General features: G+C 40.7%; 37 protein-coding genes, 8 tRNA genes, 1 riboswitch and 1 other annotated feature. Of the genes, 29 read left to right on the forward strand and 16 right to left on the reverse strand.

Features of this window, described 5'->3' with window-relative positions; genetic code table 11:
* Positions 1–437: 437 nt before the first annotated feature.
* Both AA980_RS00005 and AA980_RS00015 read right to left on the reverse strand, forming a co-directional pair.
* Positions 438–1676 carry an MFS transporter gene (locus AA980_RS00005; RefSeq protein WP_024028885.1) on the reverse strand — a complete coding sequence of 413 codons (1239 nt, stop codon included), beginning with the start codon at positions 1674–1676 and terminating at the stop codon, positions 438–440.
* Positions 1677–2076: 400 nt separating this feature from the next.
* Positions 2077–3903 carry an APC family permease gene (locus AA980_RS00015; RefSeq protein WP_024028887.1) on the reverse strand — a complete coding sequence of 609 codons (1827 nt, stop codon included), beginning with the start codon at positions 3901–3903 and terminating at the stop codon, positions 2077–2079.
* 137 nt (positions 3904–4040) lie between these two features.
* A riboswitch (cyclic di-AMP (ydaO/yuaA leader) is annotated at positions 4041–4184 on the reverse strand.
* Between the two features lie 135 nt (positions 4185–4319).
* Here AA980_RS00015 and AA980_RS26725 point away from each other — a divergent pair.
* Entirely contained in the window at positions 4320–4451 is a 132-nt protein-coding gene (locus AA980_RS26725) for a hypothetical protein (protein ID WP_152681075.1), read from the forward strand.
* Between the two features lie 636 nt (positions 4452–5087).
* Here the strand turns inward: AA980_RS26725 and AA980_RS00020 are convergent.
* Positions 5088–5927, reverse strand: coding sequence for a nuclease-related domain-containing protein (locus AA980_RS00020; protein WP_407937446.1), 840 nt, complete (start codon positions 5925–5927; stop codon positions 5088–5090).
* A gap of 257 nt (positions 5928–6184) precedes the next feature.
* Between AA980_RS00020 and AA980_RS00025 the strand changes: the two genes are divergently transcribed.
* The 3 genes from AA980_RS00025 to AA980_RS00035 are packed head-to-tail and all read left to right on the forward strand — an operon-like array spanning position 6185 to position 8751.
* Positions 6185–7162 carry an ABC transporter ATP-binding protein gene (locus AA980_RS00025; RefSeq protein ID WP_024028889.1) on the forward strand — a complete coding sequence of 326 codons (978 nt, stop codon included), beginning with the start codon at positions 6185–6187 and terminating at the stop codon, positions 7160–7162.
* Positions 7159–7962, forward strand: a complete 804-nt coding sequence (locus AA980_RS00030; RefSeq protein WP_024028890.1) for an ABC transporter permease — start codon at positions 7159–7161, stop codon at positions 7960–7962. Before AA980_RS00025 ends, AA980_RS00030 begins: the two co-directional genes overlap by 4 nt.
* Positions 7963–7968: 6 nt before the next feature.
* Complete coding sequence (locus AA980_RS00035; protein ID WP_024028891.1) at positions 7969–8751, forward strand: ABC transporter permease; 783 nt, start codon at positions 7969–7971, stop codon at positions 8749–8751.
* Between the two features lie 240 nt (positions 8752–8991).
* Here AA980_RS00035 and AA980_RS00040 read toward each other — a convergent pair whose 3' ends face one another.
* Genes AA980_RS00040 through AA980_RS00050 form a run of 3 tightly spaced genes read right to left on the reverse strand, consistent with a single transcriptional unit; the run spans position 8992 to position 12850 of the window.
* Positions 8992–10083: a GerAB/ArcD/ProY family transporter gene (locus AA980_RS00040; RefSeq protein WP_024028892.1), complete on the reverse strand. Its 1092-nt coding sequence runs from the start codon at positions 10081–10083 to the stop codon at positions 8992–8994.
* Positions 10080–11282, reverse strand: a complete 1203-nt coding sequence (locus tag AA980_RS00045) for a Ger(x)C family spore germination protein (RefSeq protein WP_024028893.1) — start codon at positions 11280–11282, stop codon at positions 10080–10082. Before AA980_RS00045 ends, AA980_RS00040 begins: the two co-directional genes overlap by 4 nt.
* Entirely contained in the window at positions 11279–12850 is a 1572-nt protein-coding gene (locus AA980_RS00050) for a spore germination protein (RefSeq protein ID WP_034724214.1), read from the reverse strand. The genes AA980_RS00045 and AA980_RS00050 overlap by 4 nt, the downstream gene beginning before the upstream one ends.
* A gap of 186 nt (positions 12851–13036) precedes the next feature.
* On the opposite strand from AA980_RS00050, the gene AA980_RS00055 reads away from it, so the two are divergent.
* Positions 13037–13609, forward strand: coding sequence for a TetR/AcrR family transcriptional regulator (locus AA980_RS00055; RefSeq protein WP_024028895.1), 573 nt, complete (start codon positions 13037–13039; stop codon positions 13607–13609).
* A 39-nt stretch (positions 13610–13648) separates the two neighbouring features.
* Here AA980_RS00055 and AA980_RS00060 read toward each other — a convergent pair whose 3' ends face one another.
* Positions 13649–13903 carry an alpha/beta-type small acid-soluble spore protein gene (locus AA980_RS00060; RefSeq protein WP_024028896.1) on the reverse strand — a complete coding sequence of 85 codons (255 nt, stop codon included), beginning with the start codon at positions 13901–13903 and terminating at the stop codon, positions 13649–13651.
* Between the two features lie 100 nt (positions 13904–14003).
* Positions 14004–14218 (forward strand) — a binding site (T-box leader).
* A 51-nt stretch (positions 14219–14269) separates the two neighbouring features.
* On the opposite strand from AA980_RS00060, the gene argS reads away from it, so the two are divergent.
* The 4 genes from argS to AA980_RS00085 all read left to right on the forward strand — a co-directional run bounded on the left by argS (position 14270) and on the right by AA980_RS00085 (position 19185).
* Positions 14270–15964, forward strand: a complete 1695-nt coding sequence (gene argS / locus AA980_RS00070) for an arginine--tRNA ligase (protein WP_024028898.1) — start codon at positions 14270–14272, stop codon at positions 15962–15964.
* 73 nt (positions 15965–16037) lie between these two features.
* Entirely contained in the window at positions 16038–16502 is a 465-nt protein-coding gene (locus AA980_RS00075) for a DinB family protein (RefSeq protein ID WP_024028899.1), read from the forward strand.
* Positions 16503–16583: 81 nt separating this feature from the next.
* Positions 16584–17777, forward strand: a complete 1194-nt coding sequence (locus AA980_RS00080) for an MFS transporter (RefSeq protein ID WP_024028900.1) — start codon at positions 16584–16586, stop codon at positions 17775–17777.
* 229 nt (positions 17778–18006) lie between these two features.
* Positions 18007–19185: a NupC/NupG family nucleoside CNT transporter gene (locus AA980_RS00085; RefSeq protein ID WP_024028901.1), complete on the forward strand. Its 1179-nt coding sequence runs from the start codon at positions 18007–18009 to the stop codon at positions 19183–19185.
* A 57-nt stretch (positions 19186–19242) separates the two neighbouring features.
* Here the strand turns inward: AA980_RS00085 and AA980_RS00090 are convergent, their stop codons facing one another.
* From AA980_RS00090 to mgtE, 3 genes are all read right to left on the reverse strand, one after another.
* On the reverse strand, positions 19243–19836 hold the full coding sequence (locus AA980_RS00090) for a DedA family protein (RefSeq protein ID WP_024028902.1): 594 nt from the start codon (positions 19834–19836) through the stop codon (positions 19243–19245).
* 134 nt (positions 19837–19970) lie between these two features.
* On the reverse strand, positions 19971–21158 hold the full coding sequence (locus AA980_RS00095; protein WP_024028903.1) for an FtsW/RodA/SpoVE family cell cycle protein: 1188 nt from the start codon (positions 21156–21158) through the stop codon (positions 19971–19973).
* Between the two features lie 321 nt (positions 21159–21479).
* A complete protein-coding gene (gene mgtE / locus AA980_RS00100; protein ID WP_034724217.1) occupies positions 21480–22838 on the reverse strand; it encodes a magnesium transporter in 1359 nt (452 codons plus the stop codon).
* Between the two features lie 465 nt (positions 22839–23303).
* On the opposite strand from mgtE, the gene AA980_RS00105 reads away from it, so the two are divergent.
* From AA980_RS00105 to AA980_RS00125, 5 genes are all read left to right on the forward strand, one after another.
* The gene (locus AA980_RS00105; RefSeq protein WP_024030975.1) at positions 23304–24080 is read left to right on the forward strand and encodes a hypothetical protein; all 777 of its coding nucleotides are present in this window, start codon (positions 23304–23306) and stop codon (positions 24078–24080) included.
* 145 nt (positions 24081–24225) lie between these two features.
* Positions 24226–25302 carry a D-alanine--D-alanine ligase gene (locus AA980_RS00110; RefSeq protein ID WP_024030976.1) on the forward strand — a complete coding sequence of 359 codons (1077 nt, stop codon included), beginning with the start codon at positions 24226–24228 and terminating at the stop codon, positions 25300–25302.
* Between the two features lie 103 nt (positions 25303–25405).
* Positions 25406–26785, forward strand: a complete 1380-nt coding sequence (locus AA980_RS00115) for a UDP-N-acetylmuramoyl-tripeptide--D-alanyl-D-alanine ligase (RefSeq protein WP_024030977.1) — start codon at positions 25406–25408, stop codon at positions 26783–26785.
* A gap of 33 nt (positions 26786–26818) precedes the next feature.
* Positions 26819–27508 (forward strand): alpha/beta hydrolase, encoded by a 690-nt coding sequence (locus AA980_RS00120; RefSeq protein ID WP_024030978.1) that lies wholly within the window; start codon positions 26819–26821, stop codon positions 27506–27508.
* Positions 27509–27858: 350 nt separating this feature from the next.
* On the forward strand, positions 27859–29340 hold the full coding sequence (locus AA980_RS00125; RefSeq protein WP_024030979.1) for a DEAD/DEAH box helicase: 1482 nt from the start codon (positions 27859–27861) through the stop codon (positions 29338–29340).
* A 34-nt stretch (positions 29341–29374) separates the two neighbouring features.
* Here the strand turns inward: AA980_RS00125 and AA980_RS00130 are convergent, their stop codons facing one another.
* The 5 genes from AA980_RS00130 to AA980_RS00155 form a co-directional block, all read right to left on the reverse strand.
* Complete coding sequence (locus tag AA980_RS00130; RefSeq protein ID WP_024030980.1) at positions 29375–30490, reverse strand: GerAB/ArcD/ProY family transporter; 1116 nt, start codon at positions 30488–30490, stop codon at positions 29375–29377.
* 228 nt (positions 30491–30718) lie between these two features.
* Entirely contained in the window at positions 30719–31879 is a 1161-nt protein-coding gene (locus tag AA980_RS00140; RefSeq protein WP_024030982.1) for a Ger(x)C family spore germination protein, read from the reverse strand.
* Positions 31879–33423 carry a spore germination protein gene (locus AA980_RS00145; RefSeq protein ID WP_024030983.1) on the reverse strand — a complete coding sequence of 515 codons (1545 nt, stop codon included), beginning with the start codon at positions 33421–33423 and terminating at the stop codon, positions 31879–31881. The genes AA980_RS00140 and AA980_RS00145 overlap by 1 nt, the downstream gene beginning before the upstream one ends.
* Before the next feature lie 203 nt (positions 33424–33626).
* On the reverse strand, positions 33627–34631 hold the full coding sequence (locus AA980_RS00150) for a DUF3231 family protein (protein ID WP_024030984.1): 1005 nt from the start codon (positions 34629–34631) through the stop codon (positions 33627–33629).
* A 91-nt stretch (positions 34632–34722) separates the two neighbouring features.
* Positions 34723–35451 (reverse strand): rhomboid family intramembrane serine protease, encoded by a 729-nt coding sequence (locus tag AA980_RS00155; RefSeq protein ID WP_024030985.1) that lies wholly within the window; start codon positions 35449–35451, stop codon positions 34723–34725.
* A gap of 92 nt (positions 35452–35543) precedes the next feature.
* Here AA980_RS00155 and acpS point away from each other — a divergent pair, with 92 nt between their 5' ends.
* The 6 genes from acpS to AA980_RS00185 all read left to right on the forward strand — a co-directional run bounded on the left by acpS (position 35544) and on the right by AA980_RS00185 (position 41812).
* Positions 35544–35891: a holo-ACP synthase gene (gene acpS, locus AA980_RS00160; protein ID WP_024030986.1), complete on the forward strand. Its 348-nt coding sequence runs from the start codon at positions 35544–35546 to the stop codon at positions 35889–35891.
* 345 nt (positions 35892–36236) lie between these two features.
* A complete protein-coding gene (locus tag AA980_RS00165) occupies positions 36237–37250 on the forward strand; it encodes an outer membrane lipoprotein-sorting protein (RefSeq protein ID WP_024030952.1) in 1014 nt (337 codons plus the stop codon).
* 142 nt (positions 37251–37392) lie between these two features.
* On the forward strand, positions 37393–38556 hold the full coding sequence (gene alr / locus AA980_RS00170) for an alanine racemase (RefSeq protein WP_024030951.1): 1164 nt from the start codon (positions 37393–37395) through the stop codon (positions 38554–38556).
* Positions 38557–38824: 268 nt separating this feature from the next.
* Entirely contained in the window at positions 38825–39106 is a 282-nt protein-coding gene (locus AA980_RS00175; RefSeq protein ID WP_024030950.1) for a CopG family ribbon-helix-helix protein, read from the forward strand.
* 4 nt (positions 39107–39110) lie between these two features.
* Positions 39111–39461, forward strand: a complete 351-nt coding sequence (ndoA, locus tag AA980_RS00180) for a type II toxin-antitoxin system endoribonuclease NdoA (protein ID WP_007083556.1) — start codon at positions 39111–39113, stop codon at positions 39459–39461.
* Positions 39462–39643: 182 nt separating this feature from the next.
* Complete coding sequence (locus AA980_RS00185; RefSeq protein WP_024030949.1) at positions 39644–41812, forward strand: Tex family protein; 2169 nt, start codon at positions 39644–39646, stop codon at positions 41810–41812.
* A gap of 15 nt (positions 41813–41827) precedes the next feature.
* Here AA980_RS00185 and cmpA read toward each other — a convergent pair whose 3' ends face one another.
* A complete protein-coding gene (gene cmpA / locus AA980_RS26730) occupies positions 41828–41941 on the reverse strand; it encodes a cortex morphogenetic protein CmpA (protein WP_152681076.1) in 114 nt (37 codons plus the stop codon).
* Positions 41942–42036: 95 nt separating this feature from the next.
* On the opposite strand from cmpA, the gene AA980_RS00190 reads away from it, so the two are divergent.
* From AA980_RS00190 to AA980_RS00230, 9 genes are all read left to right on the forward strand, one after another.
* Complete coding sequence (locus tag AA980_RS00190) at positions 42037–42510, forward strand: SprT family protein (RefSeq protein WP_024030948.1); 474 nt, start codon at positions 42037–42039, stop codon at positions 42508–42510.
* A 120-nt stretch (positions 42511–42630) separates the two neighbouring features.
* Positions 42631–42705 (forward strand) — tRNA-Asn (locus tag AA980_RS00195).
* A 4-nt stretch (positions 42706–42709) separates the two neighbouring features.
* Positions 42710–42800, forward strand: a tRNA-Ser gene (locus AA980_RS00200).
* A 10-nt stretch (positions 42801–42810) separates the two neighbouring features.
* Positions 42811–42882 (forward strand) — tRNA-Glu (locus tag AA980_RS00205).
* Positions 42883–42938: 56 nt separating this feature from the next.
* Positions 42939–43013 (forward strand) — tRNA-Gln (locus AA980_RS00210).
* A 27-nt stretch (positions 43014–43040) separates the two neighbouring features.
* Positions 43041–43125, forward strand: a tRNA-Leu gene (locus tag AA980_RS00215).
* A gap of 62 nt (positions 43126–43187) precedes the next feature.
* A tRNA-Leu gene (locus tag AA980_RS00220) sits at positions 43188–43273 on the forward strand.
* Between the two features lie 59 nt (positions 43274–43332).
* A tRNA-Arg gene (locus AA980_RS00225) sits at positions 43333–43409 on the forward strand.
* A gap of 69 nt (positions 43410–43478) precedes the next feature.
* A tRNA-Gly gene (locus tag AA980_RS00230) sits at positions 43479–43552 on the forward strand.
* The last annotated feature ends 124 nt before the right edge of the window (positions 43553–43676 follow it).

Below are 43676 nucleotides of genomic sequence, written 5' to 3' on the forward strand. Positions count from 1 at the left end.
TATACTCGTATCTTACTGAGGGGCTCTGTTTTTTTCAAACCTGATATTTAACGATCTACAGGAATGCTAACCTGCCCCGTTAGCGTGAGTACACTTTTTCACAAACTTTATTTCGGGTTAACATATATATCCAATTATATGTGTCTTTTTAGCATTTTTGTAATCCAATTTGTATATCAAATTGGAGGTAAAAATGTTAGGGTACAACAGCCATTGTACCCCTACAATTTGGGGTGCATTTTCCCATACAAATTTTTATGTAATTTCAACAGAAAAGGCTTTAAACCAATAAAAGACGAGTGACAATTTCATATACAAGTTGGCACTCATTTTAACATACATTTTTAATGTTTGTGATAGGAAACGGAACCCGTTAGTATGCTTGCACCCTCTTTTTCGTCGTTCATGTTTATTTTATGTAAAGATAATCATTTCATCTAATGATTAAAATGCTGTTGACTTGTGTCTTTCCTCGTTGTTAAATCTTTCTTTTTAAGTAAGTTGTTTAATTTTTCTGAGCTTAGGAGCATTACTGCGACAAAAACAACAATACAGAGCGGGAAGATTCCTATTGTTGAATGTGTTGCAATGAAACCAAGAAGCGGTGGCAAAAATGTACTGCCTGTATAGGCCAAAGCCATTTGATAGCCCATAATTGTCTGGGAATGCTTCTTCCCAAAACGTGTTGGTGTTTCGTGTAACATACACGGAAATATCGGCGCTAATCCCAATCCAGTCATTACAAAACCTACAAGTGAGAAAATGGATGGCAATGGTAGGAAAAGAAGTACGGCACCCAATAATGCTATTATTTGCCCCATCCGAATGAGAGTAAGATTACTAATCTTAAAGGTAATAAAGCCTGTAATAAATCTACCAATTGTTATTCCAGCGTAATAAAAGGAAACCCATTGTGCGGCATGTGCTGCGTGTAACTCCTTAACATTTACCAAATAACTACTTCCCCAAAGACCCACTGTTGCTTCAACCCCACAATAAAATAAGAAGGAGGTAAGAGCCAGTTTAACTCCTTTGATTTGTAAAGGTTTTATTTCATTAACTTCTTCATCATAAGAAAGACTTTTTGACTCTTCGGTTCCTCCATTCAAGGTGATATTGCTGTTATTCTTCACTTTGCTCCATAAGGGCAAAGTGAAGAAAAGGATTATAGCTAACGCAAGCTGAATTCCAGAAATAGCAAAATATCCGTTTCTCCAAGAATTTTGTCCGGAAATAAACTGAGCCATAATGATAGGGCCAAGAGTTGCTCCAACTCCCCAAAAACAATGCAACCAACTCATATGGTGTGCCTTATAATGTGTAGCGACATAATCATTTAAACCTGCATCGATCGCTCCTGCTCCTAATCCAAGTGGTATAGCACATACAAATAACCAAATTATCGATGGAGCAAAATGAAATCCTAGCAAAGCACCAGCAGTCATTAAGACGCTGACAAATGTGACCTTGCTAGTCCCGAACCTTCTAAGCACCTTCCCGCTGGCTAAACTGGAGATAATAGTGCCACCTGCAATGGTCATAAAAAGGAATCCAGCCGTCTCCAATGGGGCCCCAATATCAGATTGCATCACAGGCCACGCTACCCCAAGCAATGAATCAGGTAAACCTAAACTGATAAAAGCCAAATAAATTATCACTAAAAGGAGTGTCGCCATATTTTGATCCCGCCTACTTTTTAATTTTTTATTCTTTTGTTGAATGCAACATAAGTTCAAGCCCAAGTCTTTGTAATCCATATAAATAATCTTGTTTCCAATCACTTATTTTAAGGCCTGGGAGATGTTCTGACGGAATATATTTAGAGGTGACTATTGGCGATGCTAATGTATGGCTTAGTTTAAGTTTTGCTGCATTCCCAAATTCTAAAAGAGTTGTACGAGTGCCATGAAGAATTACCTTCTTCATAGATATGGAGTAGCTACTATAATTATACAGCAAAGAAGGTATAATCCTCTTAATAATATTCGTTACTGCTATTTAAAGATCTTGAGAAAATCGTTAGTCCAAAACAAACAACATCTGATCCTCGGGATTAGATGTTGTTTGTTTTGTTCTTTACTTTTTTAAATGATATGGCACAGTTGTAATGATTACGTTTCTCCGATATAGCAAAAATGAACGGATCAGTAAGCTTGATTGGTTATGGAGAATATTGTGCCAGCCTTTCTTGGGAATGAATTGCGGGATGACCACCGTGACTTGATAATTTGATTCACTCGCTTTATGTTCAACCGTATCAACAAATTTAGTCAATGGTTGAATAATACTCCTATAGTGAGAGTGAAGGGTCACGATTCGAACATCGGGCTGCCACATCTTCCATTTCTCTTCAAACTTTTTTTCATCTTCCCTTTCAAAAGAAACATAAACAGCAATGATTTGGTCAGCTGAAAGAGATTTAGCATAATTGATTGAGTTTTCAACCACATGAGTGATACCCGCAACAGGTACTATGATGACATTTCCTTCAATCGGAACTGCAGGCTCACAAGTTGTGATCCGTAGTTGGTCACCTACTGCCACATAATGCTTTCTTATTCTGTGAAAGACAAAAATGATTAGGGGTAGGAAAATGAACACAGGCCATACCCGATCGAGCTTAGTTAAGAAGAACACGATCGTAACAGTAAAACTAATCAATGCTCCCGTTGTGTTAATAATCAGCTTGACTATCCATCCGCGAGGTTTTTCACGAATCCATTTCAGCATCATTCCTGTTTGCGACAGCGTAAACGGAATGAAAACCCCAACTGCATAAAGAGGGATTAGATGTTCCGTCTGACCATTGAAAGCTATAATTAAAAGGATAGAAGCAAATCCAAGGATGATGATGCCATTGGAGTAACCCAGTCTGTCACCTCGAATAGTAAACATTCTTGGGATAAATTTATCCTTAGCCAGATTCACAGCCAGCAATGGAAAAGCTGAATAGCCCGTATTGGCAGCAAGGATTAAAATCAATGCCGTTGTTCCTTGGATAAAGTAATACATTCCATTCCGTCCAAAGGTTGCCTCCGCAATTTGTGAGACGACCGTAACATCAGCACGAGGAGAAATTCCGTAATAATAGGCTAGAAATACGATACCAGAAAAAAGTAATGCTAGTAAAATTCCCATGGCCATTAATGTTTTGGCTGCATTTTTCGGAGCTGGGTCTTTAAAGTTTGGTATTGCATTGGATATAGCCTCAACCCCTGTAAGTGCAGAGCTGCCGGAAGCAAATGCCCTTAAAAGAATAAAAAGACTAATTCCTGCTACAGGTGTACCAAGGGGTGCAGATAAATCTGGTGAAACTTTACCTGTTAAGATGTTGAATAACCCGACTGCAATTAAGATAAATAATGCGAACACAAATAAATAAACAGGATAGGCTAAAATCGAAGCGGACTCTGTTATCCCTCTTAGGTTCAAGATTGTTATTAACAGGACGAATATAATCGCAATGCCTACCTTATGAGAATGTAAAGCAGGAAAAGCAGATGTAATGGCATCTGTGCCAGCAGAGATACTCACGGCGACTGTTAAAATATAATCAACTAATAACGATCCTCCGGCAATTAGTCCTGGAGTAACCCCCAAATTTTCCTTCGAAACCACATAAGCCCCTCCACCATGTGGATAGGCAAAAATAATCTGGCGGTAAGATAGAATTAAAGCGGCTAGAAGGATTAAGACTCCGATACCAATTGGAATGGAGTACCAAAAGGCGAGAGTTCCCAATGTAACAAGGACAATTAATATTTGTTCAGGACCATAAGCAACAGACGATAACGCATCCGAAGAAAGAATCGCTAATGCTTTTGTTTTAATAAGCTTTTGTTCCCCTAAAGCCGTTGATTTTAAAGGACGTCCAATTAAAAACCTCTTTATAGAAGAAATCACAGCCGTTCACCGCCGTATAGTTAGTTTTCTTTTTTTTAAAAATTCCTGTAAAAAACAATAATTTAAAACAAAAAAAGCCTACAAGTCATAAATGAATAGACCTGTAGACATTACGTTCCATGTCCCACAAGCTCCACCTTCCTTCTCATATAACGCTTACGAGGTTAGCTGTCGGATTCGGGCCATTGAGTAGCCCTTCCTAATTAGGATTCACCCCTTGGGTTATAAATAACCCGAAAAAATGGTTCCCCCGTACCAAAAGGTTTCAGCGATTTAGAAATTTGAAACTGTTGATTATCATACTCCCGTGCTTAAAAAAAGTAAATAAAAATTTTTTAATGTTTGGTTTATTGTGATTCCTTGAACCCTGATAGGTAAATAATAATGATATTTCACAACAGAATAGGATGGATAACATGTCTACACAAAAGAAACCGTTATTAACAGATGAGTTTTTAGACGAATTGGCAAAAGAAATTTCTCAACTATATGGCGATCCCGAATATGAAAACAGAGGTATGCCGGTAAGGCAGGACAAAAAAATATGAAAAAAGAGAAAAGTGAATCCAATAGGGGGTATTGGATTTGAAACTTGAAGTGAAAAAGTGAAAAGTGAATCCAATAGGGTGTATTGGATTTGAAACTTGAAGTGAAAAAGAGAAAAGTGAATCCAATAGGGGAGTATTGGATGCAAGACATGAAGCAAAAAAGAGAAAAGTAAACCCAATAGGGGGTATTGGATTTGAAACTTGAAGTGAAAAAGTGAAAAGTGAATCCAATAAGGGGTATTGGATGCAAGACATGAAGCGAAACAGAGAAAAGTGAATCCAATAGAGGGTATTGGATGCAAATGATGAAGTGAAAAAGAAAAAAGTGAATTCAATAGAGGGTATTGGATGCAAAAGACGAAGTGAAAAAGAGAAAAGTGAATCCAATAAGGGGTATTGGATTCAAAACACGAAGTGAAAAAGAGAAAAGTGAATCCAATAGAGGGTATTGGATGCAAAACACAAAGCCAAAAAGGAAAAGACGCACCCAATAGGGGGTATTGGATGCAATCCACTAAGAAAAAAGAGAAGGTTGTACCCAATAAAGAGTATTGATGAATAAAAAAGCGTAAAATAACCTCCATTTGGCTTCTAGGTGCCAGATGGGATTATTTTACGCACTGATAATTTTCTTATTTACTCGTAATAAGACCACTGACCATACCCACTGGCTTTAAGATTTTTCTTTAAAATCCTGCTTATCCTTGCCTTAGCCACCTTTACTTGACACCAGTCGAGAACATCATTGGTTGTAATTTTTTTGTCAGGAAATAGCAGCTTAAGCTCCTTCACACTCCGCATTACAGCAGATTCAAGATCTTCTTCACACCCACATTCCTCACATATTATTCTCCGTCCATTTACAGATATAGAAAATGAGTGACATGTTTTGCAAGTTCCTCCTTTTTTTAATTGATCATCTTCATATTTGGGTAACTCTTTATACGGAGATTCATGTTGATGAAGTGAGACTAATAGCTCTGCAAGTTTATGGTGTCGTCCATTTAGTTTCGATGGTGAAGCATTTAGTTTTTTCATAAAAAAATCAAGTTGTGTCGGATAAATGATAGGTTTGTCCTTGGGTGATTGATATAGGGTAAAAGCGGGATTAATAAATACCACCCATGCTTCTATGGGAATCCTGTACCCATGCTTCAATAATAGTTGGCTGAGCAGTGATTCGCTTCGATTTAACTGGTGTAGAGGATTTTGAATCTTATTCCCGTTCATTGGGTAGAAATTGTCTGATTGGTAATAAAAGTCGCCCTCATAATTTTTAACTTCAAAGAGATAAAGAGTTTCCTTAATAACAATAGAGTCAATTTGGAATGTTGTATTGTTACTTTTAAGCAGTAAATCATTTACTATTAAAGATTCATTTTCAAGTTTTTCAGTTAACTTATCAAACATCACTTCCCCTTCAAAACCCTTTTTCAGATTTAAAAAATACTGTTTATCACTTTCAGGCAGGTTCATTCTTGCGTTTAATATCCTTAAAATCTTGATCTTATCTGATTCAGTGCGAGGTTTAAGGAACATATTCCACTACCTTTCAAAAAATTCTTCTATTCCAAGTACATTTTATTAGAAAATATAGAAGCTTTTGGATCATAGGAGTGAATATTTTGCGAACGTTTTTAAAAAAGTAATATTTAGAAAATTCTTGACACTAAAACATCTTTAATGCTATTATTTTCCTCTGTGACTCAAAAAAGCAGGGGAGGGGAAACAAGTTGATTCACTTAGAAGGCATTAGCAAATCCTATAAGATTGCCAAGCGTTCATCGGGACTGCGGCAGGCGGCAAAGGCACTTTTCTACCGCGAACATACAACTATTAACGCATTGAAGGACATCTCTTTTTCTATTAAACAAGGAGAAATAGTCGGCTATATCGGACCGAACGGTGCAGGCAAATCGACAACAATCAAAATCATGAGCGGCATTTTGGTGCCTGACACCGGGAAGTGCACGATTATGGGTTACACACCGTGGAAAGACCGAACTCAATATGTGAAAAATATTGGCGTCGTTTTCGGTCAACGCTCTCAGCTATGGTGGGATGTGCCGGTGATTGATTCATTTGAACTGCTAAAAGATATTTATAAGGTGCCACAACAAGAATATAAATCTACGATTGACTTACTCATAGAAACCCTTGAACTGCAAGAAATCGTCCAGTCACCTGTCCGTCAACTAAGCTTAGGGCAGCGAATGCGCTGCGAGATTGCTGCTTCCCTGATTCATAATCCGAAAATAATATTTTTAGATGAACCGACCATCGGACTTGATGCTGTTTCAAAGATTGCTGTCCGCCAATTTATCAAAACAATTAATAAGGAAAAAGGAGTCACAGTCATTCTGACGACACACGATATGAATGATATTGAGGCCTTGGCTGACCGGGTCATTTTAATAGGTAAGGGCACCTTGTTATATGATGGAAACCTAGAGGAATTAAGGAAACAATTCGGCACCACTAAAATAATCACGGCTGATTATGCAAAAAATACTGATCCCATCCAAATCCCCGGGACCGCTGCACTTTCATGGACACCTGAAAGAATAGTGCTGAGCATCGATACGGAAAGGGTAAAACCCTCAGAAGTCATTACCCATTTATCTAACAAGGTTGAACTCCTCGATGTCACGATTGAAACTAAGCCAATCGAAGACATTATCGTCCAGCTCTACAAGGAGTATCAAATATGAAGATGTATCTAGCAGTATTGAGGCTGCGGCTTAATATGGGGATGCAATATCGGGCGGCGGCACTCGCCGGGGTGGCGACGCAATTTTTCTGGGGATTTATTATTATTATGGTATTTGAAGCATTCTACGAACACGCTGCCCAAACACCGCCCATTTCCTTAAAAGAATTAATTCAATACATATGGCTGCAGCAGGCGTTTCTTGTTTTCGTCATGATGTGGTTTCGTGACAATGAACTTTTCGATCTGATTACAAGCGGGAATATCGCTTATGAGCTTTGCCGGCCAAGCGGACTTTACGGATTTTGGTATGCGAAGCTCCTCGCACAACGTTTGTCGAGCGCTTTGCTACGCTGTTTCCCGATTTTAATCGTTGCCTATCTTTTGCCCGAACCATACAATCTAGAACCCCCGCCTAGCATATGGGCATTTTTATTGTTTTTAAGCGCCTTACTATTGGGCTTACTGTTGTTGGTGGCGATCTCGATGTTCTTATATATCTCTGTCTTTATCACGTTGTCGCCGATGGGGTCGCTCTTAGTATTTGGCGTTCTTAGTGAATTTTTTGCCGGCTTGGTTATTCCTGTGCCATTGATGCCGGTTTGGCTGCAAAAAATTGCCTATGTGCTTCCGTTTCGCTGGACAGCCGATTTTCCATTTCGGGTCTATTCCGGACATATCCCGGAGCAAGATGCCATCATCGGAATTCTCGTTCAGCTGTCCTATCTGACTGTCCTCGTTTGGATGGGGAGAAAAGCACTTAACGGTGTACTAAAAAAAGTAGTTGTCCAGGGAGGTTAGAAAGCGGTGAAACTTTATTTTAAATATCTTTCAATCCATTTCAAATCGCAAATGCAATACCGCACCTCGTTTTGGCTGCTATCAATTGGCCAGTTTTTTATCCCTTTTTCCATCTTTGTCGGTCTTTACTTTTTGTTTGAACGATTTGGGCAAATAAAGGGCTGGCAATTTTTCGAGGTGGCGCTTTGTTTTGCGGTTATCCATATGGCCTTCAGTCTGAGCGAATGTTTTGCGCGCGGTTTTGACATGTTTTCTAGCCTTGTCGTCAAAGGGGAGTTTGATCGCTTGCTTGTGCGGCCGCGAAGCACCTTTGTTCAAGTCCTTGGTTCAAAATTTGAGTTTACAAGAGTTGGCCGACTACTTCAGAGTGTGATTGTTTTAGTCTGGGCTTTAAGCAATCTTCCCATCGAGTGGAGCACAATCAAAGCCATTACCCTTGCGCTGATGATTGTGAGCGGTGTGTTTATTTTCACGGGAATCTATATGCTTGCCGCCACGATGTGTTTTTGGACGGTTCAAGGTCTTGAGGTAGCAAGTATTTTTACCGATGGAGGGAGAGAGATGGCGCAATACCCGTTAAATATTTATCAAAAATGGGTTGCCCGTTTCTTTACTTATGTGATTCCTTTTGGAACTGTAAATTATCTGCCATTACAATATATTCTCGGAAAAGGAGACGGAAACGAGCTAATTCATATGCTGACTCCCGTTCTGGGGAGCCTGTTCATCCTTCCGTGTTTTCTTGTCTGGCAATTTGGTGTCAGGCACTATCGGTCCACGGGTTCGTAAATCTATGGAATAGCGGTGTAAATTTCAATCAAACGTTTGTATAGTATATCTCATTGTTGACCGCTATTTAATCAAACGTTTGTATAGTATACCACATTAATAAAAATACCTAATTAGTATAGGGTTTTATCCTTCTCAAATAAATAATCAAACGTTTGATTAGTAAAGCACATTTCCAACCCGCATTTAATCAAACGTTTGATTAGTATATCCCATTACCGGCATAATTCAGAAAAGTTATTAATGACTTATGGTGAATTTTTTTCGAATACTCCCAACAACCAAGAGCAGGAGGGGGATTCCTACTATATTTACAGGTAAGACAAAATAAACCATATATGTTTTCATATAGCCGAAGGTGTAGGAACTACTTGGATAGAAAACAGCAAGGGCGAAGAAAAAAGGCGCCGTAAACCAAATCATTTTTCGCCAGTTTTTCATTTTGAACAATTGTGCAGTACCGTAGCTTGCAAAAAAGAAATAGAGCGATAATTTGATAAATACACTAAGGATCCAGACTAGGACTGCAATAAGCTCCAGGTTTTGGATAAAATCCAATACCGAAATATAGCTGACTGTATCGAATACAGGATGGCGCAGATTAGCTGTTAACTCGGGACCTAAAGTCATCAATACCCAAAAGGCAACGGTACTAACGATACATGCGGATGCAGTAATGCCCCATACGGCGCATTTTAGGCCTTTCTTAGGCTGATCCATGAACGAGATGAGCATTAAAACCATCACCGACTCTCCTAAAAAAGCCAGCGGGGTTAATGCTCCTTTCCATATCCGCTTAATTCCAGTGTCGGTAAAAATAGGAAGTATTCGCTGGAGATCTACATTTTGTACAGAAAGAATAAGCAAAGCAAATAATGACAAGAACATAATGGTTCCAAAAACCTCACTGCACCGTCCAATTCCTTCGATTCCCCCAATGCAGGTTACATAAATCATTAATAAAAGCATGGTTAGTATCAGAGCCCAGGGAGGAGTAAACGGAAGCAGAATGGTAATTGTGAAATCGGCAAATTCTCTTAAAATGTTACCGATAACAGCAAACCATTGTAATAGATAGACAATTATAACAATCGTGCCAACCCACTTACCCAATATCAGTTTACTGAACTGGATTAACGTTTGTTTTGGAAACAAAAGAGCTGTTTTGCAGGCGATATAGACAATCACAATCCCCAAAACACTGGCGGCCAAAAAGGAAATCCACGCATCCTGTTTGGCCTCCTGTGCTGTTGGTCCAATGGTAAGCAGAAGCATATTTCCTGTTTCGAAAGAGAACATCAGCCAGAAGAGTTGCAATCCAGTCAGTTTCATTTTCTTATCTCACTTTCTTTAAACAAAAGGGAAGGACCTGACATACCGATTTGTTTAATCTTTAAGTCCACTTTTACTGTAATTTCTGCTTCTGAAAACTTTTTGTCCCAGCCATTTTTTAGCGTTTTCCACTGGCGCGGATGTTTTCGGTGAATGACTTCACCCAAGCCAAAGATATCGAGACCGTATTCTTTTTGCACCTTTGTTACTGTTTGCTGAACTTGCTTTTGGGTATATTTTTCAAAACTCTTTTGGAGAAGAGAAAGGTTCTTTGAATACTCCACATTTACTCCTGAATTACTTTCCATTAAAGCACCTTCTCCAGTCAAAAAAACCGTAAATCTTATTCGATTGTTTTTGCTGATTATTGGTTTAATTTTGCTGTCTATTTTCGTTAAAACAATACTTGCGTTGCCATCTTTTTGGGGAATGCTGATCGTTAGTTTTTTTAGAAGCCCCATCACCCAAAGCAAATGTCTGTTTTCCTTCATATTTAAACGGCCAATCATTTTAAGGTTTTCGTCAAAAACAGCTGCTCCCGCTATCTTCAAAAGTGGAGGGTTGGCAGAATTCTGCTGCCCCGAGTGTTTTCGTTCTTGTGACTGACTAATTTCGATTACGGGTATGGTTGGGCGAAATCCCGTACTGTTAGCTGCTATTAAAAAATTTAAATAAGCGGTATCACCTCTACCTCCGCTTTGTTCGTGTTCTTTTAAAGCAGCAACAGCAGGATGGCTCTCTAGAGGATTAGCAAGATTTAGGGCCTCTTTTGCAGTACTTCCTTTGACGATAAAAACATCTGTCCGAAGGCTGACATCCGGGCTTCGATTATTTATGTCCAATTCCGCTTTTAAACCACGTTTTGCAAATTCTTCCCCAAAGAATACAACACGACGCTGACCAAAAAAGGCCTCCCTTGGCAGTTTCGCCTGTAAATTTTGCAATGCATCGCTGAAATCCTTTCCGCTTTCTGAAATATTGAAAAACCCCTTCGTCATAGTTCCCCCGCCTCCGCCTTGGGTTTGAATGTTGGAGGGGATGACAATTTGACCGCTGATTTGAACACCGCCATTCTCCCCGATGTCCCATCCTGTTGCCAGCCAAATGGCCCGGTCATTTAATTCTTTCCGGTCCCAGCATCCTGAGATAAACAGTATGGAGAGGCAAAATCCAATACAAAGAATTTGACTTCCTTTCATTGGTCGTCCCTCCCTTGTTTTGGACTAGGCTTTTGACCAGCTGGTATCCGCTGTTTATCTCTGCCGAAAATAAACGTCGGGCGATTTTGGAAAGTCCATCTTGGTCCTCTTATCAAAACATCCTTTAAATCTCCAGGAATCAGCGGAGCTATTGGACTAAAATAGGGAACGCCGAAGGAGCGAAGATTAACAAGATGAATGGTCAGTGCAATAAAGCCAATCACAATCCCGTAAATTCCAAAGATACCGGCCAAAATCAGCATGGCAAATCGGACCATCCGCAGTGCTGTTCCGAGATTGTACCGAGGAATGGCAAATGAGGCAATTCCAGTTGTGGCCACGACAATGACCATTGGTGCCGAGACAATTCCTGCTTGGACTGCAGCCTGCCCGATGACAAGTGCCCCGACAATACTGACAGCTGACCCAACGGCTTTTGGGAGGCGAATCCCTGCTTCTCTTAAACCCTCAAACACAAACTCCATAACCAATGCTTCGATGATAGAGGGGAACGGGACTCCTTCCCGTGCTGCGGAGACGCTGATTAGCAGTGTCGTCGGAATGAGTCTCGGTTGATAAGTTGTAAGAGCAACATAAATAGATGGCAAAAAAAGCGAAATAATGAACAAAATATAACGAATAAAGCGAATAAAGGAGGTATAGATAAACCGTTCATAGTAATCCTCAACCGCCTGCAACCCATTCCAGAATGTCATGGGAACAATGAGGGCAAATGGAGTATTATCAACAATAATCGCCACTTTTCCCTCCAAAAGATTAGCGATGACAATGTCTGGCCTTTCGGTATTTTGAATTTGCGGAAAGGGTGAATAGGGATTATCTTCAATAAACTCCTCGATATACTCCGATTCGAGTATCCCGTCGATTTCGATACCGCCGAGCCTGCTGCGGACCTCTTCCAAAAGGTTTTCAGGAGCAATTCCCTCGATATAGGCAATCTCTACACTTGTTTTCGATAATTCGCCAATGGTTAATGACTCAAGTTTGAGTCGGGAACTGAGAATCCTTCTACGCAAGAGCGCAGTATTTGTTCGGATCGATTCATTAAAACCATCCCTTGGACCGCGTATAGTGACCTCTGTCGCCGGTTCCTCAATATTCCGTTGTTCTGATCTCTTGAAATCGGCGACTAACCCTGTTGTCTCCCCGTTAACGATAATACCGACATTGCCTGTTAAGACCCCATCAACTAGTTGGTCATAGTTTGAAACGGTCTTAACGGGTGTAACCGCGAATAATTGCTGCTCAATTATTTGTTGGATCGTATGAACCTCACCTAATCCAGTGGGAATTCCCTCAAACATCAGTGGTTTTAACAGTACATTCTCGAGCGTTTTCGTGTCTGTTAAGCCATCTAAATAAAACAAAATAATGTTAGTTTCGCCATCTACAAATATAGGGCGAATAATAAAGTCAGAGCAGTTTTGAAAAATTGCCATTAACATTTGTTCGTTTGTTGAAAGGATTGAACTCAACGCTTCATTTTGGTAATTAGAAGGAAGTTGAGAAATTTTTTTATTTTTTCGTTTGCGGAACCGAAACATCATAAGGCCCCCTTATTTAACCTGTGTATATTTTTCCAATTAGGAGGGGGTATATACATTTATTCAGAATCCTTTTGTTGATTTTCAAAAACTTTACAGAAAAATTGAAAGGAAATATTGACTGTGCTATAGTGAAATTAAATAGATATGACCAAAGAACTAAATTAGTCAATGGGGATGGTGGATTGTATGGCACCCGACAGAAGAAAAATGATTGTGGCGGCAGCGACTAAGTCCTTTTCGTTATTTGGCTATAAAGCAACTACAATGGATCAGGTTGCGAAGCTTGCGAATGTCGGAAAGGGAACCATTTATACCTTTTTCAAAAATAAAGAAGAATTGTTTGAGGAGATTATCTCCTCGCTGGTAAGGGAAATGATTGTCGAGGCGGACTCAGTCATCCAGCCGAAATTACCGTTTACGGAAAATGTCCATCGTGCTTTGTACCGATTATTAGAATTCCGCTCCCAGCACCAGCTTATGATTAAGCTTGTCCAAGAGGAAGCGGAAATGGGAACATTAGCGGTGTCGGAAATGCTCCAGCATGTTGAAAATGAGATTATCGCCTATTTAAAGCAAAAAATTGAGACTGCCATTTCTAAAGGAGCCATTCCTGCAGCTAACACAGAAATTACTAGTTTTCTGCTTTTAAAAATGTATATCGCACTTGTTTCAGACTGGGAAAGAAATCATGCACCATTGAGCTCGGAACAAATTGCTGAGATTATGAAGGTGTTTTTATTACAAGGGCTTCCGACGTGAAAAATAAACGAAGGGGCCTGATAAAGTTGGCCCCAAAGGTCACTGTCTCTTACTTAAGTTTTCCTGCGCCATTTTGACAAGTTCGCGAACCATGCTTCCGCCGAGTCTACCGCCGACTTTTCCAGCTTGCTCGGATGTGAGCTGTCCATTGTAGCCTTTTTTCAAGGGAACCCCCACCTCTTCGGCTGCTTCGAATTTGGCATGTTCCGGGCTTCCAGATTGAACGACTTTTGCTTTTAACTCGTCCAAACCTCTCCGTGCTTCCGGTACAAGTATTTTATTTCTTCTCGCCACAAAAATCCCTCCTTTGTTAATAGGATTACCTTAATAAAAAAATTCAATAATGACTGGATAACTCCTTATCTTTCCAGTATAATAACTGATAATTAAGATGGAAAAATCAATGAAAAAGAGAGTAGTTATCGAGGATCTTTTAGCGAGTCGGGGGCGGTGTGAGCCTGATACAGATCAGATAATGAAGCGCACTTTTGAGATGCAAACCCGAAACCGAGTAGGGTACGCCGGAGAATGCTCCGTTACAAAGGGAAAGTTGGTTCTTTTTGAACAATTAGAGTGGTACCGCGGGATATTCAAACTCTCGTCTCTTTATATAGAGGCGGGGGTTTTTTGTATTTAAAAAAATTAAGGAGGTTATAAAAAATGGATTTTAAAAAGGAGCTTGCAGCCATCCTGTTTAAGTTGCTTGAACAAGAAATTTCAGCAGCTGAATTGGAACAGCTGATTGAAAAGCCAAAAAACGCATCGCACGGTGATCTCGCTTTTCCATGCTTTACGCTAGCAAAACTAAAACGGAAATCACCAAATATGATTGCCCAAGAACTAAGTGAAAAGATACAGTCACCCATTTTCGAACAAACTGAAGTGGTGGGAGCGTACCTAAATTTATTTTTAAATAAAAAGCTGGTTTCAGAAAAAGTTATTTGTGAAATTGTCACGCAAACAAACCATTTTGGGGTCCATGAATTCGGGGGCGGCGGCAATGTCACAATTGACATGTCGTCACCGAATATCGCTAAGCCTTTCTCAATGGGGCATTTGCGTTCAACCGTTATTGGAAATTCGTTGGCACTTATCGTTGAAAAGTGCGGTTATAGACCAATCAAAATTAATCACCTTGGTGACTGGGGTACGCAGTTCGGGAAGTTAATTACCGCCTATAAACTATGGGGTGATATCGAAAAGGTAAAACAAAACCCGATTAAGGAGTTACTCGCACTTTATATTAAGTTTCATGATGTGGCAGAATCCGACCCATCACTTGAAGACCAAGGCCGGGGCTGGTTTAAAAGGCTTGAGGATGGCGATGAGGAAGCGCTAATGCTATGGCAGTGGTTTCGCGACGAATCATTAAAGGAGTTTTCAAGAATATACGAGTTGATAAACGTCCAATTTGATTCGTATGCTGGTGAAGCTTTTTATAATGATAAAATGGACCGAGTTGTTCGCCTGCTTGAGGAACAGCAATTATTGGTAGAATCCGATCAAGCCCAGGTTGTTGAGCTGACTGATGAGCAGCTGCCGCCCTGCCTGATTAAAAAATCAGACGGGGCGACACTTTACGCGACCCGTGATTTAGCTGCCGCACTCTATCGCAAGGAAAATTACAATTTTGCTAAATCCTTATACGTTGTTGGGCATGAGCAAAGCCTTCATTTTAAACAATTAATTGCTGTGTTAAGTAAAATGGGTTATACGTGGGCAGAGACCATGGTTCATGTTCCGTTTGGAATGATGCTAAAGGACGGCAAGAAAATGTCGACACGAAAAGGCAAAGTTGTGCTGCTCGAAGAGGTGTTAACAGAGTCGATTGCGATGGCTAGACATAGTATCGAAGAAAAAAATCCAAACCTGGCAAATAAAGATGAAGTGGCCAAACAAGTGGGTGTTGGAGCCGTTATTTTTCACGACTTAAAGAACAATCGGATGAACGATATTGAATTTTCCTTAGAGGAAATGCTTCGCTTTGAAGGCGAAACGGGTCCATATGTCCAATACACATTTGCCCGTGCCTGCTCTATTTTACGAAAGGGCAATTGGCAGGCGGATGTACCTCCCGCCAACTTCCATACGGCTTGGGAAAAAGAGTGGAAGGTAATAAGCATGCTGATCGAATTCCCGAATGCCATTCAACGTGCCTGTGCAAACCTTGACCCATCACAGGTGGCCAAATATGTAGTTGATCTTGCCCAGGCATTTAATAAATATTATACCCAAGTAAAAGTCCTTGAAGAAAGTGCGGAGCAGCCGGCGCGTTTAGCACTTGTTTACTGCGTGACAGTCGTCCTTAAAGAAGGCTTGCGGTTATTAGGCGTTGAAGCACCGGAAGAAATGTAAGTTCGTTTTGTTTCATAACTGGCTTAATTTGGTATAAACTATAGCTAGGCAAATTAGAAAGGGGAAAATTGAAATGAGTGAATTATTATTTAAGAGCTTTGAGTTAACGAGGAACTATTTCTTGAAAAACGTAGCTGCACTTGATGAAAGCCTTGTTGATGTGCAGCCTGAGGGATTTAACAATACGATTCACTGGCACATTGGCCATGCATTAACTGTAACGGAACAATTTATGTTCGGTTTTCCCAAAAAATCAACCAATCTGCCAGCAAACTATATGGAGTTATTTGCGACTGGCACGAAACCGGCTGATTGGAATGGTGACGTTCCATCGGTGCAGGAATTGTCAACGCAGCTTAAGGAGCAATTAAGAAGGATTAAAGAAATTCCAGCAGAGAGTTTCAGTGAAAAACTGCAAACACCGTTCCTCAGTCAAGAAACCTTTGGTGAACTCGCTAACTTTGCAGTCTTCCATGAGTCGCTGCACTTAGGACAAATTCAAGCCATGAAGCGTGTGATAGAAAAGACCCAATCGTAAAAAAACAATCTAATGAAAGTTCGTTTCTACTAACCGTAGAGACGTTTTTTCATTTATATAGGAAGGAAGTCCTCTGCAGAAATGGATAAACAGATGATAAATGAAGGACCTAAGGAAAAGATCTGGACAAAGGATTTTGTACTTATTGTATTTGCTAACTTTTTTATCTTTCTTGGCTTTCAGATGACACTGCCGACCATTCCCCTTTTTGTTGAACAATTAGGCGGCAATGATCAATTAATTGGCGTTGTTGTCGGCATCTTTACCTTCTCAGCCCTGCTTCTGCGTCCTGTTGCAGGGCATGCGCTTGAAACAAAGGGGAGAGGCTTTGTTTATTTAATCGGTTTAGCGATTTTTGTCCTATCTGTCGGTTCATTTGGCTTCCTTACGAGTATCGCGCTTCTTTTTGTCATGCGTGTGGTGCAAGGGGTAGGCTGGGGATTTTCAACGACAGCGTCGGGAACAATCGCAACCGACTTAATCCCTCCATCAAGAAGAGGCGAGGGAATGGGTTATTATGGCTTATCGGGGAATTTGGCACTCGCTTTCGGTCCGGCGCTCGGGCTTGCTTTAACAAACGGGAGCCTATCATTTCAATTCTTTTTCTTAATTTGTGCCGGTTTAGGACTAGTTGCTTTTCTATTGTCCTCAAGAATAAGCTACAAAAAAGTGGAGCCACAACCGAAAAAAACAAATGCTAAGCTCGATTTATATGAAAAAAGTGCACTGAGACCATCCATGCTGATGTTCTTTCTGACGGTAACGTTTGGCGGAATTGCCTCCTTTCTGCCGTTATACACAGCAAAAGAACACATCGGAGGTATTCAATGGTACTTCCTTCTGTATGCTATCGCCTTAATGGTGACAAGAACATTTGCCGGTCAACTATATGACCGGAAGGGGCATCGGGCGGTATATATCCCTGGAACTATGTTGATTTTGGCAGCGATGCTTTTGTTAGCCTGGCTTCCTAATAGCGCCATTCTTTATACAGCAGCTTGTCTGTATGGTCTTGGTTTTGGCACGGTACAGCCTGCCCTGCAGGCATGGTCAATAGAAAAAGCGCCATTAAATCGAAGGGGAATGGCAAATGCCACCTTCTTTTCCTTTTTTGATTTAGGAATTGGTACAGGAGCCATCGTGTTCGGCCAGATTGGCTACCTATTCAGCTACAGCAGTATTTATCTAGCGGCAGCGATATCCGTTTTTATTTCGATGATACTTTATTTCTGTTTCTTATATAAAGATCGTTTAAAGATGGTCCAAGAGGATTAAGCAGCTATTGATAAAGCTGCTTTTCTTTTTGAATTAGAAAGAAGGATAAATTTGAAAAGTGGGGGAAACCTGAATATTGTTACTTTATCTGTTTGAATTGACAGCCATTCTATTATAATTTTATAATCAAATTTGTGTGTAGAAATTCTGTCGATTTTTGTCGAATTATTTCGATTATTTCTCACTTCATTACTTAATTAATCTGACACCAGGAAAGGGAGAAAAAGATTTGAAATTTATAATTTTTTTAGCGGCGCTTGCGATTATTTTTTTACTCGCCTATATCGTCAGTTACAATAAGAAAGGAATTAAGTTTAAGCCGATTGTCATTATGATCATTTTGCAGCTAATTCTGGCATTTGTGTTGCTAAATACCGAATTTGGTCTTTTAATCATTAAAGGGATATCGGCATTGTTTGAATATCTTCTAACTTATGCGGCTGACGGAATTAATTTTGTTTTTGGTGGAATAGCCAATAAGGGAGAAATGCCTTTCTTCCTAAATGTTCTAATGCCAATTGTGTTTATTTCCGTGCTAATAGGAATCGCGCAGCACATCAAGGTGCTCCCAATCATCATACGTTATCTTGGTTTAATCTTGAGCAAGATAAATGGTCTGGGAAAGTTAGAATCCTATAATGCCGTCGCCTCGGCTGTTTTTGGACAATCAGAAGTTTTTATTTCAGTAAAAAAACTACTTCCTCATCTGCCGCAGCATCGGCTATATACTTTGTGTACGTCGGCAATGTCAACGGTTTCAGCTTCGATTTTAGGGGCCTATATGACAATGATTGACGCGAAGTACGTCATAACGGCGCTGGTTTTAAACCTATTTGGAGGATTTATCATTGCCAATATCATTAACCCGTATGTAGTTAGTGAGGAAGAAGATATTTTTGATATCCAAGAAGAAAAACAAACATTTTTTGAAATGCTTGGTGAATATATATTAGATGGTTTTAAAGTGGCTATTATTGTTGGAGCAATGCTAATTGGTTTTGTTGCCTTAATTAGCTTGATTAACCATGTATTTGCTGGAATTTTCGGGATTAGTTTCCAAGTAGCGCTAGGCTATTTGTTTGCACCGTTCGCCTTTATCGTCGGCGTGCCTGCATCCGATATAGTGGAGGCTGGGACAATTATGGCAACCAAATTGTTGTCCAATGAGTTTGTCGCGATGATCGATTTAGGCAAAGTCAGCCATTCTTTATCAAATAAAACAATTGGTATCGTCTCCGTATTCCTCGTTTCCTTTGCAAATTTCTCATCGATTGGGATTATTGCTGGGGCAGTGAAGGGCTTAAACGAGAAAAAAGGGAACGTTGTTGCAAGATTTGGCCTTAAATTACTTTACGGAGCGACGCTTGTAAGTCTTTTAACAGCAGCTATCACCGGCCTGATGCTATAATCTTCTTATGATACATGGCTCAACGGGAATTTTTATAAGAAGAAAACCACCGTGCATTTAATCGGTGGTTTTCTTTGTTTTCTTTATAATAAAATAAATGGCACCTAATACAACTGCCGCAATTACAGTTGGCAGTACATAAGGATGTGCTTTATCTTTAATATCGCCCCAGTTACTACCGAGGACCTTCCCTACATAAAGGAATATAATCGTCCACGGCAAAACAGCTGCCACTGTGTATAGAGTAAACCTTTTAGCTGACATTTTTGCAATTCCTGCTGGAATCGAAATCGCGTGTCTTACAACGGGAATGAAACGTGCGGAGAAAATAACTCCGGCGCCATATTTAGTAAACCATTGCTCGGCAAGATCAATATGACTCTTTTTAATAAGTACGTATTTTCCGTATTTCTCCAAAAAGGGTCTGCCGCCGTAATATCCGGCCCAATATAAAAAAAGCTGGGCAATCGTACCGCCGATGGTTCCGGCAATAACGGCTCCGACAAAATTCAAATGTCCTTGCGAGACCATATAGCCGCCGTAGCCTAAAACAATTTCACTTGGGATGATCTCAATCATTAATCCTAAGGCAATACCGAAGTATCCTAAATGGGATAAGAATTCTAAAATATTGTTAATAAATTCTGTCATAGTCCACCTTCGCTAATGTATTATTTATAACCTTATTAAGTTTATAACAGTTTTCCTCATAAAGAAATAAATATAGTTTTTTCCTTCGAATATGCCTAAATAGTAAAAAAAACAACGGAACCCGGTGCTCCTGCCTACTGACTTAAAGAATTCTCTGAGGAAAACAAATAGGTTTTATGATGGTAACGAATGCTGTATATAAGACCCATGGCAAACATATTTCCCATAAGCGAGCTGCCGCCATAGCTGATAAATGGCAGCGGTATCCCCGTGATTGGCAGCACTTGAATCGTCATACCGATATTTTGAAAGACATGAAAGGTGATCACGCTAATAATGCCTGTACAAACATAGGTATTAAACGGATCCTTGGTGTCCAATGAGGTCTTGATTAAATGATAGATGAGCAGGAAGAAGAGCCCAACTACAATACTGCCGCCAACAAAGCCGTACTCTTCGCCAATAACGCTGAAGATAAAGTCGGTATGAGCCTCCGGAATATACACCTCGCGATTGCCGAAACCTTTGCCGGTTATTAGTCCTGAGCCAATCGCCCTCATTGATTTTAGTAAGTGATAGCTTGAATCAGTTGCGTAATTCTCTGGGTCAATCCAGGCATAAATTCGGTTAAATTGATAGGTTTGTACGTGGAGGTATTTTTCAAGAAAATCAGGCTTGATTAAAACAAGATAGAAAATAAGCGCAGCGAGCGATGCACCTGCACTGTAGATGGGGATAATGATTTTCCACGAAATCCCCGAAATAAAGATAAGCCCTGTTAAAATTGATAAAATGACAAGCCCTGTCCCAAGGTCGGGCTGGAGCATGATTAATCCTAGCGGAACAGCCGTTGTGATTCCTAATTTTAATAGTAAAAGAAAATCAGTCTTCAGTGATTTTTCAAGATGCTTTTCTTGGTGGGATGTAATGACACGGCTTAGGGCTAAAATTAAAAAGGTTTTGACGAATTCCGAAGGCTGAATCTGCCCGATTCCTTTAATGACAAACCAGCTTTTCGCTCCGTTTCTGACAGGTGCGATTGATTCCGGTGCAGCGTAAACGGCAATTAGTAAAATGAGACCGAAACCATATAAAAACCAGGAAAGCCGCTTATATTGATAGCCATCGATAAAGATGGCAACGGATATAATAGCGGCACCGATAATATACCAAAAAATTTGCATGACTAAAAAGTTTTTCCCGCCATATTGTCCCGAGGCTTGGGCGCTATAAATGGCCGCACAGCTAACAAGGAAAAAAAGAAACAATAATAATGTTAACGTCCAATCAAAACGATCTGCTTTTTTCATTTGTTTGTCCATTAGCTACACCCATTTTTCTATGATCATTCCCTTCTAGCCTAGCAAATTAAGAGTTTGCTCACAATAGCCTATTCAGGGAAAATATTACAACCATCTATAGAACATGACGATTTTCACCGGTAAATGTTTCAACATTCTCTTAATATCAGAATATATCTTTGGACTTCGAGAATTGTCCAGCTCCAGCGCCCTAGCGGCTAATGTCCTTCGCTCTCCGCCCTACGATAAGTCAAGCACGAATGCGCTCTGCTCTTCGTGTTTCCTTTATCTCAGTTGGAGAGCTCCAGGCCATACGCCGCAGACCAGGGCGCTTGCGCTTTTCTACATTAAATGCTTTAAAAACATCGTTGCAATTCCGAAATAGGTGAGCAAGGAAAAGATATCATTTAAGGTGGTAATCAGCGGTCCTGACGCCACTGCTGGGTCAATCTTGAACCGGTAAAGAATGAGCGGAATAATCGTTCCAGCAAGTGTCCCGATAATGAGCGTGAAGAAAAGTGAACAGCCAACAACAGCGCCTAATATTAGATTGCCCTGCCAAATATAAGCGATAATCGAGATTAGGATTGCACATGTCACCCCGATGGTTATGCCCACGCCGAGTTCCCGCATCACTAAACGGGTAACGACACCTTTATCAATATCGTGTGAAATTAGCCCGCGTACAACGACCGCAAGCGATTGTGTACCTGTATTCCCGGTCATTCCGGCAATCATCGGCATAAAAAAGGCGAGGGCAACGACCTGCTGGAGTGTATCCTCAAAGCTGGAGATGATTCTACCCGATATAAGACCAATGAATAATAATAAAATCAGCCATGGAAGCCTCCTTGCTGCAGCAACGAGCGTTTTCGTTTCAAAGTCAATCGATTTACCTGATGCCGATAGCTTTTCAATATCTTCATTTGCTTCCTTGATTACGATATCGATGATGTCATCGACCGTGACAATCCCGACAAGGACATTGTCCACATCAACCACTGGGATTGCTAAGAAATCATAGCGTTCCGCTATTTTTGCGACTACCTCTTGGTCAGCAGCTGCGGTAACGGAAATTACCCGCTCATACATAATCGTGCGGATTTTTTCCTCTGGCTCTGCTAGCAGTAAATCCCGGTAAGAAACAACGCCAACCAGCTTTCGTGCTTCATCAATAACATACAAATAGTTAATCGATTCAGCGAATTCAGCAAAAACTTTAAACTTATCGACTGCTTCTCTAACGGAGAAATAATCGCGAATCCAGACAAAGCGGTTCGTCATGATTCTACCCGCTGTTTCCGGTGGATAATTCATAATTCCTTTAACGGCATTGGACTCTTCTGTCTTCATCCCTGAGAGAAGGGAATCCTTTTTTTCTGGGGACAGCTCATTTAATAATGATGCTAAGTCATCATTATCCATTAAATCGAGGACCTTACTGGATTTTTCAATGCCGAGCTTGTTTAATAAATCGAGCTGTTCTTCCTTATCAAGCTCTTCCATCAGGTCAGCAAGGACGTCAAATTTCAAAAATAATAAAAATCTCCCTTTATGTTTCTCTGGTAAGTCCTGATAGATCTTGGCGACATCATAGGGATGAAGCTCTTCAATTACAGCTTCAAATTCTACCTTTTTGTTTTCCTTTAGCGTTTTAATGATATATAAGGTAATTTCATCTTGCGTCATATCTTTAATCATACTTGCACACGCTCCTTTCCCATGGTGCGGTTTAAAAATAGGCTGTGTTAAAAGGGAATGTTGATCTCCGTTCCAGGCGCGAGCGGTTCGCGGGGCGGGCGGTGAGCCTCCTCGGCGCTAAAGCGCCTGCGGGGTCTCACCTGTCNCCTTCCACTCAACATTGTGCTCATAATCAACAATGTTCTTTAACACAGCCAAAAAATAAAAATCCGATTAATAGTTTATTGAACCTTAAAGATAGTATATGTAATAACAGGAAGAAAATCGAATTCTTGACATTGTTAACGATTGGAAAGATTAAAGCCCTGTTGTTAATCAAAAAATATTATTTGTAAAAGAATTGAAATAAGCTATTTATCCTATTATTTGATAAAATGAGGAAGTATTGACAAGACTATTTGGCAGTTTCATGGAAATTGTCTTTTTATTATCATTTAGCCCAAGTTTGAACGGAGGAGTTTGGCTTTGAAAAAGCATCATCAAGACATACGGGATCTCATCTATGTCCATTTAAATCAATCAGATCAGTATGTATTGTCCTACGGTATCGAATTCGGTGAATTTGCTGCTGCTTTTTCAGGTTCATTAAATCAATTGCTTTTATTAAAGCATCGTTTTGATGACGCTGATTTTAATATGCATACCCAACTCGAATATTGTCCGGAAGAAAGAATTAACAAATTAGCGCGGGAAGATGTTTATGGATACGGAGATTTCTGCTGGATAGATTTTCTTGAGGAAGAAGTATTAAATGAACTTTCTGACCAAGAAATGGCTGAATTACTGTTTCTAGGGCATCACAAGAAGCATTTAAAATTGCCTTTTTATAATAAACTTGGCAATCGTTTTGTTTACCTGGCACACGATGATGGCTGGCAAAACAAAATCTATTACCGAAGTTTTAAGGATTTTTTTCATTTACTAAGTGGAGTAATTGCCGGCAAGCTTGGGGAGCTAAAGCTGGAAAAAACAATTCTTGGGATTAGGAAAAAACGTGATTATCCGCAAGTGAATAAGGAAATCCTCCTGTCGTTAACACCCTTCATCAAAGAAGGTATTTGCATTTCTTTAAGGGACGCGGACCATCAACGCACTAGAATTGAAATTCCCATTTGGGTGATGGGCGATTTCGCGAATATGGATGATATGTACGAGGAATACGAACAAATCTCCAATAAACCCTGCCATGCGAAAATTATCTTTGATAAAAAAACAAAGGAATGGAAGTTAACGGTCATTTAAATCTCCCCGCATTGGGGAGGTTTTTTGTAGTTAACCAAGTAGTAGATGTCATAAATTACTGTATAGAAAAAACACTGCTGCATTTCCTTTCTGATTTAATAAAGTGTTAAAATAAAAACGTGAATGAGAATATGGAGGTTTTGGTATGAAAACAAAACTAGGTTTATTATATGGAGGAAAATCGGCTGAGCATAAAGTGTCACTGCAGACAGCTCTTGCTGTAATTCGAGCATTGGATCTTGAAAAATTTGAAATTCATCCTATTTACATAAATGTTGAAGGTCAGTGGATTAAAGGACCAGAGCTTAGCGGGCCAGTAGACAATGTTAAAGCACTTGAGTTTTCTAATGACAATCAATTATCGCCTTTATCCCTTGCACCATCACTATTCCATGCTGAAAAACAGGAAGCGCCGCTTGATGTCATTTTCCCGTTATTGCACGGACCAAACGGGGAAGACGGGACAGTACAAGGATTATTAGAATTACTAAACGTGCCATATGTGGGGAACGGGGTGCTTGCTTCAGCCGCCGGAATGGATAAAGTGATGATGAAAAATGTCTTTGCGCAAGCCGGGCTCGCACAAGTAAACTACGTTGCCTTTATTAAAAGTGAATGGGAGCACTCAAAAGAAGAGGCTTACTCTAAAGTTGAGGCTGAGCTCGGTTTTCCTTGTTTTGTGAAGCCGGCAAATCTTGGTTCGAGTGTTGGTATTAGCAAATGTACGAATCGGGCTGAACTAGAAACGGCTTTCGTGGAGGCATTTCAATTTGACCGTAAAGTTATTATTGAAGAGGGTGTTGTTGCTCGTGAAATCGAGGTTGGCATCCTAGGGAATGACTATCCGGAATGCTCCATTCCCGGTGAGATTGTTCCGAAAACGGATTTCTATGACTATAAAGCTAAATATGAGGATGGCGATACGGCCTTAATTATCCCGGCTGACATTAAAGATGAAGAATATGAGCAGATAAAAGAAATGGCGATTCAAGCGTTTAAAGCATTGGATTGCTCCGGTCTCGTTCGTGCTGATTTCTTCTTAACAAAGGACGGAAAGGCATTAATCAATGAAGTAAATACCATGCCAGGCTTCACACCGTTTAGTATGTTCCCACTTTTGTGGAAGCACACCGGCGTGGAGTACCCGCAATTAATTGAGCGCCTTGTCGAACTTGCCAAAGAAAGGCATCAAGAAAAACAACAAATAAAGTATACTTTCTAAAAACGAATAGTGTCGCTGGCCGTTGAAGGAAGATACAAAAAACATTAGGAGACACGGCTTTAGATGCCGTGTCCGTTTATATTTGAAAAAAGGAGGGTATCAAATGATTAATCGTTCTTTGAAGCAGATTGCGGAAATGGTTTCTGCCGCAAATGATATCAGCCCGTTTGCTGATGTTATGATTAAGGGGGTTACGATTGATTCCCGCAAAATAGCAGCAGGGAACTTGTTTGTTCCTTTTAAAGGTGAGAATGCGGACGGTCATAAATATGTCGAGGAAGCCATCCATAAGGGTGCAGCCGCAGCCCTTTGGCAAAAGGATGTTCCGAACCCGCCGGCCGATTTGCCGATTCTTGTGGTTGATGACTGCCTTGTTGCCTTGCAGGAACTTGCACGGAAATATCGGAAACAATTACCTGTTAAAGTAGTCGGGATTACGGGAAGTAATGGGAAAACAACGACTAAGGATATGACTGCCGGTCTTTTATCTATCCAATACAAGGTGCAAAAAACAGAAGGAAATTATAATAACCATATTGGGCTTCCGTTGACCGTCTTGGGTTTAAGCGAGGATACAGAAATTGCGGTCTTGGAAATGGGGATGAGCGGCAGGGGCGAAATTGAGTTCCTGACGAAACTTGCCTGTCCTGATGCCGTCGTCATCACGAATATTGGTGAGTCGCATCTGCTTGATCTTGGTTCACGGGAAGGTATTGCAGAAGCGAAGCTTGAAATTTTAGAAGGACTGCAAAATGGTGGACTGGCTGTTCTAAATGGTGATGAGCCGCTGCTTATGGAGCGAATTCAACAAATTAAAGGCAATGTCCGGGTTCAAACCTTTGGCAGAAATAAAACCAATCATATCTACCCGACAGAAATAACGCAAATAAAACAAGGAAACAGCTTCAAAATTAACCGTTCAGAAGTTGTCTTCGAGCTCCCTGTTCTAGGAACCCATAATATTTTAAATGCACTGGCATCCATGGAGATTGCACAGTATTTTTCAATTCCATATGAAAAAATAAATGCGGGCTTAGCGGGTATCAAGCTGACAAATATGCGGATGGAGCTTGTCGAGGGACGGCGCGGGGAAAAGATTATCAATGATGCCTATAACGCTAGTCCGACTTCCGTGATGGCAGCAATCGAATTAGTGGCCAACATCCAGGGGTATGGGCGAAAAATTCTTGTGCTTGGTGACATGCTCGAGCTTGGACCGCAAGAGGAGCAATACCATTTGCAAATAGGCGAAGGCTTAGATGCCAATAAAATTGATTATCTGTTCACTTTTGGGACATTGGGAAAAGCCATTGCTAAAGGAGCAAGCAAGGTTTTAGGAGAACACCGAGTGTTTGCTTATACAAACAAGGAAGAACTGATTCAAAAGTTGGAACAGTATGTCGATAAAGCCACATTAGTTTTGGTGAAAGCTTCACGGGGTATGAAATTAGAAGAAATCGTAATGGTGCTTCAAAATAAATAAAAAAATCTGGAGTATTTGGCAGGTGGAGCAAGGATGATTGGCTGTTTGTGCATTCATGGCTTTACGGGTGCACCTTATGAAGTGGAGCCGCTTGTCGGTTATTTACAGGAACGGACTGATTGGGTTTTTAGCGTTCCTACGCTGCCGGGACATGGGGAACTTAGCTCTTTAAAGGGAATCCATTACCAAGAGTGGATAGATCACGCTGGGGTTGAACTCGGCAAGCTCAGCGAAATTTGTGATGAGGTGTATGTGATTGGTTTTTCCATGGGCGGTCTTATTGCCAGTTATCTAGCCGCTCATTATCCTGTCAAAAAGCTGATTCTTCTAAGCGCCGCGGCATATTATATTAATCCAAAACAGCTCGCTGCTGATATAAAAATGGCAATTTTAGATTCCCTGCACGGAAACTTGCTTGATAATGAATTATTTCTGCACTATAAAAGAAAAATAACAGAAACCCCCTTTGCGGCTACCTTGCAATTCCGCAGACTAGTTACTTTTATTAAGCCGTTGTTAAATCAGGTGAAAGTGCCGACGTTAATTGCACAAGGTGAGTGCGACGGGATTGTGCCGCCCAAAAGTGCTGAATACTTATATCGAACCATAGGTGCACAGGAAAAAAAGCTGATGTTTATTAAGCAATCCAAACATCTTATTTGTCACTGTGAGGAGAACGCTGCCCTATTTTCTCAAGTGTTAGACTTTTTGATGGAGCGGTAATAATGCTACGATTAAAACTTGTATTTATTGCAAGCTGCTACCAATTGTGGTACAATAACCATCAACGTGTCTAAAGAACGATTGAAAAGGGCATACTCCTGCGGAGAGTGTCTTTTTTTTGGTAAAATAAAGAAGTACCTATTACCGCATTTTGATGCGTAACTTGAAATATATTCAGCACTTATCCGGCTCCGGCGCCTAGCCCCTCGAGGTCAAATAACCTCAACCATATGAAGTCATAGTGCCGACTTCATATGGTTGAGAACATTTGCTTGTCGGGGCTGCCCAAGGCGCCTCCGCACTAAGTTTTTGCAAAAATATTTTCAAATAGATGAAGGAGAATGAAAACATTGACAAAGTTTGAAGAACTGGGCCTAAGTCAGGCCACTTTAAATGCTGTTCTCAAGATGGGTTTTGAGGAAGCAACACCAATCCAGTCAGAGACGATTCCATTGGGCTTAAAAAATATTGATTTGATCGGGCAAGCTCAAACAGGAACAGGTAAAACAGCTGCATTTGGGATTCCATTGGTTGAAAAAGTAGATGTAAAACAGGATGCCATTCAAGGGATTATTATTGCCCCAACACGTGAATTAGCGATTCAAGTATCGGAAGAGCTTTACAAAATCGGATCCGGAAAAAGAGTCCGTGTCCTTCCAATTTACGGCGGACAAGATATCAGCCGACAAATCCGTTCGTTAAAAAAAGCCCCACACATCATCGTTGGAACTCCTGGCCGGGTGCTTGATCATATTAATAGAAAAACGATGCGCCTTGATACAGTAACCACAGTGATTCTTGATGAAGCAGATGAAATGTTAAATATGGGCTTTATTGAAGACATTGAATCGATCCTTGCTGCGACTCCAGCTGAGCGCCAGACGTTGTTATTCTCAGCAACCATGCCAGGACCGATTCAAAGAATGGCTGAAAAGTTCATGAAGGATCCGCAAATTGTTCGTGTGAAAACGAAAGAATTGACCATGCCTTCGATTGAACAATATTACCTTGAAGTGCAAGAAAGAAATAAATTCGATGTGCTAACAAGACTGCTTGATATTCAATCACCTGAGCTTGCGATTGTTTTTGGCCGGACAAAGCGCCGTGTTGATGAATTATCAGAAGCATTAACGTTAAGAGGATATACGGCAGAAGGGATTCATGGTGATTTAAGCCAGGCCAAACGTTTATCTGTCCTTCGGAAGTTTAAAGAAGGTACAATCGATGTTCTTGTGGCAACAGATGTCGCTGCAAGGGGTCTTGATATTTCTGGGGTTACCCATGTATACAACTTTGATATTCCTCAGGATCCAGAGAGTTATGTTCACCGTATCGGACGTACGGGCCGTGCCGGTAAAAAAGGTATCGCCTTAACATTCATTACACCACGTGAAAAGTCTTATCTTGCCGTCGTGGAAAGAACAACGAAACGTAAGATGGAAAAAATGAAGGCCCCTACGCTAGATGAAGCATTAGAAGGCCAACAAAAGGCAGTTGTTGAAAAAATCGTCCAAACGATTGAATCAAACAACCTGCACTATTATAAGGCAGCAGCTCAAGAATTGCTGGAAGAAAATGATGCTTCAACAGTTGTCGCAGCTGTGTTGAAAATGTTGACCAAAGAACCGGATACAACACCGATTAAACTGACAGAAGAACAGCTTCCACAAAAGAGAGAGAGAAAACCGCAGGACCGTGACCGCCGCAGAAGAGACGACTCTAGAGGGTCTTACAGCGGAGATCGCAACAGAAAAAAAGCACCGTACAAGCCAAGAAGCGGTGAAAAAAGAACCGGCGGCAAATCATCGAAGCCTAGAACCTTTAATCATTAATAAAGAAAAGCATGGACAATTTGTCCATGCTTTTTTACATGCCCTTATTATTTTTGGCGGACCTTTTCTTGATAAATCGTTTTAAGGTATCCATTAGTAAATAAAGAATGGGGATACCTTCGATAAAATAGGAATAGGTTGCCCATGAATTAGTATAGAAGCTGGTAAGCGCTGCTGAACCCCCTGACATTTGCAGTGATAACGCCACCATAACTGCTGCCAGCGAAAAAGTCAGGGGGCGGTGATCTTTCAAACGGAAAAATTGAGCGAGTATTTGAACAGAAAGAAAGAATAAGAGAGAAATTTTTAAATAAACGGTGGTCGACCAAATCGAAATTAAAAACGGATCCAAGTTTTCAATGAAATCAGCGATACGAATATAGCGGACCATTTCTAACATCGGGTAGGTGATGTGACTCGCTAAATTTGGTCCAAAGAGTAATAATAAAAAGACAAAGTTGACAATGATTAATAGTAATCCCAGCACAATAGCCCAAAATACAGTTTTAAGGGTTTTATTTTTTTGCGTTAAATAAGGAAAGATAAACACCAACACAATAACCTCGCCAAAAAAGGGAATGGTCGTATAAGTTCCTGCAAATATTCCATGTCCACTATGGTTCGTAATAAAGGCCATCCAGCGGTCCCATTTCAATTCCTTCCCAATGAAAATTGTATTGGATACATCAGCAATGAGGATGAGGAAAAATAAGCCTTGCGCTGTACGAAACAAAGTTTGAATTCCTGATCTCGCGGTTACCGCCACCACCATTCCAAGCAAACCGCCGACTGCCCAGTTAGGTGTTCCTCCAAGATAGGTTTGCACGATAAAATCCTCATATTCTCTTAGGACGAAAGCGCTTGTATGAAGGAAGGAAAAGAAGTAGAATCCCATAAATAGAATATGAATCCATTGAGGGAATATATCCTTTCCGTAATGAAAGAAAAATTCATTCGGTCTTCGATTCGCAAGCTTGATCGTAAAATAGGCATAAATCCCCGCTGTCAATCCGCTGATACAGAGCACTAGTATCGTATCATATTGGGATATGTGGATTAAGTTGCTCGCAGAAAATCCAACTAAGGTAGAATAAAAATAAAGAATTAAAAATAGTAACAGTTGATTCTGTGAAATCTGCGCAGCTTTCAAGTTAATCCACCTTACCTAATATTTTCTGTTGGATGGGGGTAAATAGGAATTGAATCAAAGTATTGGGACTTGGCATGTTTTTGAAAACAATGGTCGCAATACAGTATGAAAAGGACATCCCCATAATGCAAAAGACAATCCAGAACGTTCTCCTTTTGCGACTTTTCTTCTTTAGGTATGCCCACTCGTAACCAAATATAAATAGAAAGAAGAGAATAATAATCATGATCATGAATTTATTTCCTTTATCCAAATTGGATTATTTTCAGCACCAGGCCGTTTGATATGTAAATCTACGTGAATATTTAACTTCACTTTATCATGATAAACGGTTGGCCAATCTTCTTTAACAGCCTTCCATATTTTAGGCTTATACCAGGATAAGTATGCACCGAATTGGAAAACATCTGCTTTCATTCCTTTAGAGGCTTTAAAGGCCTCGCTGATTCTGTCCTTAATTTCCTTTTCGGCAATTTTTTCGAGTTGAAAAATGTTTTTCGCGTTTGTTAAATTGATGTTAGAATAAGACTCCGATATATCATCCTCTGCGGTGACATAAACATCAAATGTGAACGGCTCATTTTTGGACGGGCGAATTTTCGTCTTTGACCTTAAGATTAATAAACTAATGGGTTTTTTATCTGTTGGCGATATAATGGAAACTGAGGCGTTTTTTATCGAATTACGCAGCCATAAAGCCCCGCGCCCTTCCTTCAGGCCAATCTTGCCGACCATTTTATAATCATGGAACAAAGCCATTCCGTCTGTGCCCACCCACATAGCTTCTTTTCCTTGTTCACTGACCATTTTCTCCTTCCCTTTTGTTAAGTAGCCAACAATCATATCGCCATTTTCTGTTTCGAGAAAGTCCTTTGGGGTCGTATATAATGTGACCATTTCTTGGGTAAATTCCCGGACAATCTCACTTGGGAAACGTTCGAATGCCGGAACAAGATTTTCAATATCTTTGGCTTTCCCAGGTGCAACCAATACGGCGTTATTAATGTTTAATTTCGGATCGCGTGCAATAAATTCTAAAATATGACCTATTCCTTCCTTTGCCATTTCTTCACTAACGACAATGATTCTTGTATGCCCCCAACTAATTCTTCGCGGTAAATCTATTTGCATTTTTTGATAGGCTTCTGTAATGGTTTTTCCTGTTCTTGAGACTTGTGTATATGGATTTCCAGGTGATGCAGAGCCGCCCACCGTGCCTGGAACAAGTCGATTTGGGAGCGGAAACGCTAGCGTGACCTCCATTTGCCCTTTTACGGATTTGTCCACATACATGGCTGTTACAAAAGCACAATCATTGATCTCAACCCTCGACCAGCAGCCAGTTAATAATAAGGTACTCATCACCATAAACCATTTTAGCGCTCTCATTAATCCTCATCATCCTCAGGTCGTGATTTCTTGATTGTCAACCGATTGGAATTGGAATCCCCAACAAACGATGGCCGGCGTTTCATAAACCACCATGGTGCACGAATAAATACATCCTTTAAATCTGCAGGGCGTAAGGGTGCTGTTGGAGACAAATAGGGTACACCAAAAGAATGCAGGTTTACGACATGTATATAGATAAGAATACAGCCAATCATCAAACCAAATATACCGAATGTTCCAGCTAATATCATGATAGGGAAGCGGAGTAATCGGATTGTAAACGCCAAATCATATCCTGGAATAATGAATGATGCAATTCCTGTAATTGAAACGATAATCACCATTGGAGCGGATACAATTCCTGCCTGTACGGCTGCCTGGCCAATCACTAACGCCCCAAGGACCCCGATGGCCTGCCCGATTGCTTTTGGTGTTCGGATTCCTGCTTCCCTCAGCCCTTCAAATGCCAACTCCATAATAAAGGCTTCCACTAGACCAGGAAAGGGGACGTTGTCTCGTGATGCCGCCACACTAATTAATAAGGTGGTTGGAATCATTTCTGGGTGAAAGGTGGTAATCGCAATATAAAATGAAGGGAAAAGCAATGAAACCAGTAAATAGGTATAACGAAGCAACCGAATAAAGCTAGTAAGGAAAAATCGTTGATAGTAATCCTCGGCAGATTGGAGGAACATATACATTGTCACCGGGACCAACAGGGGTATCGGGGTCCCATCGACAAAAAGAACGGCTCTTCCTTCTAACAAAGCGGCAGCGGCTACATCTGGGCGCTCCGTTTTTTGCGTTTGGGGAAAGGGTGATAATGGGAATTGCTCGATACACTCCTCTATATAGCTGCCCTCCAATACGCCATCAATCTCAAGCTGGTTAATCCGTTGTTTGATATCAGTGATTAGCTCTTCTTTACAGACCCCTTGGATATAGCCAATCGTTACTTTTGTCTTTGTGTACCTTCCAACGACTAACTGTTCCATTTTTAAGTCAGGAGATTTAATTTTTCGGCGGATCAACGTGATGTTTGTCTGAATATCTTCGACAAACGCTTCTCTTGGCCCTCTGATTACGTTTTCATTGGTCGTTTCACTTACCGCTCTTTTTTCAAAGCTCGTAAGCGGGATTACAAGCATGCGGCTGTCACCTTCGAAAAAAATGATGATTTTTCCTTCAAGGACAGAATCGGCTGCTTCCTGAATATCGGCAACAATGCTCGTACACATCGTACTTATCGATTGCAGATCTAGTATCTTATGGAATAAATCCTTTCGAGATGAAGCGAAACCCGGTGAAACAATATACTTTAGTACCTGATCGTCGAATATCTGTTGATCAACCATCCCCTGCAAAAAGACGATTCCGCACCGGGTTTGATTGGTGGTTAATTCGTGTACGGTGATATCATCGCTGTTCTGAAAGGTGGTTTTAAACCACTTCAAGCGAACGTCATAATCCTCGCCCAAAAACAGTTGCTCATGAGCGCTGTTTTGGACGGTTTTGTGTTTATTTTTCGAGAAAATTGGCATTAAATTCACCCCGCCGCGAACTTTTTGTTAGGTTTCCCATTAATATTTATTTCACTCCTATTATGTGGCTATTAAGGGTAGTTAAGAACGAACCTTCCAAAGTAGCAAAAAAAGTCCTTAAGATGAAATCTTAAGGACTAAATCATATTTGAATTGTTCTCTACATTTAAATGGGGTAGCCCAGACTAGTTTTTCAATGCTTCCTACTTCGTCAATTTTTTTCTATCAGCTGCTTCTGGCGGTTGCTCCATCCAGCCGTGGTTAATCATAATTTTTGCTCCATCATTAACGTAGTTATAAACTTCAGCGGTTAAACGAGCGTACATGATCCCTAAATCGTGTCGGGGACTTGAGGCCATCGAAATTCCGTATTGTCCAATTCCTGCAGCACAAAGCGCTGAAATATGATAGATCATTAATTTATCGGAAAAAGGAGATACTTTGGAATCAGTCACTTCACCAGTTAAAGTAAACGCTCCTCTAGCAAGATAATCTTCGTGCATCTTTGAACCGAATAGGTCTAAATGTTTTCCGGATATTTCTCGTCCCCGTGCAAAATACTGGCGAACCTCCTTATCTTTTGCCACTTGGCTAAACCCTTGGATGATAGCCTGGCCTACTCCATTTCGCACTGAATCGTACCAAAGATTTGAAATTTCAACTCCGAGAAGCGGTCTTCGATCGCCGAAAAAACCCGTCAAGAAACTTTGTTTTTTAACAAAGTCACTTTGGTCTGGGGTCGGCAGTCCAGAATCACGGTGATACAGTCCTTTTTCTTTTAATAATCGTTTCGACCGATTATGTAACTCTACCGTTTCAGCCATCGCTGTTGAATAGAAGTCAACCATATCGTCTCTAGAAGACGATGATAAGGCGATACTGTAAGCGGTCAGTCCAAATTTACCCATATTCTCGATATAGTATAGATATAAAACATCAGAGAACAAACGGGGAGCAGCTAAATTTACATCTCTTTCAGTGAAACCTTGTGGTCGGGGGTACTGTTCTGCTTCAAATATCTGTGATACTTTTTGAATATGTCCTTTCGATAAATCTAGCGCAAATTCTAATACTTCACGAATCGAATCATCTTCAATATGGGTTAAAAAGTGGGTAATTCCACAGACCGCCATGGAATCATTTTGATATGATGTCCAGAGAAGTGAGAGTTCTGATGCCGTTAATTTCGGTTGTTGTTCGGTTTCCACGAAAAATCCTCCTTTTTATCCTTAGGAATATTATTCCCAAAAGGAAAGGAATAATAAATTTTTCATAGGAATATCAAAACGGCACGCTCAGTTATTTTTGTGCTAAAAATCCGATGATGGCGATGATGATGATTACGGCCCAAATCAGCACTTTCATAGGAGATTGCGCGGCAGCACCTTTCCTTCTGCTGCTGACCCAGTTTGTCGTGCTTTTAAGTGAATCAGCTAAGTCTTTTTTATTAAAATAAGGAATCGCCCCAAGTAAAAAGCCGCCAAGTAAGCCAAATAGATGGGCGGTAATATTTATATTTGGCTGCAGGAAGGTCATAATCAAACTGATGACACAAAGAGTAAGGATAATTTGTGAATTTTGCCTTGATAGCCAGTGTTTTCGAAACATGATAATCGCAATATAATAGCCAAATAGTCCAAATATCGCACCGCTAGAACCGACGTGGGTAAAGGATAACGGCTCAAGCAGAAGTGTAGCCACATTGGCTATAAGTCCAGAAAGAAGATAGACAACTAGAAATCTGCCGCGGCCAAGGATGCGCTCAAGCGCCGGACCGAATAATACAAGCGAGAAACTATTAAACAGCACATGGGCAAAACCGCTATGCATAAAGGTCGGGGTAATCAGCCGCCAATATTCCCCTTCCATAATATAAAGGTTTACCCCTGAAAGGGTTTCAAAGAACCAATAGTTTGGGAAGAAGGGTAAAACAGTTAGTAAGTATAGAACTAAATGAATAGCGATTATAATAGAAACAACCGGATAAAAGCGAATAAACTCGCGAAAGCTTTCGGTTCTAGTAAACATAATAAACCTCCTCTCACTAACCATAATAGCCTTAATTTCCATCTTGTACACTATTATGCTGAAGGGAAAATAAATAGAAGGTAGATGAGCTTTTGATAAAAGGTATTGGAATAGATATTATTGAACTTTCACGGATTCAGGAAATCATTAGCACACAAAAGAAATTTGTTGACCGCATCTTAACACCAAAGGAAAAGGTTAGGTTTGAAGGGTTGTCCTCCCGCAGACAGGTAGAGTTTTTAGCAGGAAGATTTTCTGCAAAGGAGGCCTTTTCCAAGGCAGCTGGCACCGGGATTGGCAAGGAACTGTCCTTTTTAGATATTGAAATCGAAACGGACAGCTCAGGAAAGCCGTTTTTTGCAAAGCCTGACGTTCAAGCCCATTTGTCCATTTCGCACAGCAGAGACTATGCCGTCTCCCAGGTTGTTATTGAGGAGTAAAATAAATATAAAAAGCCTATAAACCTTTTTCGCATAATCCCCTAGGTTGTCTCATATATTCATAGGGAAATAGGAGAGACAAGGTCAGCTATGGTCCTTCCCTGCCTTTCTCTTCTTTTAATCATAGGTTGTGTTAAAGCACATTGTTGATTTTGCACAATGTTGATTGGAGTGGAAGGCACGAGACTCCTGCGGGATCAGCGGGACAGGTGAGACCCCGCAGGCGCTTAAGCGCCGAGGAGGCTCACCGCCCGCCCCGCGGAAAGCTCGCGCCTGGAACGGAAATCAACATTCACTTTCAACACAACCTGATCATATGAAATGAGACAAGAAGGGGTTGAAGGAATGAGAAAAAAGATTTTGCTGCTCATTACAGGGCTGATGGTCGTATTTATACTAGCTGCCTGTGGCTCTAAATCACAAGGTGATGTGGTGAAGGAGCTAAAGAGTAAACAGGAGGACTTAACAAGCTACAAGGTAAACGCAAAAATGACGTTGAAAATGGGTTCTGATTCGCAGAGTTATAACGTAGAAATTTGGCATAAAGACCCTACCTTTTACCGCGTAAATTTGAAAAACGCCGAAAAAGATCAGAGCCAAATGATTTTACGAAATAATCAAGGAGTATTTGTCCTAACTCCAGCACTGAATAAGAGCTTCCGTTTCCAAAGCGACTGGCCGCAAAACAGCAGTCAGGCCTATCTGTATGAATCATTGATAAAAGATATTGTTATGGATAAAGATGCAAAATTCTCGACCACAAAAGATTATTATATATTTGAAACAAAAACCCGTTATCAAAATAATAATATGCTGCCATTTCAAGAAATTAAGCTAAATAAAAGTGATTTATCGCCTGCTGTCGTAAAAGTAATGGACCCTGACCGGAATGCTCTTGTGACGGTTGAATTTTCTAAGATTAAGTTTAAAGCGAGCTTTAAAAAGGACGATTTCGATATGAAGAAGAACATGACGCGTGCGCAGGTTGGGCTGCCTGCTATGGCTGATGCTAAAGATAATGCGTTTACTGTTAAATATCCAACTTTTGAGCTTAAAGGTACAAAATTAATTGGTGAAAAGGAAGTAAAGATTGAAGATGGGAAGCGGGTTATTCTCACCTATGATGGTAAAAAGTCGTATACACTTATCCAGGAAAAAGTAACAGCGAAAACGGTATTAGCCACGCCGACCTATCTAGAAGGAGATATTGTTGACTTAGGAGTTACGATTGGAGCTGTTTCTGACCATTCTATTTCTTGGTCCGATGGCGGTGTGGATTACATGATTGCATCGAATAACCTAAGCAAGGAAGAACTGATTGAGATCGCAGAATCTGTTCAAGGCGATTCAGTAAAATAAAAATCCATGCAGCAGGCTCGTTTAGGGGCCTGTTTTTTTGTGTTAAAGGTTCTAATTTTTACCTGGTCCAACAAAAAGCAGTTTTTTTCATAATATGATAAAATGAAGAATGTTTTAATTTTAGTCAGTAGGAAGTGGAAGTATGAATGAGTTAGGATATTTCTATCGGGATACATGGGCAGAGGTCGATTTAGATTGTATCGCTGAAAATGTCATCTCCGTAAGAAAACACCTGCCTAAACAAGTAAATATTATCGCAGTGGTTAAAGCGAATGCTTATGGGCATGGGGATGCCCAAGTGGCCAAAACAGCACTAGAAGCAGGGGCAAATTATTTGGCCGTTGCTTTTATGGATGAGGCCATTGCACTAAGGAATAAAGGAATCAATGCGCCCATTCTAGTCTTAGGTGCTACACGGCCTGAAGATGTGCATGTGGCAGCTATATTTGCGATAACCCTTACTGTTTTTCAGAAGGAATGGCTGGAAGAGGCATTAAATCATATAAAAATCGATGAAAGAATTTCATTGCATATCAAAGTAGATACAGGGATGGGTCGAATTGGAGTTCGGACACCCATGGAGTTAAGAGAAATTGAGCAAATCATTTTTAAGAATGAACGGTTTCATCTAGAAGGGATTTATACGCATTTTGCGACGGCAGATGAGCTGGATATGACCTATTTTCAACGGCAATTGTCGTTATTTGAAAAGATGATAAGTGTTTTAGCGGAACGTCCTAAGCTTGTCCATTCCAGCAACAGTGCAGCCGCTATTCGTTTTCCTGGTGCTTATTTTAATGCGGTTCGAGTTGGAATTGCGATGTATGGGTTGACGCCGTCTATTGAAATGGAGAAAGAAATCCCCTTTCCATTAAAAGAAGCCTTTTCCTTAAGATCTCGGCTTATTCATGTGAAGAAGCATGAAAAGGGAGAAAAGGTCAGCTACGGTGCAACCTATGAAAGTGAGGAGGAAGAGTGGATTGGCACAATCCCGATTGGCTACGCAGACGGGTGGATCCGTAAGCTTAGTGGCCAAGATGTGCTAGTGGACGGCAAGCGTTCGCCGATTGTCGGCAGAATCTGCATGGATCAATGCATGATTCGTCTTCCGTATTATGTTCCTGTTGGCACGACAGTTACGTTAATTGGCGGTCAAAAGGATCAATTCCTGTCGGTTAACGAAATTGCTGCTAAATTAGAAACCATCAATTATGAAGTGCCGTGTATCATTGCTAATCGCATCCCGCGTCTTTACAAACGGGGCGGGCAAATTGTCGATTTAAAAAATGCGCTTCTCAACAATTAATAGTCGTAAATAAGAAATTTCCAACATATTTATGATATTGCGGTAATTTGTGCATAAAAGCACCTTTTATTGGCTTATAATACAGTAGATTATATTTAGTCTATGCAGTAGGCATGATTAGTGTTATTATAAAATATGGTACAGCTATAACTCGTCGAATGGCACATCTCTTAGGATTGCTTCATAAGGCGTTGTATTTATGTGTTTTTAAAATGTAGTTCTTGTTAGATAAAAAATTGGTGTGTAGTGATGGTGGAGGTGTATGTTTGTGTCTGAATCCGGCGCAACTACGGAAATCTTAGTGAAGTTACCGCAACATCTTTTAACTGAATTAGATGGTTTTGCTAAGCAAGAGAATGTAAACCGCAGTGAGTTTATCTACCAAGCAACAAAAATGTATTTGCGCGAACGAAAAAAGAGACAAATTCGCGAGTCAATGAGACGTGGCTACATGGAAATGGCAAAGATCAATCTTAGAATTGCATCAGAAGCATTCCAAGCAGAATATGAGGCAGAACACACAGTTGAACGTCTTGTAAGCGGAGGGTAAACCTTTGATTGTCAAGCGTGGTGACGTTTATTTCGCGGACCTATCCCCAGTTGTTGGTTCTGAACAAGGCGGCGTCCGACCTGTACTTGTCATCCAAAACGACATCGGGAATCGGTTTAGTCCCACAGTGATTGTTGCAGCGATTACAGCTCAAATTCAAAAAGCGAAGCTTCCTACTCATGTAGAAATTGATGCGAAGCGCTACGGATTTGAGCGAGATTCGGTCATTCTGTTAGAGCAAATTCGTACAATTGATAAGCAGCGGTTAACCGACAAAATCACCCATCTCGATGACGAAATGATGGAGAAAGTGGATGAAGCCTTGCAAGTAAGCCTGGGACTCATCGAATTTTAGTTAAACACACGCTCTTTTTTGGAAGAGCGTGTTTTCGTACATATCCTGACCTCATACTCTCATTCTGCCAGCAAGCTAAAATAGCTTGCTTTTCTTTTTGTGTGGAAAAGGGGCAGAGTGCCCATGAATGAAATGGTCTAGTGGTTCTGTTACAATAAGGAAAAAAGGATGGAGGACTGTTTGTGAATGATACAGTTGTAAAGGATGAACAGCTTTTAGGTAAGATAGCCGCGGAGCAAGCAATCTCTTATAAACAAGTGAAAAGTGTTATTTCGTTATTAAATGAAGGCAATACGGTTCCTTTTATAGCGCGTTACCGAAAAGAAATGACGGGTGCCCTTGATGAAGTGCAAATCCGTAACATACTGGAACGGTGGCAATACATACAAAATCTTGAACAAAGAAAAGAAGAAGTTCTTCGGATTATAGAGGAGCAAGGGAAACTTACAGAAGAACTTAGCCGAGCCGTTACGAAGGCGGAAAAGCTTCAAGAGGTGGAGGATTTATACCGTCCATATAAACAAAAGCGGCGAACAAAGGCTACCGTTGCTAAGGAAAAAGGACTCGAACCTTTTGCTGAATGGCTAATGACTTTTTCAAAGGAAAGCGTCACTGAAAAAGCAAAGGAATTTTTAACCGAAGAAGTTGTTGCTGTTGATGATGCAATTGCCGGCGCCAAGGACATCATCGCTGAATGGGTTTCTGATGATGCGGAGAGCCGCAAATGGATTCGGAAAGAGACATTTAAATCTGGAGCTGTCGTTTCTGTAGTAAAAGATGCGGAAAAAGACGAAAAAAATGTTTATGAAATGTACTATGAGTACGAAGAACCGGTTAACAAAATCGTTCCCCATCGAATTCTTGCCTTAAATCGCGGTGAAAAGGAAGATATTCTAAGAGTAGCGATTAAAATGAATGCAGATGTAATAATGACCTATCTGTCAAGAAAATGGATCCGGATTCAGCACTCTCCTTCAGCGCCAAGCGTGTTAGAGGCAATTGAAGACAGTTACAAACGATTAATCCAGCCATCGATTGAACGGGAAATTCGCGGTGAATTAACCGAAAAAGGTGAAGAGCAGGCCATCCATATATTCTCTGAAAATCTAAGGAACTTACTCTTGCAGCCACCGTTAAAAGGAAAGGTCGTCATTGGGGTCGACCCAGCCTACCGGACAGGTTGTAAATTAGCTGTCGTTGATGAAACGGGTAAGGTGTTGAAAATAGATGTCATCTATCCGCATCCGCCGGTCTCAAAGACAAAACAAGCGCGCGAAAAGTTTATTCAAATCTTACGCGAGTATAAGGTAGAAATGGCCGCGATTGGCAACGGAACGGCATCAAGGGAAACTGAACAGTTTGTTGCCGATATTTTAAAAGAAATGGATGAAGAAATCTTCTATTTAATTGTTAATGAAGCAGGTGCCAGCGTTTATTCTGCCTCTGATCTTGCCAGAGAAGAGTTTCCGAACTTCCAGGTCGAAGAAAGAAGTGCTGTTTCGATTGCAAGGCGCTTACAGGATCCATTAGCCGAATTGGTGAAAATAGATCCGAAATCTGTAGGTGTCGGTCAATATCAGCATGATGTCTCTCAAAAGCGACTTTCTGGCTCCTTGCATTTTGTCGTTGAAACTGCGGTTAACCATGTTGGTGTTAATGTCAATACCGCTTCTTCCTCGCTTTTACAATATGTTGCCGGGCTGAACAAAACGGCTGCCAACAATATTGTTAAAAAACGCGAAGAGGAAGGGAAATTCACGAGCAGGGTTCAACTAAAGAAAGTGCCGCGCCTTGGTGCGAAAACCTATGAACAGGCGATTGGCTTCCTGCGAGTATTAGATGGAAAGCAGCCGCTTGACCGGACTGGAATCCATCCAGAGAATTACGATGAAGTGAAGAAGCTATTAGCCAGCCTAGGTTTTACAACGGATGATTTGGGTTCGGAAGAGTTGAAAAAGGCACTTAGTGGTCTTGATTTGAAATCTGTCTCTGAAGAACTTGCGATTGGTGAATTAACCTTAAAGGATATTATTGATGCCTTAGTAAGACCGGAACGTGATCCGCGTGATGATTTACCTAGACCGCTTTTGAAAAAGGACGTCTTGAAGTTAGAAGATCTGAAAGCGGGAATGGAGCTGCAAGGAACCGTCCGAAATGTCGTTGATTTCGGTGCGTTTGTTGATATTGGTGTGAAACAGGATGGACTTGTTCATATCTCTAAGCTCAGCAATCGATTTGTGAAACATCCACTGGATATTGTCTCCGTAGGAGATGTAGTAACAGTTTGGGTTGACTCGGTGGACATGAAAAAAGGGCGCGTGGCATTAACGATGCTATCTCCATCAAATTAGAAAGAAACACTGCTTCTAGGAGCAGTGTTTTTTTCTGTAAAAATACCAGCACTGGTTTAACAGTTTAATCTGGTAGCGGTCCTTCTCATAGAAAGCTCTTTTCATTTGGTTTTGCAACCAAGTTGGCATAGGAAAACCTCCCGAAAAGTTCATCGTAAATAAAGTATATATAATGATATGCTATAATAGGTTGTCACGTTCGCTCGGAAAGTGTGGGGAGTAAAATGGAACAGGCAGAACTTCAATTATTGGTCGAAAGAATATCGGTTGAGTCATTTGGTAAACAATTTAACCATCAAGCATCGTTCAATCCGAGATTAAGGTCAACAGGCGGAAGATATCTTCTTGGCTCTCATAATATAGAAATTAATAAAAAATATTTAGATGAACTAGGTGAAAAGGAATTAATCGGCATCATCAAACACGAGCTCTGCCATTATCATCTTCATCTTCAAGGGAAAGGCTATCAGCATAAGGATCAGGAATTTAAATATTTACTAAAAAAAACAGGGGCACCTCGATTTTGTACACAGCTTCCAAGTCGTGAGGTAAAGCGTACAGTAAAGAAAATCCTTTTATATCAATGTACAAAATGCCAGCTTTCATATAGAAGGAAAAGAAGTATTAATACTAACAAATACGTTTGCGGTAAATGCAAAGGCAAATTAAAGAAGCTGAAAGAAGTAACCTTGGAATAACGTAAGATATTGGCAAAAATCTTATCGAAAAATAATATTGACTTTCTATTGTTTCGTCATTATAATGGTAAGAGTCGATAGGGCGAAGGTCTTATTGAAGCATAAAAAATTATTCATTATTCCGCAGTAGCTCAGTGGTAGAGCTATCGGCTGTTAACCGATCGGTCGTAGGTTCGAGTCCTACCTGCGGAGCCATTATGGGGAAGTACTCAAGAGGCTGAAGAGGCGCCCCTGCTAAGGGTGTAGGTCGGGTAACCGGCGCGAGGGTTCAAATCCCTCCTTCTCCGCCATAAAATTATCGGCCCCTTGGTCAAGCGGTTAAGACACCGCCCTTTCACGGCGGTAACACGGGTTCGAATCCCGTAGGGGTCATCAGGAGCGGGGAATGACATTGAATTCATTTCCTGTTTCTTAATCTTTATCAACATTGGGCTATAGCCAAGCGGTAAGGCATCGCACTTTGACTGCGACATGCGTTGGTTCAAATCCAGCTAGCCCAGCCATTTCTTTTTTTAGATTCATATTTTTTTGCGGGTGTGGCGGAATTGGCAGACGCACCAGACTTAGGATCTGGCGCCGCAAGGCGTGGGGGTTCGACTCCCTTCACCCGCACCAAACATTTCCTCTTGTGTTAATGTGGTTAATGTGTTATGATTGTCTTTGTCGCTAATTTACATGCGGTCGTGGCGGAATGGCAGACGCGCTAGGTTGAGGGCCTAGTGGGGGCAACCCCGTGGAGGTTCAAGTCCTCTCGGCCGCACCAAAAAAAGTGTTGACATCAGAAACTGAAGATGCTATACTTTAAAAGTTGCTTTAAGAGATGCGCCCGTAGCTCAATTGGATAGAGCGTCTGACTACGGATCAGAAGGTTGTGGATTCGACTTCTTCCGGGCGCGCCATATAAACGGGAAGTAGCTCAGCTTGGTAGAGCACTTGGTTTGGNCCTGTCTTCCATTCAAAAATTTAATGCGGGTGTAGTTTACTGGTAAAACCTCAGCCTTCCAAGCTGATGTAGTGGGTTCGATTCCCATCACCCGCTCCAAATTATTTCAATATTGTTCTTTGAAAACTAAACAAACAAAAACGTCAACAAACAAATTTTTTAGTTTTTTTATAAAACTAAGCCAACGTAACATTTATGAGCTAATCAACTTTCTTGGAGAGTT

Source organism: Neobacillus vireti (genome assembly GCF_001026695.1).
Classification (GTDB): domain Bacteria; phylum Bacillota; class Bacilli; order Bacillales; family Cytobacillaceae; genus Neobacillus; species Neobacillus vireti.

Coding starts and splice junctions, on each gene's coding strand:
- AA980_RS00005 (WP_024028885.1), bottom strand. CDS start 1,676: ATGGCGACACTCCTTTTAGTGATAATTTATTTGGCTTTTATCAGTTTA.
- AA980_RS26725 (WP_152681075.1), top strand. CDS start 4,320: ATGTCTACACAAAAGAAACCGTTATTAACAGATGAGTTTTTAGACGAA.
- AA980_RS00020 (WP_407937446.1), bottom strand. CDS start 5,927: ATGAACCTGCCTGAAAGTGATAAACAGTATTTTTTAAATCTGAAAAAG.
- AA980_RS00030 (WP_024028890.1), top strand. CDS start 7,159: ATGAAGATGTATCTAGCAGTATTGAGGCTGCGGCTTAATATGGGGATG.
- AA980_RS00040 (WP_024028892.1), bottom strand. CDS start 10,083: ATGAAACTGACTGGATTGCAACTCTTCTGGCTGATGTTCTCTTTCGAA.
- AA980_RS00045 (WP_024028893.1), bottom strand. CDS start 11,282: ATGAAAGGAAGTCAAATTCTTTGTATTGGATTTTGCCTCTCCATACTG.
- AA980_RS00050 (WP_034724214.1), bottom strand. CDS start 12,850: ATGATGTTTCGGTTCCGCAAACGAAAAAATAAAAAAATTTCTCAACTT.
- AA980_RS00055 (WP_024028895.1), top strand. CDS start 13,037: ATGGCACCCGACAGAAGAAAAATGATTGTGGCGGCAGCGACTAAGTCC.
- argS (WP_024028898.1), top strand. CDS start 14,270: ATGGATTTTAAAAAGGAGCTTGCAGCCATCCTGTTTAAGTTGCTTGAA.
- AA980_RS00075 (WP_024028899.1), top strand. CDS start 16,038: ATGAGTGAATTATTATTTAAGAGCTTTGAGTTAACGAGGAACTATTTC.
- AA980_RS00080 (WP_024028900.1), top strand. CDS start 16,584: ATGGATAAACAGATGATAAATGAAGGACCTAAGGAAAAGATCTGGACA.
- AA980_RS00090 (WP_024028902.1), bottom strand. CDS start 19,836: ATGACAGAATTTATTAACAATATTTTAGAATTCTTATCCCATTTAGGA.
- AA980_RS00095 (WP_024028903.1), bottom strand. CDS start 21,158: ATGGACAAACAAATGAAAAAAGCAGATCGTTTTGATTGGACGTTAACA.
- mgtE (WP_034724217.1), bottom strand. CDS start 22,838: ATGATTAAAGATATGACGCAAGATGAAATTACCTTATATATCATTAAA.
- AA980_RS00110 (WP_024030976.1), top strand. CDS start 24,226: ATGAAAACAAAACTAGGTTTATTATATGGAGGAAAATCGGCTGAGCAT.
- AA980_RS00115 (WP_024030977.1), top strand. CDS start 25,406: ATGATTAATCGTTCTTTGAAGCAGATTGCGGAAATGGTTTCTGCCGCA.
- AA980_RS00120 (WP_024030978.1), top strand. CDS start 26,819: ATGATTGGCTGTTTGTGCATTCATGGCTTTACGGGTGCACCTTATGAA.
- AA980_RS00140 (WP_024030982.1), bottom strand. CDS start 31,879: ATGAGAGCGCTAAAATGGTTTATGGTGATGAGTACCTTATTATTAACT.
- AA980_RS00145 (WP_024030983.1), bottom strand. CDS start 33,423: ATGCCAATTTTCTCGAAAAATAAACACAAAACCGTCCAAAACAGCGCT.
- AA980_RS00155 (WP_024030985.1), bottom strand. CDS start 35,451: ATGTTTACTAGAACCGAAAGCTTTCGCGAGTTTATTCGCTTTTATCCG.
- AA980_RS00165 (WP_024030952.1), top strand. CDS start 36,237: ATGAGAAAAAAGATTTTGCTGCTCATTACAGGGCTGATGGTCGTATTT.
- alr (WP_024030951.1), top strand. CDS start 37,393: ATGAATGAGTTAGGATATTTCTATCGGGATACATGGGCAGAGGTCGAT.
- cmpA (WP_152681076.1), bottom strand. CDS start 41,941: ATGCCAACTTGGTTGCAAAACCAAATGAAAAGAGCTTTCTATGAGAAG.
- AA980_RS00190 (WP_024030948.1), top strand. CDS start 42,037: ATGGAACAGGCAGAACTTCAATTATTGGTCGAAAGAATATCGGTTGAG.